The sequence below is a fragment of the Subtercola lobariae genome (assembly GCF_014640255.1).
Classification (GTDB): domain Bacteria; phylum Actinomycetota; class Actinomycetes; order Actinomycetales; family Microbacteriaceae; genus Subtercola; species Subtercola lobariae.
The window spans coordinates 1-42,235 of record NZ_BMGP01000009.1 but is presented as its reverse complement, the minus strand read 5'-3'; the positions used below and the strand labels follow the sequence as shown (position 1 = coordinate 42,235).

The following is a 42,235-nucleotide window of genomic DNA, read 5'->3' as shown; positions in this document are numbered from 1 at the left end:
GGCACCCCATCGGGAACGGGACAGCATGAGCACAGCGCATCGATCCGACCCGGTGCAAGGCGACGGTGATGTCGGTCAGGCGTCAAGCTGGTTCGAGGTGCCGTTCACGTTGCCGCGGTGCGGGCTGGACGACGATCGCGCCTGTCGCCCGTGGGTTCTCTGGTGTCACGATCAGCCCGGTGGAGCTGTTCGCTGAGGTGGTCAGTTCAGCCAGCCACGCCGGGTTGATCGCCGGGACCCGGCTGCCGTTGAACCGGAAATGGATCGGGATCGATGGATGCAACCAAATCGACGACCGACCACTACCGAACTCCGCGGAAACGGCCCACGACATCGCGAAGCTTTCGGATCGCCGCAGCTTCTGCACGATCACGATCTGCAGATGAGTGAGGGTGCGATCGTCTAACTCGATCTCTGCACCGTCGTATGTGAAAGAACCCATGAGTATTGCCCTCCGTGAACACTGTCAATGCGGGCGGTCATTGCCGCGCACAGGGACACACCTTCTTGAACCGACGCGAAGGTGCGGGTGAGATCTGACATGCATATCGGCGCGGACGACGTCGCGACCAGGGTCAGGAGCAGCAATCCTTACCCTACGCCACCCAACCCAGTGTCATCCCGATTACCGGAATGATTCATCAACCCGAAACAATCGGAGGTCCGCGGCATTGCTATTTCGTGAGGAAGTCGAGGACGGCTGTGTTCCATTCGTCGGGGTTGCTGACAATTACTCCGTGCGGGGCGCCGGGGATGAGCACGAGTTCGCTGCCCGCGATGGCCTGATGGGTGCGGGCCCCTGACCCTTCGAACGGAACGACACCGTCACCGCCGCCGTGGATGACGAGCGTGGGAATGGTCACCTTAGTGAGGTCGTCACGGAAGTCGGTGCTGGCGAACGCGGCCATGCAGGCAAGGGCCGCGACTTTGCTGGACTGCAGCGCGAGGCTGAGCGCTTGTTGGCGTTCAGCCTCAGTGACTTTCAGTACACCGTCGACGGAGTAGAACTGGGTGATGAAGTCGTCGTAAAACATCTCCTGGTTCGCTGTCAGCGCGGCAGTCATCTTCGCTGCCTCGCCCGCACCCAAGGGACCGTCGGGGTTCTTCGGGTTCTTCAGCAGAAACGGGGGCACCGCAGACGCGAAGACCACACTGCGCAGGCGTTCGGTGCCGTACTCGGTGAAGTAGCGGGCGACTTCACCGCCGCCCGCGGAGAACCCGACGAGAGTGACATCGTTCAGGTCAAGCTCGGTGAGGAGGGTGTGCAGGTCTTCGGTGAGGGTGTCGTAGGTGTAGCCGGTGCGCGGCTTGTCGCTTCGGCCAAAGCCCCGCCGGTCATACGTGATCACTCGGTAACCTGCGGCTTCGAACGCGGGCACCTGTTTCGACCACGACTCACCCGACAACGGCCAGCCGTGGATCAGCACCACGGGGCGGCCGTTGCCGCCGGTGTCATCAACGTGCAGGTTCGTGTGCGTGAATAATCCGTGGTGCGCCGTAATCTCAGTCATGATCTTCTCTCCATCGGTTCGCGACACAGCAGTGCGCCGGACGTGCTCATCAGGGTGTACGCGCCGCGGATACCGATGGGGCCTCGACGCTATCTTGGAGCGCGGCTTGCGCGTCGAGGAGGCTGGCATAACTGCCAAGCTCGTGACACGACGTGGTAATCGCGGTGAAAGCGCCTCGAAGCCGTTCGGAAACGATCCCAACAACGGTGCCCCCGCGCCATGCCGAGCCGACCCAGATCGTGGTTCCGTTCCGCACCCAGCAGAGTTTTGCAATCGGGTGCTGCTCCAGCCGATCTTCAGACACGGTAGACGTCCATTTCTATTCGGAGGAAGGTAATTCGGAGCCATGACCTGCTCGGCGAGGCGATTCAGGGGGGAGAAAAGAGTTCCGTCGCGATTCACGAGAAAGCTGGAACCACCTCCGACGAGTTCGACTAGCCTCAATCCAGCCGCGAATCAGAAGGTACAGATCTTTCGCGACGACCGGACTGGTGGAGCCGAGCGCGCTTACCGGCGCGGCAAACGCCCAGAACTCGGGTTTGTGCATCGCCTGACGCGAATCGGAGACACTGAACATGCGGAAGCCGTTTCTTTCGAGCGGATAAGAATCGACGCCGAGGTCTAGGGCTATGTTTTGTAGGCTATAGGTTCAATTTGCTCAAAACCACTCATTGCGCAACTCCCGGATCGCCGTACACTGCATCGGCAACGCAATGACCAGGCCTGCGTCGCTTCAGTTGTTCGGGCTGACCAGTGTCGACACCGTTCTGCTTGCAGTGAGGTGTTGCAGAGCTTCTTGTCTGGAATTGAAGTAGGCATGGGTCAGCTCGACATCGAGCAATAACACTTCGTATCGGCCGTGATGGAAGTGGATGAATCCGGCGATCTCGAGGGTGATACCTGCTCCAGATTTACGGAGCAGCCATTTGGTGGAGTCGAGCTGAATGAGCTCGTATGTTTCGTCGTTCATCGGCTCGGTGCTTGTGTGCGATTGACGGTGCGAACGGAGGGGAGGCGCCGGCGGTGCAGCACTAGTTCTGTTACAGATTGTGCTCGGCGTTGAAGACCCCATCGGGTGACTCGCATGAGTGATTCAGCGACGATCATTCCGCTCATTTTTGATGTGCCATGAGTTCGTTCGGTGAAGATGATGGGTACTTCAACGACGCGGAGACCGGTTTGAAGCCCTCGCCAGAGCATGTCGAGTTGAAAGCAGTACCCGTCGGATTCGATGGTCGTCAAGCGAATGCGTTCGATCGCGCTGCGGCGGTACACCCGGTACCCTCCGGTGGCATCTTTGATCGAGATGCCGAGTGCGATGCGAGCGTATGCGTTTCCGCCGCGGCTGAGTAGTCGGCGTCTCAGCGGCCAATTGACGACGACGCCGCCCTGCACCCACCTCGAGCCGAGAACGATGTCGATGGTGTCGTCATCGAGCATGTCGAGCATGAGCGGCAACGATTCGGGGTGGTGCGAGCCGTCAGCATCCATTTCGACCAGTGCTTTGTAGCCGCGAGCGCGGCCCCAGTCGAAGCCTGCGACATACGCTCGGCCAAGGCCTTGTTTGCCTGGGCGGTGCAGAACCGAAACCTCTTCGTAGAGACGGGCAAGGTGATCGGCGATTTCGCCGGTGCCGTCAGGCGAGCCATCGTCAACAATGAGAACATCGGCGCGACGGGTGGTCAGCACTCGCGCGACGATGGACGAGATATTTTCTTTTTCGTTGTACGTCGGGATGATCACTAACGCTTCATTCATGAGGTGGCTCCTTTGTTTTCATCGATTTGTTCATCAGGCGGATTTGTGGGCGAAAACGACCACGTTGTCGAGATAGTGCCCGTAAGAATCGTCGAAAGCCCCGCCGCAGGTGATCACTCGGAGTTGGGCTGTCGGCGTCGGTCCGTAGACCTGGGTGGTCGGAAACTGCTGTTTGGGTACAGTGATCGTCGAGTCGACGACGAATGAGACCGTGCTGTTATCGGAGAGGGTGACATCGATCACGGCACCCGGTTTCAGAGTCGCGAGCTGATCGAAGATCGCGGGGCCGGTTGCAGAATCAATGTGCCCGGCGATCACGGCTGGGCCGAGGTCGCCGGGCACGACGCCATCTTTGTACCATCCCGCGTCGCTGAAGCTCTGCGGAGGCACGATTTCGCCGGACGCGTCTTTTGTCAGGGCTTCGAGCGAGGTGTCGACTCCGATTTGCGCGATCTGCAGATGGGTTGGTACGACTCCAGCCAGCTGTTCGCTCGTACTTGTCTGCTGCGCAGCTGGGTCTTGCATCGCGTTGGCAGCACCGCTCGCCTGATGCAGAGGCGCGCAGGAGCCGAGGGTGCCCGCTTGAAGTTCTTGCTGGGCAAGGGCGCTCCACGCTGCGCCGTAATACGTTGAATTGGACTGTTCGAGTTGATCGGCCCTGCTGAGATCTTGTTCAGCCAGGTTGGCCTGCCCCGCTGCTGCGAGTGCGGCGGCTCGGGCGTCGTATCCCACCGAGCTCTGATCGGTGGTCAGCGCTCCGCCGCCCAGATCGAGTTGGGCGAAGACATCGCTTTGACGTTGCAAGGCCGAAATGAGCTTTGCGGCTAGCGCGGTGTCTGCTGGGTCGCATGACTCCGCATAACGCAGCGGTAGCCGAGCCGCGTCATACGAGTACTGAACCGTTGTTCCGGTACCGCGTGCGCCGGGCATTGAATCGACGGTGCCGTCGGCGTGCACCTGCGCCCAATCGGGGGGCAGCCCACTCTTTGTCAGTAATGCCGAGGTCACCGCGCGAGATCCGCTGGCGAGCTCTTGCCATCGCGCATCGCCCGAACTCTCCGACAGAACGCTGAAAGCGGCCGGAGATGCGTATGAGGGGTTGTAGGCATACGGCTCGCTCGTCGCCGCCCACAGCCCGGGAAGCAGGATGCGGCCGGCGGCGGTAGTGACGGTGAGCTTGTCGAGAATGACTTCACCCAATGCGTTGCCTTTCGCGATGAGGTCGGGTTCGTTGAACGTCTTTCCGGCTTCGACGAGAGCTCTCGCAGCGTCAAGATCGGCGTCACTGGCCGGTTCGTTGTCGATGATTTTTCCGTCTTTCCAGTCCCACGCCATCAGCCCGTCGGTCTGCACGAGATTGGCTGTCGTCCAGGCGTAAATCGAATCGAAGGCGTTCTCGTCTCCGATCGAGACGGCGATGAGCATTCCGTAGGCCTGCCCTTCGCTGACGGTGTCTGACCCTTGGTCTTTTCTGACGACGCGGCCGTCGACGACGTAGTTCGACAGAAACGCTCGGGCAGCGTCGTCGGCAGTGCGAGCCTGCGCAGGCCCAGACGGTGACGCCGGTGTGGTGGGCGAAGACGTGCACGCGAAAAGCGAAGCCGCGATAGCCAGGGCGATGAAACCCGCGCACGAATGTCTGAGGGCGTTCACCGGGTGCTCTCCCGTCGACGGGCGGCGCTGAGTACACCGAGGGCGATGAGCAGCGCCGCCGCCAGAGCGATGGTCACGCCGAGGAGCACGCTGTCGGCGGAAGGTGCTGCGTTGATGTGGTGCGCGAGAAATCCGCCGCCGGTTTGAATGCCACCCACTGGCGTAGCTCCGACGCTGGCCGAGTCGATGACGGGTTTGATGGTGACTCCGCCGGTCGAGTTATCGAGCACGAAAAGGGTTGCGACCGCGCCTGAGGCGAGGGTGACTGAGGCAGTAGCGGGTGATGCGGCCCCGGTGAGGTCTAGGTTCCAGGTTCCTGCCGGCACGCTGGCGTAGCCGGTCGCGGTGCCTTGTTTGGCGTCTGCTGTGACGGGCTGGCCGGTGCTTGTCGCAATGCTCACTGACGAAACGTCGGTCGATGCCTGAATAACCCTGACTCGCGCCTGCCCGGCAGCTGGTGGTGTGAGGTCATCGGGAAAAACGACGGTCTTCAGGTCGGAGTTCTTACCCAGTGCCGCAACGGTCATCGGCTGCCCGCTGACGACATTGATCGATTGCTGGATCATGGCCGGCGTGTTTGCCGGTGAACCGGTCGGTACCATCGCGACGACGTAGGTGCCCTGAGACATTGCGACGTAGGCGGAGACCGCGCCGTACGCGAGATCATCGAGTTCGTACACCTTTGCGCCGCCTGCGAGGGCGGTCAGTGTGACGTCGACCGCTTTCGTGTCAGGTGAGAGGTGGGCGATACGTATCCAGCCGCCGGCGGTTGGCGCGTCGGCTGCCATCGCGCTGCTATTGAGTCCGAAGATAGCGAACGCGATGGTCGCAACGAGAGCGGCGAGAGCGGCGAGGCCGGCAGGCCGGCGGTTCGACAGACGGTACGAGAGCGATTGGGTGTGCGAAGACATGAGCGTGATCCTTTTCGATAGTTGGGTGATGGTGTGTCTGGGGTGCACGCACGTCGGCGCGCTCTGATCACCTGACGTGCGAGGTCAGGGCGTGGGTGTGAGAAGGCCCGATGGTTCGCCGAGCGCGAATGTGACGAGGAGCCCTGCTGGTGTCAGGCTGATTTGCGCCGGTTTCACCATGCCGGTGAGGCCCTGAAAGTAGGCTTGGGCTGCAGCCGCGGCAGCTGGGTTACTGGAGATCTGGTCGCCGTTCAGGCTGGTGATCAGGATCTGCCTTCTGGTGTCGTCTCCTTCGCCGTCGACGAGTGGATAGTCACCGACCGTTACTGTCGAGGTCGAAAGCAACTCGCTGAGAGTGAGAATGACCCGAGCATCCACTTGACCGCCGGTGAGCAGATCACGCGTGGCGAGCGGCATCGTAAGGTTGGCGTTTTCGGCGAGTTGGGCGCCGGCGGATGCTCGGGCCTTGGTGCTCGCCGTAGCGTCGGCTTGTGCCTGAGTGGCCCCTTGCGGCTCGATCTGCCGAACCTCGACCAGTGCGTCGCCCTGACCGAAACTCGCCACGACGACCGAGTTCTGCACGGCATCGTTGACGTCGGGCGAGGTACTGAGAAGTGACCTCATCGAGTCTGTGGTGATGATGTAGTCGGAGTCGCGCCAGCCGTTTGGTGAGAGCGCCTCCACTGCAGGGTCAGTGTCGACCTTGTAATACCAGGTGACGTTGTCGCGGGCGAATCCGGCGGTCACCAGGTCGACCCACATCGAGTCATCGACGATCAGCCGGGCATCGTGGGGCACGTTGGCCTCGGTATACGCTTCGGCCTGGCGCATCGGAGCGTCAAGATCGGCACTGAAGAACCCACGGAGTTGAGCGACCCACAGCGGCCCGGCGATCGTGGCGGCGACGAGCGACATCAGCACCACAAGGGCACCGAACAGGCGCCGGCGCGATGTTGCGGGCTTTTTGCGGTACACGACCCGGGCAGCCGAATCGATCACCGCGCCGATCAGCAGGGCGCCGAACGGCAGCAAGATGATCACGTAGGGCACGGGAAGGTACCCTCCCGGCCGGAACATGAAAGCGACCAGCACTAAGAACATGATTGCGAAAGCCCGTAGTCGCTTGATGAAGAGCGCGCCGAGTCCGGCGCAGACTGCGCCGACGATACCCACGGGGTCAAGCTGCCACCACATGGAGAAGGTTTTATTGATGAGGCTTGTGGGGTCAGTGATCGAGCCGCTCGATGCACGCGATGAGAGTTGGAAGGTGAGGCCGTTGAACAAACTCACCCTGTTTGCGGCGGGGAACACTTCGCCTTTGACCGCTGCGAGCAGAACGTAGGCGGCTCCGAGCACGATTAGCACTGTCGCGGCAACGGCGAGCGTGTACCGCCTCGTCGAGGGGTGCGCGTTGCGCCAGAGCAGCCATGCTAAGAGCGGGAGTGCTAGCAAGAAGGTCTCTTTCGAGAGCACGGCGATTCCGAAGCAGGCTGCGCTCCCGACGAAACTGGCGAGCTGGTGACGCTTTTCGAAGGCGAGAACGAATGCTGCGAGCATCCACATAGCCGCTATGTTGTCGAGATACACCGAGCGGTGAAATTGCAAGGCGAGCGGTGAGACCGTGAAGAGCAACACCGCAATGGTCGCCGAAGCACGGCCGAGTCGAAGCTTGCGCGCGAGCATCCACAAGAGCACGGCCGATACCATCGTGACGACGACCATGAACTCGCGGGCAGCGAACACTGCATAGTCATATCGGCCGAACGCATTCGTCAGCCGTGCGTAGAGGGCGATCTGAATCCAGCCGAGGGGTGGATGGTCGTACCAATACGTGTAGTGCGTGAGTGAACCTAAGCGGTCGATAGCCCAGGCTTGAGCGGTGTAGGTGCCCTCGTCGTCTATACGCTGTGGCGCCCCCGTGATGTTCACCACTTGAGCAACGATGCCGACTACTAAAGCAGGTAGTAGCCAAACGAGAGACCGACGGCTTCGGCGAAACCATCGACTGATGCCGGGGCGACGCGGCCTCGTTGGCGGGGTTGACTGTGCCGAAACAGACTCTTCGATGGGTTCTGTTGAGTTGATGGGCTCGAGTGTGGTCGTCATTATCGGCTCTCCACCTTCTCGAGCACTGCGTCGCCGACAACGCCCGTTGACACGAGTACCCGAGGCGCTGCTGCGACAACCGACGGGTCAGGGCGGTGGGCGCCGGTGTGCTCGGTCTTCTCCCAGCTGTTGATGCCGCGCATCTGCCGAATCACCGAGCGCACGGCTGCGAGAGCGAGAAAGATCTGAAACGGAAACAGTCCGAGCACCAGCTTGAGGTGGTCGACCGCACGTGCCTTCGGGCCATATGCCCGACCGAATTCTGCGAGCCCGGTCATCTCGACCACAAGCGTGATGAGGGTTGGCACAAGCGGCACAACCGTGATCAGAGCGACGATTGTCGGCACTTTCGAAAAGAACATCAGAAAGAGCGAGATGGGAATGAGCATGCCGGTCGCCGCTTGCAAGAACGGCATCGTGAGCAGGTACCGAGCAAAGAGACGCTGTTTAAATGTCGGCAGGTTACGCCAATGCCCTTTTTGGAGTACCTGCAGAAAGCCTTGGTTCCAGCGGGTGCGCTGTTTGTAAAGCGACTTCAACGAGCCGGGAGTCTCTTCACGGGTAACGAATTCGGGGCTGTAGGCGACGACGACGTGAGCGCCGGCGCTAGAGAGGCGCACGCCGAGTTCGCAGTCTTCGGCCAAGCACTCCGCATCCCAGCCGTCAGACCAATCAAGCCATGATTTTTTGACGAAGACCGTGTTTCCGCCCAGCGGAATGAAGCGCGACGCCGCGTGAAAGTGCAATCGGGAGCGAAACCAGAAATAGTATTCCAAGACATTTCGCAGCGCCCACCAACTCGTTCTGAAGTTCATCAGCTGAACGCCGCCCTGCACCACGTCAGCGCCCGATTCTTGAAACTTCGAGTCGACGACAGTGAGCAGGCGCGGGTGCACTTCGTCTTCTGCATCGAAAACACCAACGACATCGCCCCGTGCTGTCTTCAGCGCGAGGTTCAAGGCCTTCGGTTTGTTCTTCGGCACACTTTCGTCGACGATCACCCGAATGATGTCGGGGTGACGAGCGGCAGCGGCGCGCGCTACGGCCTCTGTTCCCGGGTCGTCATGGCCGACGATGGCGATGATTTCGAAGTCAGGATGCTCTTGTCGTGCGAGCACGTCGAGTGTCTCTCCGAGCACCTCTTCTTCATGCCGGCCCGGCACCAGAAGGGTGAACGAGTGCCTCGGTTCACGAGGCTGTTCAGAGAATTGCGTATCTTTCAGGCCCTTCGGAGAACGCCAGGCATGAAGCATCCACCACAGCGTCGTACAGGCGACGACGGTCAGCAATATCGACACCACAATGAGCGCCGAATAGCCGATCCATTCAGCCGGCGACCACTGCGGGTAGAAATTCGACAGAGACCCCGACGACGGCACAATCAGATTCGCACCCCGATTGGGCAACTCGATCTGGTTGGGGGTGGGAATCGGTACCGCTGTCAGAAGCGGATCAGGTACCGGGTTCGGGTTTACCGCGAGCAGAAACGACAAAAACATGGCGACCTCTCCAAAGTGATGAACACGATGGCAGGGGCAAGGCCATGAACGATTCGCTCAATCGAATCATTGCGATTATTTCGGAGCCGTCAAAATTCAGGATGGGTCAGAATGGGGGGTTGACGTGAGTCTCATCCCGCGACAGTGCGAGATCAAGGAGAGATCGTGGCGAAGCCGGTGGTGATGCGTTGCCGCGCTGTTTTCGCTGCGTCTAAGATGTCTGTGCCGGCGAGCCGGGCGGTGACGACGCTCACGAGCGCGATTCGGTAGACGGCTAGTACGAGCGCCGCAGCGATGTCGGGGTCACCGGAAAAATCGGAGTCCGAGGCCAGTTCGCCTGCAAGGGCGTGCTCGACGTCAAGGGCGAGTTCGCGGGCCCTGGCAATGACGGTAGGCGACGCCATGACGGTACGGAAGAAAGGCTCGGCCCCATCGCTCAACCCCGATACCGGATGGCGTTCATCGATCAGTTTGAGCGCGAGCGTTCGCATCGCTACCATCGCGCTCGTGCCCTTCGGGCGATCGTGAACCGCGGCCCGAACCAGGGCCACTGCGTCGGGCAGCCTATCGAAAAGCAGATCTTCCTTTTTGGCGAAGTGAGAGAAGACCGTCACCCTGGCGACTCCAGACTCGTGAGCAACGTCAGCCATCGTCACCTCGTCGAAGCCGCGGGTCAAAAACAACCCAGTCGCCACCTGCGCAATGTGCGCCCTGGTCTGCGCACCTCCCCTATCACCTGTTCTTGCCACGTGACAAGAGTACTGAGCACGGCTAACATTACCAAGTATGCATACTGAGTACGCATAAGGAGGTCGAAATGACAGGTGCCAACGACGCTATTCCCAGAAGCGTGTGGCGCATCGCAACGGTGATCGTGTTCGGCGCGTTCATGGCCGGCCTCGACACATCGCTGGTGAACGTGGGTCTAACGACGATCGCCCACGAACTCGGAGCCCGGTTGACAAGCACGCAATGGGTCACCAGTGGTTACCTCTTCGCGATCATCGGCATCGCCCTGCTCGTCGCCTACGTACTCACCGCGGTTCGCAGAGCGCGAAATCCGCAGCATCAGCCCGTCATCGACATCGGGCTTCTCCGCCGTTATTCAAACGGGCCTCCTTCTGCTCGCGTACGGCGCCGGCGCCACGGTGGCCCTCCGCCTCGGCGGCAGAATAACCGACAGGGTCGGCGGCGGCATCAGCTCGGCCCTCGGCCTGGTCATCACGATCGGAGCGACCCTTCCGTTCGTTTTTCTCCCCACGACAGAGAACCTCGTCGTCGTGGAACTACTTCAAGCCCTACGCGGCATCGGCGTTGGACTCGCGGGTATACCCGCCATGTCTGCAGCTTTCAACGATCCTCACCGTCGGAGCAACCGCAGCGCTGCTCTCAGCTCTCGCCCTTACCATTACACAGCGATAAGCCCTGACCCATGAGAATCCATCGTTCTATTGAGGTATGAACCACTAGGAATTCGCCGTTGTACCTACCTCTGGGGTGAAATTTCTGACCGAGTGGCAAACCATTTACTATCGCTGTGCAGAACTCAGCAGCGTGGCTGCTGTCGCGGCCGGCTGCCGCTCGTTGCTGCAGATCAGTTCTCGTTTTGCAGGGCGTGTTTGGCGTCGCCGGCCTGGTCTTGCACATCTGAAACGGCCGACTGGGCTTCTGCCTGAACGCTCGAGGCGGCATCGGTCGCCGTGTCTTTGACGGCGGCAGCGGCTTCTTGAGCCGGTTCTTTCAAGTTACCTGCGACTTCTTTGGCCGCATCCGTTACCTGTTCGACCAGTGGTTGCGCCTGCTCTTTGATGTTCGAGGCGATCTCTTTCTCTTTCGTGCTGGCGGGAACCAACGACGCGGCGAGCAAACCGGCGCCGAACGCGATCAGTCCGATCGCGAAGGGGCTGCCCTGCACCTTGTCTTTGGCGGTCTGCGCTGCGCCCGAGACCGAGTCAGTAGCCGAACCCGCGACTCCGCTTGCGTTGTCGCCGACATCAGATACCGCACCCATCACTCGCTCACGAACACCGCGAAAGGCGCCTTTGACCTTCTCGGTTTGGCGTTCGGCGATCTTCGACGGGTCGACCTTGTCAGCCAACGCGTCGACGTTATTGCTCAATTCGAATCTCGTCGCCTCGATGTTGGCGCGGATCTCGTTCGGGTTGTCGCTCATCGGTTCTGCTCATTTCGTTTGAAGGTTTCAGGAATCTCTTTGACGGTGCTCACAGTCTGAGGAGCTCCGCGCACGGTCTTCAACTCATTTCGGCCCACGAGGTACAGAATCGTGGCGATGATCAGCCAGACTCCGGCGACGATGAGGCCCGACCAGCCGTTGCCGACCAGGTAACCCAGGCCCCACCAGGCGGCGATGGAGATGAACAGAATCGCCATGAAACCCGCGTAGCCCGCACCGCCGAGCAGGCCAGCACCCTTGCCCGCGCGGGTTGCCGAATCTTTCAATTCGACCTTGGCAAGCTCGACTTCTTGGCGCATGAGCGTCGAAAGGTCGCGGGTGACATCGCCGATCAGTTCACCGAGCGAGGTGGTTGCTGCTTTCTGCTCGGAGGGCGTGTCGGTCATGCGCGCTCACCAGCGGCACCATAGAGCGGCTCGTCGACTGGCGCGCCGCCGAACTCGTCACCGAGATAGACCGGCTCATCGACCGAAGCAGGCGAAACCAGGGGAGCGGATGTTGCGGGAATCGTGGTCGCGTAGCCGGTCGAGTCATAGGTTGGCGTCGCCGCCCTCGCCTCGGCCGCTTTCTCGTCTACGGCCGCACCCGCGAGATTCTTGGCCAAACGGCCGGCGGCCAGTCCGGCAATCGCGGCAACCGCAATGAAGGTGCCCGGCCTGCGAGCGGCGTAGGCCCGCACGTCACGAAGCAGTGTGCCGGGATCGCGGGCATCCAACCACGACGCTGCACTGCCGGCGCGTGACGCCGCCTGCTGCGCGAGGTCGGTCGCTACTCCGCCAGACGTGGACCCATTCACCATCTCACCGAGTTCGTCGGCAATTGCCCTGAGGCCGGTCGCAATGCGCTTCTGCTGCACCTGGGCCTGGTCTTTCAGTTCACTTTCGGCCTGGCCGAAGAGGTCTTTGACCTGAGTCTTGGCTTCACCGACCACGTCGCCAGCAGCGTCTTTCGCCGCACCAGCCACCTGACTTCCAGATGCTACGGCCTGATCTTTGAGCTGACCGGCCTGGTCTCTGGCTGTTTCAGCTTTTGCTTTCGCTGTCTCGCCGAGGTCGGTGGTTCCATCGGAGTCGTTCGACGCCGACCCCTCGAAGGTGGCGCTCGGCGCGTCGAGGGTTGAGGTTTCAGGCGGGTAAAACGCAGCGGGAAGATCGTAGTTGTCGCTCATGAGATTCCTTTCGAGAGCTCGAGATGCCGAGGTGTAGTTGGTATATGCACTATCACCTGGGCGTGCCCCAAGTGTGCGTCAGCGATGCGACTACAAATAGGACTAGCCGAATCGGCTTTTCAGGCGTATCACGTGCGCGCGCTACACGGCGGGTGCGAACGTGATACGTCGCGATTTGTCATCTCACCACTCGGCTCTCACAGCGAGCCCGAGCATATTGCTGAGAATGCCGCGAGGGTCGCCGAAAGCTCCGGCGGGCCAGTTCGCGAGATTCAGCGCAAGTAGTGGCGGAGATCGACGCGGCCACGTAGTGTGGTATTGCTGCCCCTGACCTTGGTCGCGCTGTCGTCCGCGCCGACTGTCAGAACCATCCGCACCCGCGCCGGTCCAAAGGTGCGAACGTGTGCGAGGCCTGGTGCCACGCACTGAGGGCGAAGGGCAATTGCGATGGGTTCCTTTATTTACGACGGTGCAGAGGTTGAGATGGATGACCGCACCCTCACTCATCTACAGATCGTGATCGTCAGGAAGTTGCGGCTCAGCGAAGGGTTCGCCATGTCGTGGGCCTTCTCGCCCGATTTCGGAAGTGGGCGTGCCTCTGTCTGGATACACCCGACAATTCCGCTTCACTTCAAGTTCAGCGGAAGCCGGGTGCCCAGCATCAATCCGGTCTGGCTTGCCGAATTGACGGAATCAGCGAACAGTTCTCGCGGCCTCATCGTCACAGCCGAAAATTCGCTGTACGAAGCAACGGTGCCCGGTCATCAAAATCGTTCTCAGAGCCATCCGAAACGAGTTGAACAGGTCACCGTCGAACGGCGCCAAGACGACCGATTCCTCGTGTCACCTGTGATCGGCGCAAGTCGTTGAAGCACTAGGCTCGGCGCATAGTTGCTCCTGATCCCGGCTGCTGGTTTTTCCAATTCGAACGGCAAAACTCGCCGTATCGTTTGAAGCGGATGATGCGTCCAGTCTGGAGCAGCTACCGGTCGACGGGTGCGGCTCAGAACTGTCGGCCGTCGGAGTTTCACTCGCCTGGTCGGCGGGGCGGGCGACTCCCCCGACTATCGCTGCGACCGCGGGGGTCGGTCAGGCGCTTGAGCAACTCGCGTTCGTTCTCGGCGAGGGGCCGCAGGTCAGCTATCGAGCTCGGAGTGGCCTTGTCGCCACTGCGCGCCCACGCGTTCAGCACAGAACCCGTCAATAAAATCGCACGCGATGTGATCACACGCACCCTCAGCATCACCTGAGCGCAGTAAAATTGAATTCAGCCGCAAAGGACATGCGCATGACTCGAGAAACTCGCCTCGCCGAAGTATTCATCACGCTCGCCGACACCCTCACTCAAGACTTTGACGCGACCGATCTGCTGCACTATCTCGCTGACGCGTGTGTGGAACTGCTGAGTGTCGACGCAGCCGGCATCATGCTCTCAGACCTTCGTGGCGGGCTGAAGCTCGCCGCTTCATCTTCCGAACGCATCCACAACCTCGAGGTATTCGAGTTACAGGTAGACGAAGGCCCGTGCCTCGACTGCTTTCACACCGGCGAGCCCGTCGTCAACGTGGGTATTGCAGAAGCAAAAGACAGGTGGCCTCTCTTCGTTGACGTCGCGATTGACGCCGGTCTGAAGGCAACCCACGCGCTTCCCCTGCGGCTGCGTGGTGATGTGGTCGGATCAATGAACTTGGTTTCAGACGACCCTGCGCCGATGAGCCAACCTGACATCGACCTCGGCCAGGCCCTAGCCGATATGGCGACGATCAGTTTGCTGCAAGACCGAAGCAGCATCGCCAAAACCGATCTGGCCGACCAGTTGCAAACGGCCCTGAACAACCGAGTATTGATCGAGCAGGCGAAGGGAATACTCGCGGCTCGCGCGAACGTCACCCCCGATGTGGCTTTCGACATGATTCGCTCTCACGCCCGCAGCCACAACAACAAGCTGCTCAGTGACGCACAAAGAATCATTGACGGCAGCCTCGAGCTCGAGCCCGGTTCGATGGCGGTAGAAAATACGGCTCGGCGCCAGAGTTAGACGAATGCGTTCGATTGTCGAAGTGGTGCGGCGCAACCCCTTACGCGTATGAAGATGGCTCGCTTAGCTGGAGTCGACAGGTCTGGAAGTGCGCATGATTCGCCGGCTCATAAGAATCAACAGAAAAACCTACGCTGTGCCCTCGGTGGAGGCTTTCGTCATACTCAAAAAAGAAGTCATCGCAGCAGCGTTGGCAGGCGCGGGTCTAGTGGAGCTGCCCATTCTCGGCGACGACACGGTGAGTGTCATGATCACTCCGTACACGTTTGTGCTGTTCGAAGAACGTCGCGATGATGACGATGGCTACACCATCAGCCCCACCGGCGTGGAATTGCTTGGAGACAGCAATGATGACTTTGCCGAATTCGACTATTGAGACCACATAAAAGTGCACCCTTCACGATTCTGCGGTGGTTTGCGAGAAATCTGAACTCATCGATGATCGAAGGCTGGCTCACCTGCAGGTACAGACGACGCGCCCGCCATCAACAGATTCTGGGTAGAGGCGTCGAGTGAAGTCGCACGTCATTGACCCCGCAGCTCGCCTAATGTTGAGGAATGGATGTTGCCGTTCTCGGCGCCGCGGGAGATGTGGGGCGCGCGATCTGCGCAGAACTCATCGAGCGCCGCGTGCTCGGCGCGCACTCGAGACTCCAACTCGTCGGCAGGGCGGGAGGGCTATCCGCGCGAGCCGTACACGGCTTGCGCGTTGATCTCATCGACGCGCACGACGAACACGCACCAATCATCGACGTAGCGCTCCGACCTGAGGATGTCGTCGCAGACGTGGTCGTGATGGCGGCGGGCCGCACCATCCCCACTGCCGCAGGCTCGGGCGTCGATCGGGATGCTCTGGCATCGACCAACCTGCCGATTTTCGACGAATACGCCGCGGCACTGGCCGAATACGGCAGCGGTCACGAAGTTGTCATCGTTGTGACGAACCCGGTCGAACTCGGGGTCGCCGCGATGAGCAGACGTTTGAATCGCCACCGAGTGATCGGCATGGGCGCCTGGCTCGACACCTTGAGGTTTCGGCGCGAAATAGCGTGGTCTCTGGGCATCCGTCGTCAGAGAGTGAGCGGCTTTGTGGCGGGGCAGCATGGCGAGGGTGTGGTGCCCCTGTGGTCGACTGTTCGCCTCAGGGGACTCGACTCCGACGACCGCGCCGCCTTTGTGCGCCGACTTCGCGGCGACCGCGATCTGAATATCTTCAGCGAAGAGATCGCTGCAGCGCGGGCGGCGATCTCGCGCATGGCTGGAGATGACATCACCGACGCATTCGACTATGTCGATGGGCTGCCGCCGGGCATCCGAACCATCGTGCGCCCCTTTCTCACCCATCAGAGCGGAGCGAAAACGGCATTCGGCACCGCTCGCGCGACAGTCGAACTCGTCGACACCGTGCTCGACGGCCGCGAGATCGTCGTTGCGGGGCAAGTTGCGCTCGAAGGCGAAATCTCGCTCGGCGGCCAGCCTTTCACCGGCGTGCTCGGCGTGCCCATCGTTGTGGGTCCCGATGGATGGACGCGTGTGCTGCTCGACGACCTCGCGCCCGACGAAGACGCCTACCTCGGTGAGGTCGCTGCGCGCATCGGTGCTTTCACTGACAGGTGGATGCTCGAATGAGCAGCATCGAAGACAGGTGGATCGTGTTCGTCTCGATGACCGACCGAAGCGGTGCCCTCTCGGCACTCACCGAGACCTTTTCAAGCCGCGGCGTGAGTTTCGAGTCGCTGAATACCCTCGACGTCTTCGGAGGGGTTGGCCAAATCTCAATAACCTTTCGCGGCAGCGAAAGCATCGCCCGCGTGCTGATGCGAACCCTCGAGCGACTCGCGGTGACGCGCTCTGTGCTGCTCACGCGCGCCGACGACCCTGCATTGCACGCGGTGGCGGTCATTGCAGGTCATGTCGAGGGATTCACGGTGGCTCTCGACGCGCCCGGCGATTTCGAGGTCGCTGTCGGTTCGCTTGTCAGGGTGGAACAAGCTGTGGCGGCTGCCCGGGCGGCCGGTCAGGCGATTCAGGCCGTGGCGATCGTGCCGCCCGTCTGAACGGCGCTGTGAATCGGGATGACCGGCGGCACGGGCACCATCGAGTTCGTTAGTCGTCACTTGCCGAGAAAGTCGATCACGACGCGGTTCCATTCTTCGGCGTGGCTGACGTTCACGCCGTGCGGGCCACCCGCGATGACATACAACTCGCTCTGCGGTATGGCCGAATGAGTGCGGGCACCCGACCCGTCGTAGAAGACGATGAAGTCGCTGTCACCTTGAATCACGAGGGTAGGAACAGTGATCTGCGCCAGATCGTCACGGAAGTCGGTCGTGCCGAACGCCGTCAAGCATTCCAAGGCCGCAGCCTTGCGAGCCTGCTTTGCCAAGGTCACGGCCGCCTGGCGTTGCTCTTCTGAAACGACCACACGGCCATCCACTGAAAAGAAGTCGGTGGCGAATTGGTCGTAGAAGGCATCTGCGTCAGCGGTGAGGCTCGCGGTCATCTTCGCGGCCTGAGCCGCGGTCAGTGGGCCGTCAGGGTTGCCTGGTGACTGCAAGAGGTACGGTGTGATCGCAGACGCAAAAACGACCGAATGCAGGCGCTCGGAACCGTATTTGGAGAAGTAACGGGCGACTTCTCCGCCACCCATCGAGAACCCCACCAGTGTCACATCGCTGACGTCGAGAGCCTCAAGCACGGCATGCAGGTCATCGGTGAGGTGGTTGTAGTCGTAGCCGGTCAGAGGCTTGTCACTACGGCCGAAACCCCGTCGGTCATAGGTGATCACACGGTAGCCGGCGGCCTGAAGGGCGGGAACTTGGTCTTCAAATGCCTCCCCCGATAGTGGCCAACCATGAATCAGCACAACCGGGCGGCCCGCTCCGCCAGTGTCGTCGACGTGGAGGTTGGTGTCTTTAAAAAGCCCATGATGGGCGGTGATCTCGGTCATGAGTAATACCTTCCCGCACCGTCGCTCGGCGCATACCCCTCTCTTCGTAGCTCCGCTCTGAAACGGTGGGTTATTCAGATGGCTCGCCGTCCCAGCCGCCGAAGTACGCTTCGAGATCGGGTTCGCCCATGATCTGCAGGGCATCCGTTACGACCATGGTTTCGTGGCTGAAGAGGGTGAGCGCCCACCGGGCCTCGCGGCGCACGGCTCGGGTCGAGGTGACGGTGGCAAGCGTCGCGCCAACCGGGTCGATCACGTCGATCGACCCCAGATCATCTCTGCTCAGCCGCTGTACGGCAGATTCGAGATGAGATGCGAGACCGCGCACCGGCACGGGCACGTCGACGATGACGCCGGCCAAGTGGATGATCGGCTGTGCCGCATCGCGGGCAACGACCCGCTCATCGCCTGCGAAAACCTCGTACACAGACGCGAGGCGCGAATCCGATTCGACGTGCACTGCTAGCGGCACGATCACTGTCGCCCCCGGTAGAGCCTGCAGAAGCTGATCGACGCCGACCACCAGTGCCGCCATCGAATCGGCCCCGCCCAGCCTGACAGCAACCTGCGGCGCGCCGATGCGCAAAGCCGCGGGCCCACTCCCGGTAGCCGCGACGGATCGCGCCAGACGTAGCGTCTCGACGTTCTTGCGGGCGATTCGCTCTGCGTGAGACCGCACCCGCGTCGACCACTCGGGGCCGTCGTGCCAGGCCACGGCTCGGCCCTCGTGGGCGAAGACTGCGCCGTGCGACCAGGCGCGACTTGCCCACTCCCAGTCTTCACCGCCGTAGTGGGTGAAGGTCTCGTCGAACCCACCGACGATGTCGAAGAACGAACGACGGCAACAGAGCACCGCGCCGATCACGAATCGGTATGAACGGTCATCCGCAGTTAGCAGATCTGCCGTGCGCACGTATTCATCGGTGAGCCATGCCGGCATGGGCAGCTCGTGCGCCGGGCCCGCCTGCTCGACCGGAACGCTCGGAGGCACGCCCGTGAAGTCAGCATGACGCCTGGTGGCGACCGTGACGACATCGGGGGCGAGGCTCGGCAAGCGCGTGAGCTCTTCAAGATAGCGAGGCTCGGGGCTCGAGTCTGCGTCGAGAAAGCAGAGCAGGTCACCCGCGGCATGCCGAACGCCGAGGTTGCGGGCGGCCGAGACCCTGAACCCGCGGTCGGGCTGGGTCAGCAGTTTCACGCTGGTTGCAACCCGTGGCGGCTCGGGAGATCCGTCGTCGACGACGATCACCTCCACGAGCTCGGTGGGATAGGTCTGGCGAGCTAACGCAGCGAGCGTGCGGTCGAGCTCGGCCTGCTGCCGGTAGTGCGGCACGATCACCGAAACCGACGCGAGTTCGGCCGGAGCGATGCCGTCGAGCAGATCCCAGCGATTGCCGGGCACCGCGATGTTCGGTGGATGACCCAACGCGACCTCAAGCGCGCCGGTCATGTCACTCGCTCCCACCACCGGCGGTACAGCCGAGCAACCTCGAGGGTGTCGGGCCCGGTCACGGCATCGGCGGCGAGCCATGTCGAGGCCGGGTCGCGCCAGGCGGCCTCGATCGCCTCGGTCATGCGCGCCGGATCGTAGAGGGTGATGGTGCCGGGCCGCAGGCGAGCCATCTCTGCCGGATACGCGGCATCGGGCACCAGCGGTCGCCGCCCAGCCGAGATCCAGGTGTTGATCGACGCCGAGGCCGAGAAGTGTCGATGTGCAGCAATGGGCACGGCAGACGCACGGCACCTTCGCACGAGTTCGTCGGCTGGCAGAAACCCAGTCGCCTCGAACCTCACCCCGAGCCGTGCGGCCCGTTCGGCCGTTCGGCGGAGTTCGCACTCATGGCCGGCGGATGCTCGGCCCAGCGCCGTGACCGCCCGCGGCGCTTCAAGTGCGGCGACGGCCTCGATGACCTCGTCGTGACCTTTGCCGGGATAGTAGAACCCGAGTACGGCGACCTCGTCACGGCGATGCCACGTCTCGGCCGGTGCCGGGCGGGCCGACTGCGAGCCGGCCGGCGACGGGCCGGGCGGCGGCACGTCCACCGGCAGCGGAATCACGCCGACGGCCCCAGATCCGGCCCCGCCCACATATCGCTCGAGCAGCTCAGCCTCGTAATCGCTGTTGCAGACGACTCCGCGCGCCGCCTGAACCACCCGCCGATAGCAGGCGACACGGCGGTCGAACGCGTGCGCATCTGAGGGCTGGGGAAGGTCGTGCACCGTGACCGTGGTGACCCTGGCCGAAGCGATCTGTTCGAAAGCCGTTGCAGCCTCTTCAGGGCTGCTGCCGAACAGGCGGTCGGTGAACTGCACATGCACGCGCGTCGCAAGCGAAGTGCGAACGTCGCCCAGCGCGGCCGCCAGACTCTCTGCAAAAGCCGCTACCGCATGCTCCGGGTCGCCGATGACAAGCTGTCGAGGGAGCGAACTGGCGATAGTCACCATCTACCATGCATAGCGACCATCGGTGCCGTCAACCCCCGAAATCGTCGGCGTCTTGCGCCTAGATTGAAGGTTGAAGGTCGAAGTGTTCGCTGACCACTATCGCAATCGGTCTGGAGTCAATGCTTTGTCGCCGCACATTCCTCACGTAGAGCGTCGTGCCGTCACCATCGCCTCCGTTCCGGCCGCTCACTCGTACGTGCAGAATGCGCTGGCCGATGCTCAAGATGCCGGTCTGCTGACTGTGCTCGACGATCCGCACCCCGCGGGCGCGCCAGCCGGGCAGTGGTGGCCGCCCGTGATGCTCGACGCGGCGTGGATCGAGCAGAACGCGCGGTCGTTCGACCTGTTGCACGTGCACTTCGGCTTCGAATCGTTCACCGTCGAACAGCTGACGCGAACTGTGGATGCCCTGCGCCTGGCAGACCGGCCGTTAGTGCTCACTGTGCACGACCTCGAGAATCCGCAACTGAGCGATCAGGGCGACTACCCTGCCTTGCTCGGGCTTCTGATCGATGCAGCCGATGAGATCATCACACTTACGCCAGGCGCAGCCGCAGAGATCGAAAACCGCTGGCAACGTGAAGCGATACTCATCCCTCACCCGCGAGTTCTTGCACGAACCGTCGAAGCCGCGAGTGGGAAGGTGCGCCGCACTGCCCCGCGCGTGGGCGTTCAGCTGCGAGACCTACGGCCGAACATCGATGCACTGAACACCGTGCGGCTGCTCATCGATGCCGCGGAACGTCTCGCCGGCGAGGGCCGGCCCGTGACGGTCGTGGTCGACATCAACGACCGGGTGCGCGATGAGGTACTGCGCGTGCAGCTCGAGCGCCTGGTGGGCGACTCGCACGTGGCCGAGTGGAACGAGCATCCGCGGCTCTCAGACGACGACCTCACCGCCTCGATAGCGTCGCTCGGTATCGTTGTGCTGCCCTACCGGCACGGCACTCATTCGGGCTGGCTCGAACTGTGCTGGGATCTGGGCGTCGACGTGCTCGCCCCAGGTGTCGGGTTCTACGGCGAACAGCACTGTGACGCCTCCATTGCCCTGTTCGACCCGGCATCGGCGCCCTCGTTCGATGCCGCGCTCGAACATCTGCTTACCCGGGCGCACGAGCCGCTCGAGGCGGTGCGTCGCAGACGACGGGATGCCCGCCTCACCCAGAGTGGCCAGATCGCCGAGGCACACCTCGCCGTCTACCGCCGTGCTCTCGCGAGAGTGCGCGCATGACACCGACCGTCAAACCCCTGCGAATCGCTGTGATCGCGCCCCTGCGTTATGCCATCAGCGAGCCGCACGCAGGCGGCCTCGAATCGTCGATCTGGCACCAGGTGAATCAGCTGATCAGGCGCGGTCATCATGTCGTGCTGTGTGCAGTTCGCGGCTCAGACTTCATGGCAGGCAGCCCACCCGAGTTCGTGATGCCGGCTGCGGCTTGGGGCATCGGCGACGAGGCGAACGACACCGACTACCCCCCTGGCTACCTCGACGAGGCGCTGCTGGCTCTCGATGCAGCGCTCGATTACCTGCAAGCGCACTCAGCGCAGTTCGATGTCGTGCACAATCACAGCTTGCAGGGCACTCCATTGCGTCGTGCTCCCGAGCTCGGCATTCCCATGCTGTCGACGTTGCACACCCCGGTGCTGCCCGAACTGGTGGATGCCCATCAGATCATTTCCGAACGTGGGAGCAGTTTCGTGGCGGTCAGCTCGTACACCTCCAGCGAATGGCGGGGCGCGGGCATCCGGTCGACGGTGCTGCCGAACGCCGTCGATCAGACGCGCTGGCTGCTCGGCGGCGGCGGTGACGACCTGGTGTGGTTCGGGCGCATCGTGGCCGAAAAGGGTGCGCACCTCGCCATCGAGACCGCCCGGCTGCTCGGCCGGCGCATCGTTCTCGCCGGGCGTGTCGGCGACCCCGCCTACGCTGCCGAGAAGGTATGGCCGCTGCTCGGCCGCGACGTCGTCTACGCCGGCGATCTACGGCACGACGAGTTAGCCGCTCTCGTGGGGCAGAGCGCCTGCGCACTCGTCACACCGACGTGGCAAGAGCCGTTCGGGCTCATCATCGTGGAGGCCCTGATGACGGGCACGCCGGTCGCCTGTTTCGACGCCGGCGGTATCCGCGAGGTCATCTCCGGGTTGACCGGCACCCACCTCGCCCCGATGGGCGACTGCATCGCTCTGGCTGCGGGGGCCCAGACCCTCATCGACACGACATCTGCCGACCCTGGAGTTCGGGCGGGCATCCGGAGCCTGGCCGTTGCGCGCTATTCGCTCGACGCCCGCATCACACAGCTCGAAGAACTGTACCGGCGCTCGGCCGTGCAGTTCCAGACAGATTCGATGACAGCCTCCGGAGAAGCAGCGTGACCCGATCGCGCGCGCGGGTGGGCTGGTACGTGCACCATCAGGGAGCCGGCCACACGAATCGCTTTCTCGCTATCTCGAGGCAGCTCGACGCCGACGTCGTGATCTTCTCGAGCGCTCCGCGTCCATTCGAGCTCGCGCCCGATGTGGAATGGGTGCTGCTCGCACGCGATGACTCAGTCGAGACGGATGCTCGGGGCAGAAGCGATCCGCGCCTGAACGACCCTAGCGCCCGGGGCCTGCTGCACTGGGCGCCGCTCCGGCACCGCGGGCACGCATCGCGCCTGGCATCGATCGCCCACCGCGTCGAGAGCGACCATTTCGACGCGTTTGTCGTCGATGTGTCGGCCGAGGTCGCGCTGCTGGTTCGCCTGCTCGGAGTACCCACAGTCATCGTTGCTCAACCGGGCGAGCGCACCGATCGCGCGCACCGGCTCGCAGTCGACGCCGCCGAGGCTATCGTCGCCCCGTGGCCCGGGGCACTGTACCGGCCGGCGTGGCTCGAGCGTGCAGGCGAGAGCGTGCGATACGTGGGTGGCGTGGCACGCTTCGAGGGCCGCGAGCGCTCGTTTCTGCCGGCACCGAACACTGTGCTGCTGATAGCCGGAGCGGGAGGTTCGGCGGTGAACCCCGAGGCCGTCGCAGCGGCGGTGGCGGCCACACCACAGTTCGACTGGCAGACACTGGGTCTACCCGATTCACCTCACCCGGTCGATATCGCACGTCAGACTCCAGAGTCGACTGTCGCGCAACACGCGCACGACCCCGCGTGGCTGACCGACCCGTACGACACTCTGTGCCGCGCCACCGTGGTGGTCTCGTGGGCCGGCCAGAACGCCATCACCGATCTGGCCGCCGTTACCGCACGGGCGGTCGTCATCGCTCAACCGCGACCGTTCCACGAGCAGTCGACCACGGCCCGAATTCTCGCGCGCACACACCTCGCCGTGGCACGGCCGCACTGGCCCGCAACAGAAGAGTGGCCCGAGCTACTGGCCGAAGCGGCCCGGCTCGAACCCGACTGGTCGCTGTGGCAGATCGACGGCGCGGCCTATCGGGCTGCGCGGGTGATCGAAGAGGTTGCGGCAGCGTGAACGGCCCAGCGGTGGTCACCCTGGTCTCTGCGGCGCGACTCGATCATGCGCAGGCGCAGTGGGCGCGCACGGCCGAGATCGAAGGGCTGCGTCAGGTCACCGTGTGGCTCGACGAGAAGTCTCCGCCGCGACTGCCCGGCACGGTCATCCATCTGCCGCCCGGTGCCAACGGCCTGAGACTCGCTGTCGGCCGAAATGTCGGGGCACAGGCCGCAATCGATGGTGGAGCCGACCTTCTGGTTTTTCTCGACGCCGACTGCCTGCCGGGCAACAATCTGATCGAGCGATATTGCACAGCGTCACGAGAGCACTCTGAAGCCATGCTCTGCGGCCCGGTCACCTATCTGCCAGAAGAATTCGTCGGCACGACTCCGGCCGACCTCGAGAGAGCGACGAAGCCGCATTCGGCACGACCGAACCCCACCGACACGCGATGCGAGCTGGCTCCGGCCGACGACTACCGCCTGTTCTGGTCGCTATCGTTTGCGGTGACCGCGCCCACCTGGCGCCGCTCCGGCGGCTTCTCTGAGCTCTACGAGGGTTACGGCGGCGAAGACACCGACTTCGCCGCCACGCTGCTCGAGCGAACCATTCCGCTTGTCTGGGTCGGCGGCGCGCACGCCTACCACCAGTACCATCCGACGCAAGCGCCGCCCTGGCAGCACCTCGACGACATCGTACGAAACGCCTCGATTTTCCACAGCCGCTGGGGCAGCTGGCCGATGGAGGGCTGGCTGAACGCCTTCGCCAAGGCCGGCGCGATCAGGTTCGCCGACGGGGGGTGGATGCGGGTGACCTGAGCAGGGCATCCACAACCCCGACGAGGTCGGCTGCTACAGCGTCTGGTGTGAAACGGTCAAGCGATGCGCTGGCCACGTCAACGAGTCGCTCCCCAAGCTCCGCCGAGCCCAGAAGGCGGTTGATGGCATCGGCGAGCGCCGGTGCGTCGCCCGGGGCAACCATGAGACAGTCGCCTTCCGACCGACAGAAATCGTCATACCCACTGCCCGTCGTCACCACGAGAGCGCTGCCGGCAGCTTTCACTTCAAGCGCGACGTTGCCGAAACCCTCCCAGAGCGACGGACACGCAACCACATCTGCTGCCTGCATGGCGGCGAACAGTTCTGGGCCGGCGAGGTGGCCGAGAAACGTGACCTGCGCACGGTATCGGCGGGCTACCTCATCGAGCAACTGCGGTCTCGTCGGCTCGAAGAGGCGATCGCCTGAGGCCCCGGCGAGAACCAATCGGGCGGAGGGATGACGCTCGAGAACCTTCGCGAATGCGGCCATCATTACCACAACACCCTTTCGCCGCTCGAGCCGGCCGACGAACAGTACGATGGGCGAGCCCATTCCGTCGTCAGTAGGCCAGTGCACCGGTAGGTCAGAGGTCTGCGACAGACGCCTGATCTGCTCGACATCGACGCAGTTGCGCACAATTGCGGCAGGCGGCAGGTGATCGATGAACGTTCGATTCCACCGCGTCACGGCTGTCGAAATCGAGACGAGACCCTGTGACCGCCGAATCTGCCTTGTCTCGAAAACGTCTTGCACCCAGCGAGCGAACCGCAACCGGGGTGCGAAATCACGGTTGCGACGACCCGCGATCCAGTCGCCGAGCCTGATGCCCGTGGCGAGGTTCGTGACGAGCGGCGCTCGCGCCGGTAACGCCGCCGCCAAGGCCGCCCACTCCGGCAGAAAGACGGCGTCGTATTCGAAGGCTGCCGCAGCACGGCGAAAACGGAGCGCGCGTTCGAGCATCGCGAGCGCGGGCATCCGTCGAGTGAGGTTGCGAATGGTTATCACCCGAACACCATCGACCAGAGCATCCGGTACCGTGGGCGTGTCGACGAACAGCACGAGATCGACAGCGATGCCGCGGCGCGCAAGTGCAGGCAGCAGCGCGGCGAAGTGGGTGCCGATTCCGCCCGTGTAGTCGGTGACACCGGCATACTCGGTGAGCCCGACGAGCCACCGCCGCTGCCGCGAAGAGGCGGCGTCAGCCACGCGCGAGCGTCGTAACCATTTCGCGGGCGCGGACTGAGTTCATGCGGCCAGGCTACCCCGTTCGTGGTGCCCGATCGTCACTGAGTTCGGAAGGTGCGGCTGAAGGAGCGCTTTCTGCGGCTGACCCGCGGCTCACTCAGTCTGCGCTGGCAAGCATTGCCTCGACGAGACTTCGGTGATTCGCACGTCGAAGCGGGGTTGCGGACTTGTCGCCGGTCCGTGCACAACCTTGCCCGTGATGAGTGAGAAAACACTGCCGTGCCACGGGCAGGTCACACATCCACCCGCCGCTGCTTCCCCATGGCTCTCGGATCGGTCGGTGTAACTGAGTTCGCCCTCATTCAGCGGGGCGGAAAGATGACTGCATGTCTTCGCGATCACGTCTACGTTCTCGCCTCGCTTGAAGACGAGCAGCGGCTGATCGGCGACGACACGGCGAGAGAATTCGCTATCGGTCAGTTCGTCGAGACGGGCCAAGTGCTGCCAGCCCGTCGGAAAGGGGTGGGGTAGGTCTTCGACGTGGTTAGCTCCGGCGGCCTGCCGGTAGCTCAGGTGACCGCCCAGAAACCCTGCCCCGGAGACGGTTGCGAGGCCGAGAATCGCCGCTGACGTCCAGGCACCGATGGGCACTTGAACCTCTACCGGGTGCAGAGGATGCCCGAACGGTGCGATCGTGATGCTGTCTCAATGGGAGTGGTAGTCACTCGTTTTGAGGTACATAACCCCGGCGGCGTGTTTTGGCTAGTCCTGGTGCAAATTTCTTCGCCGAGGGATGATCGGGGCAGATCGCGCTCAGTCGTGACCCTGCCCGTCGCATGACAGTCGCAGCTTGAGGAGAACGATCATGGCCGCCAACAGCACCCGCGAAAAGGATGAAACCGCACCGAGCCCCGACGACGCGCGAAAGCCCGATTCACCCACGGAGCTGAAGAAGCCATCGTGGAAGTATGTACTACGAAAAACGCTCCGAGAGTTCGGGAAAGACCAGTGCTCCGACATCGCGGCGGGCCTGACCTACTATGCAGTGCTGTCGATCTTCCCCGCCCTTTTGGCGCTGGTGTCGATTCTGGGAGTCATCGGCCAGGGCCAGCAGGCTATCGACAGCCTGACGGACACGCTCAGTGGCGTCGCACCGGCGTCGACACTCGACACGATTCGTGGCCCCCTCGAGCAGTTCGCGAGTTCACCCGCTGCCGGGTTCGCGCTCATCGTCGGCATCCTGGTTGCAATCTACTCGGCCTCGAAATACGTCACAGCGTTCAGTCGGGGCATGAATCGTATTTACGAGATTCAGGAAGGGCGCCCGTTCTGGAAGTTGAAGCCGGTGCAACTGCTTGTGACCGTGATCGCCATCGTACTCATCGTCATCATCTCGGTCATCCTCATCGTTTCAGGCCCGATCGCCGACTCAGTCGGAAACGCGCTGGGCGTCGGAGACGCAGCGAAGATCATCTGGTCGATCGTGAAATGGCCTATTCTCGCGGCAGCGGTGGTGCTGATCATCGCAATCCTGTATTACGCGACGCCGAATGCGAAACAACCTAAATTTCGATGGATGAGCCTCGGCGCTCTGCTCGCCCTGATCGTGCTGCTCGTTGCCTCCGCGGCGTTCGGCTTATACGTCACCACGTTTGCGAACTACGCGAAGAACTACGGATCACTCGCCGGCGTCATCATCTTCCTGCTCTGGTTGTGGATTGCGAACATGGCGCTGCTGTTCGGGGCAGAGTTCGATGCGGAACTTGAACGCGGCCGCCAACTTCAGGCCGGAATTGAAGCAGAGAAAACTCTTCAGCTACCGCCTCGAGACACCCGCAGAAGCGACAAGGCCGAAAAGAAAGAGCTCGAAGACATTGCCGTCGGGCGGCGCCTGCGCGAAAGTTCGGGTACCCGCGACGATGCCGACGAATAACGCTCGAGCCGGAACTCAGTCGACCAGTACACCGCCAACACAACGGTTCTGCTCGTGTTACTGGTGGGAAGCAACACCGTGACTTCTCACTCCGCGTGGGGTCTGTCAATGCCTATTTGAGCGAGGCACAGACGCGTACCGTTGTGTTGTTGCTCCTGACTGTGCGGTGACGATTCATTCCCACGCCGGTCATGGAGGTAGACGATGCTCGACGAAACGCGCACTACAGCACTCGGCTTACACTGCGAACGCGAACATCCTGACGCTGATTTACTCGGGCTTCGGGTCGAGCACATCGCCGACCGTGCTTGGCGAGTCTCCGAAAGTTCCGACGATCGCTTGCCTCTCCTGCTCGGGTTTGTTGAGCAGCGCGATGACGGCTTCGAACTGATGCGCCTCGGCGACACGTTCGAATGGTCGATTCACGACAGCCTGTACGACGCCCTTCATCACATTCACGACGTGGCAGCCGAAACGGTAGCCAGACGAGTCGGAAGCGACTTGCACTGGATCACGTGAATGACGATATCGATCCCCAACCACCTCGAAAGGAAACACATGTCTGAACGCAACACCCTCGTCCGAAGCATGCACGATCTTGGTCTCGCCGCCTGGTTCGGCGGCACCCTGATGGGCGCCGTGGGATTGAACGGTGCCGCTGCACATGCGAAAGACCCGGCCGAACGACTCAGCCTGTCAGCGCTGGGCTGGGCTAAGTGGGCGCCGGTGCAGCTCGCGGCGATCGCAGTGCACGGAATCGGCGGCATCGGACTCATCGCCGGCAATAAGGCTCGCCTCGCCGGCCAACCCGAGAGTCGCACCAACACAAAACTCAAGCTAGCCCTCACCGTCGCCGCTGGCGGCGCGTCGCTCTACTCCGGGCTCCTCGGCCGCACCATCGGGCTGCATTCCAGCGAAGGCGCCGAAACGGTCACCGAGCCGGCCAGCACGGCTTCGGCAGAGCTCACCGCAGCGCAGAAGAAGCAGCGCATTCTGCAATGGGTGCTGCCCGTGCTGACGGGCACGCTCATCGTTCTCGCCGCGCAACAGGGCGAGCAGCAACGCCCCTTCGCTGGGCTACTCAAACGTTAACCACCCGACGCACCCGACGGGAATTCTTGACGGTGTCGGTCGTCATCCCAGTGAAAAACGACGCTGTCGCCTTAAGGCGTTGTCTGGCCGCACTGTCCAGACAGACAGTGCATCCCGACGAGATCATCGTTGTTGACAACGGGAGTACCGACGAGACAGCGCGGGTCGCCCGCGACCTGGGAGCGCGCGTGATCTACGAGTCAGTTCCCGGCATCCCGGCAGCCTCGACAGCCGGTTACGATGCTGCACGTTTCGCTGTCATCGGCCGGCTCGACGCGGATTCTGTTGCACCGCCGACCTGGATCGAAGAGGGCATCCGGATTCTCACCGACGAACCCGGAATAGACGCCATCACCGGGTCGGGCTATTTCTACGATGGGCCGCGCCGCGGGTCCCGGGTCGTCGCAGGCCTGTACCTGGGCGCGTATTTCACCGCCTTCAGGCTCGCGTTGGGCGAGACGCCGCTCTTCGGCTCGAACTTCTTCCTCAGACAGCAAGCGTGGCAGGCGGTCGCAACCAGCGTCCACCGTTCCGGGGTCAGCATTCATGACGACCTCGACCTGACTATCCACCTGACGCCACACCATCGCATCGAGTTCGAGCCGGCCATCTCGGTCGGCATCTCCTACCGGCCCTTCAGACGCGCAGACACCTACCTGCTGAGGGTGCAGCGCGGGTTCTGGACACTGCTCCGCAACTGGCCGCGAAGTTCATCCACCCTCCGGTGGCGACGAAAGCTCCTTGATCGCATCTGCACCCGTGGTCGGCAGGTGCGTGACCCGTCGAACCTCAACGCGAACGTGTGGAGTCGAGTTGACCGTCAGCGTTCGGGCCGACGCCGGCTCACCCGATTGTCAATGCCTACCCCGCATGAACGACGTCGTCTACGTTAGGTATGTTGCCCCAGACTTCGCGGCAGCAGCCCACGTGGTGGGCCTGCGATCGGGCAATCTCGTGCTCGACGGTTCAGACCTCCCTTCACAATGAAAAGGCGAGTCGATGACGAAACAGAATAACGCTGGAAGACCTGACGCGGATGAGATTCCGGATGGTTCGGGTTCAGATGGTTCACAATCCGATGATGGCGAAGACACTGCCTCGGGCGGCGGAGCCGACGATGAGTGATCCGCGACCTGAGCACACCCCGAAGCCGGCCGAGATCGATCCTGACGACGGAACCGAACCAGACGGCACGCCTGTCGAGAATCCGTCTGGGAGAACCCTGATCCTCGCATAAAGGTTGCTCGCACCCTCAGGCCACTCGCACATCTGGGGCCTCTTCAGTTGTTGGTTCACCGCCCAGGCAGTGCCCTTCGTACCATCTGAAGAGTTGCCAGGGCTGCCTCCAGTTCTGAGCGCGAAACCGATGCCGACGTGCTCTCTCAGCCGCGAAGTTTCGGAGGGATGACGGGAATTTCAAGGGTGGATGGCCGATTGGGGTTCCAAGTGATGGTGGCTTTGCCTGTTTTGCTGGGCTCGTAGTGGGTCGGGAAGTGGCCGAAGAGGGGGTTGCGGGGTTGCAGGTAGCGGCCGGCGATCACGAGCCGGATGCTTTCGCCTGAGTGGAAGAGTGTGGCTGAAGAGCTGAGCGGGATCAGCACTTCCATTTGCTCGCCGTCGCGCACCGGCTGCAGGGTGCGGAAAGTGTGCTCGGGCTGGTGCGGCGTGCTGAGCGCCGTGTCGAGTTCGCGTAGCGCGAGGCGCAGCCGGCCTTGGGCGATGCTGTCCCGCCCGTAGCCATAGGAGCCCTCGAAAGATACAGGCTTGCTCTGCGACCACTTTTCGACTCCGACGAAAAGGCGCGGGTCGGCCGCTTGCTCGGTAGATACCTGAAGCCGCAGTGTCATGGGTCCGCTGAGCTCGGTTTCTTCGTCGAAGCGGTACTCGAACGAGGCCGCGTTGCGCTTCAGGTCGAAGCTGACGCTACCGGGTTTTGTCGGACTCTCGGTGAGCCGACCGTCGCGGCTGAGGTGCAGGCGGCGCCAATCGGTGCGTGCCAGCGGCCATTCCTGCTCGTCGCGAACCTCGGCGATGTGGTCGAGGCGGTCCCGGATCTCGAGCCGCATTGCGGGTAGCTCGGACACGTCTTTCTCGCGGAGGTGTCTGTCAAAGAATTGGAGCTGGTGCGCTCGCGCCTGTTCTCCATAGAAGGTCGCCCACTTGGGGCCGCGGTGTGTGTAGGCGTGGCGGTGCACGGATCCGACGTTCTGGAACGCGCGCATGGATCCGACACTGTGCAGGTTGTCGTCGGAGAAGCTCGTGCATTCCAGGATCGGCACGGTGATTTTTGAGAGGTCGGGGGTGAGCTTCTCCCACCACTCGTCGCGCAGTGGATGTTTTTTACGTTCGACTGCGAGGTTGATGTTGAGCTTGGCGACCCTATTGGTCAAGAACAGCCAGACTCGGGCGAAGCCGTTCTCGACGACACCGCCGGGGGTGAAGAAGTCTCGGTAGGCGTCGGTGAACCCCTCCCACGGGCAGATTGCCTTCAGCGCCGGAGGGTTCAGGGCGGCAACCTTGTACTGCGAGAGCGCCAGATACGACACTCCGAGCATCCCGACCCGCCCACTCGACCACGACTGCTCCGCGGCCCACGCGATGACCTGCGAGAGGTCATCGGCCTCCTCATCGGAGAGCAGATCACCGCGGCCCTCGGAGTGGCCGCCGCCGCGGGTGTCGAGGTTGATGACCGCGAAACCCTGCTGTGCCCACCACACCGGATCGGGTGCCTCCCAGCTGGTCTGGTTTGAGATCCGCAGCGGCGCCGGCTGGTTCATGATGCGGAACTGCGGATTCAGCGACCATTTCCCGCGCTTCTTCTTGGCAACCGAGTCTTTACCGTACGGGTGCGCCGACAACAGCACGGGCAGCGGCCCATCCGTGCCAGCAGGGCGGAAAAGGTTCAGTCGCAGCGTGACGCCATCGCGCATTTTCACTGGCACATCCTCGTCTTTCTTCACATCGGCCGCCATCTCGTACACCGTCACCGGAGGGCGAAAGAGTGCCGCACGGCGGCCGCGAGCATACGCAGCAGCTCCGGGGCGCTTCCAGGGCCTATCGATTGGTTTGGTTTCCATGGGGATCCTCGATCGACGGATTTGAGTGTCACTCTATTGCTCTTGATCGTAACTCAAGAACATGAGTTACGCTAGAGCGATGAGTAGCGAAAATGCGCCGGTAAGTGACTACCGCAGTCGGCAGAAGCGCGCAGGTGACGCTCTTCGGCAAGAAACTCGCCACCGTCTCCTGGAAGCAGCGGCGAATGAGTTCGCGGCAAACGGTTACGCGGCGACCACCGTAACGCGCCTTGCCGCCTCCGCGGGCGTGTCGGTGCAAACTCTCTACCTGGCCTGGGGCAGCAAACGTGCCTTACTACGCGGATATGTGGAGGACGCCCTCTCAGGCAGCGCCGCCACACCCGCACAAGCAGCCGAACACTTCTCTTCGGATATGTCGCCCATACGGCGCCTACACGAGCTCGCGAGCCTCGTCACCGACATAGCCGCTCGCGCCTCACTCGGCTGGACCCTCTACCGCGACGCCGCCGCCATCGACCCCGAAATCGCCTCCGACTGGAACGAACTGCAGCTGTTGCGGCATCAGCTCTTCACCACCATCGTCAGCGCTATCCCCGACGAAGCACTCACGCCAGGGCTCACTCGCGAGACCGCCGTCGATACTGCCTGGGCCCTCGCCAGCCCCGAAACATTCGAGCTTCTCTGCCACCGCCTCAGCTACAGCCTGGACGACTTCCGCGACTGGCTTAGCCGCACCCTGCCCAGAGCCCTCCTCGCGTTTCCGCAAGACCACAACTGAACGCACCATTCAACCTGCGGAACTACTTGTAGTTTGCCGAACAACCCCGGAATCATGCCGATCTCTGGTCTCACCGACCACTCCTGAATCACATCGATTTTGATGTCTTGTGGGCAAAGTGTGGGCACGCCCAACCGAATTCGAAAGACCCCGTTGGGGACCAAACGAACCGCGACCCGAGGGTTCTGCCTGTAGCGGCGCCGGCGACTCTTTACGTAACGTTCATTGTCAGCGCAAATACACCTCAAGCCTTTGCACCGCATTCGCTCCGGATGAGACGACAGACTTTACTGGTTGGTCATTGCGATCGCGTAAAGGTCGGCAGGGTCGATGAGATGGTCGTGGCTGTCGAGGCCAAGGTCGGGTCGGACCCAACTGATGGTGCCGGTGAAACGGTTGTCGGCGTTTCCGTAGTCTTCGCCTACGGGGGTTCCGGTTTCGATGCCGATGCCGATGCCGGTCGTCTCGTCGAGCGAGAACGTCAGCGCCTGCGTCGCATCCTCCGGATCGCCGCGAGCATCGCCGGTGGCGCCCTCATCTCGCTCAGCAATGAACTGTTGAGTGACCATATTCGTTGTAAACAACTGCGCGCATGATGTGCTCCTTCGTCCTCTACCGCACGGTTTCAGAAGAATCGTTGGATTTCTTCGGCCGCGATCGATGTTCGTGCCTGCCCGGCGTAGAGGGAGAGGAGGACCATCAGAACTTCGAGGGCGTGTTGATCGACCCCGTTCCTCACCGCGCGTTCGAGGTGCGCGTGGAGTCGTTCGCCGAGCACGCCGTCGCAGATCAGGGCGGTGAGTATCGCGATGCTCCGGTCACGGTCCAGGAGCGCGGGGTCGGCCCATAGTGAACTTCTTTCCCATAATCGTGTGGCGGAGCGAACGAACGAATGTCGCCGCCCGTCGGGAGGCGGATTGGTGGGGATCGGAAGATCAGAGGCAGGATCCGGGGTCGGCGCTGTCGCCGATCATGCCGATCAGCATCCGGCGGAACGATTCGATATCGGTGCCGCTGAAGCTGCGCAATGCGTCCTGCTCAGCGACCCGGCTATCGGCGGCGACTCGGGCACGAATGTCCTCACCTGCGGCCGTCATCTCGGGGATGCGGACACGCCGGTCGTGGGGGTCTGGGCGGCGAAGGATCAGACCGTTCCGCTCGAGCCGGTCGAGTTGACTCATCAGGGTCGTCTTGTCGAGACTCACCGTCTTAGCGAGCTCTACTTGGGTGAGACCTGGGGTTTTGTGTATGGCACTGAGGATGATGTGATCCCGCAGCTGCAGACCGTGTTTCTCGGCTTGCAGCCCGGTGACGACGTGCATGTGCTGCGCTGCCCGGTGCAGCAACCAGGTGATCTCCGACGTGATCGTGGGACCAGCACCGACCGTCATGACGGCATCACCCTCGGAAGCACCGGAATACCGTCGTACGCGCCAACGTCGTGGGCTGGAACAACCCGCATCACGTCAACCAACGCAGCCGCTAGAACGATTCCCTCCCGCACCTGACCGGCGTCACTGTCCGCCAACGTTCGAAGCAGCCACGGACGTTCCGCCCGCCGCTTTATCCCGTCATACTGCCACGTCAGATCCCCGATAAACGCATACCTCTTCCCCGACGCCACCGGGCTCGCCGACGGCAGCGTGACGAAGACCACGACGGATCCGGTCGTGTGGCCGCCTGCTAATGCGATCACGAGCGATCCATCGCCGTAGACGTCGAAGCTCTTGGCGAATCCGAGGTAGGCGGGACCGCCGAAAACGTACTCATGGATCTTGTGCCCCACAGAGACCGTGCGGAACACTTTCCCATCACCATCTTTCGCCGCGTACTCCCGCTCCCCCTTGTTGATCCAGATCGGAACATCAAGAGAATCCAGGCCGCTGGAGTGATCCCAATGCGAATGCGTCAGAATCACCCCCCGCAACCGGGTGAAGTCATAACCTGCCCGAACCAATTGCTCATACACAGTCGTCGTCTTGGTGTACGGGGCGCGCGTGAAAAGAGGAAGCATTTTCACATGCTCATCGACCTGCTCACCGAACCCCGCATCGATCAAAAAATCCCCCCCGGGATGGGTCACTAGAACAGCGTTCGCTGCAAAATGCCGCTTGTCCCGGAACGACCCCCCACGCACAGCGAGCGCCGCGCGGGTGTCATACGTGCCAGTGGGCAACTGGTAGAGCGCCATGCCCTCCGGGGGGTTGGCCTCTGGTAACGCAGCGGTCCACGGACTCGGGGCAGGTAACGAAGTCATAACCTGATCGTATGAGATCAGATCATCTGAGACAAGAGGACTATCAGGCATTCGCCACAAAGACGCCGTCACCCAGAAACCGAAGAATCAGTATTCAACGACCAAGCCCGTTGGAGCACGCACAGCATGCCGGGCTCAACCCTGACACCCTGAACACATCAGTACCGCCGCGGAAGTTCGCTCCCCCGCATTGTAATCGCGTCGATGACGTCGAACATCGGGTCACCCACGAACGGCGCACCATCGGCAAGGCACAGGATCCGCCCCTGCCGCCGGGAAGTCGTCAGCGTGAACGGGTGAGGCCTGGAAACTGCACCGTTCGACAGCTCTCGCATATGTGATGCCTTCTTCGATTTCGGCCGACGCCACTAAGCTGACCTCGTGCCCGGGAGCGAGTTCGTGCAAGCACGAGACATTGTCTCGCGGACCGACCTCACTACTTGCGCCGCCGCGAAAGCTGTCCGTCCGGATCAAACCAGCCCTGCGTGCGTGCCGTACCGCTGTCGCGAGCGGGAACACGTCTTGACGGACCGTGACCGGTGGGCTGCAGAACACCGCTCACGGACACCTCGCCGGGTGCGTTATATATCGTCGATATCTGTGCCCGGGGGGCAGCCCACCCTGATGAGATCATTCAGACTCTGATTGGCTCGATGCTCGCTCAACGGGGGTCTGGTCTGGTGTTGCTCCACACTCCAAGGCATTCCGGTGACGTGGGGTCGGTCTCGATGCGGGCCGGGACGCTGATCGCCCGATTGCGGAGCGAGTTCCAGAACACCGGCACCCGGACTCTGGCAGCGACCTCGGGTAAAAGTTTCCCGATCTTCGCCCGGTACATACCGAACCGGAGACTCACCACAGTTGTCCTGCGAGGACCTAGCCTGTCCCGGTAGATCCTGGCGTAAGGGTGCCCGCCGAACGATTCGAGGGCGTCAACGATCCCGAGGACATGACCGTGATCGTTGCTGATCGGAACGAACACCGGGCCGGATGAGTCGAAGAACCTCGATCGTGCCGACCTGTGCTGTTTACGCCCCATACGTCCCCATGCGGTGTGCTCTCGCACGCATAGTCGCTTCCCGAAGCTGCGATCCTCGAGCGCCTCCATGCTATTGGCTGCACGCGCCGAACTCATTGTTCTGTGCAGCCACTCAGACATGTGTACCAGGTCCTTCTCGGGAGCATCCGACGCATCGGTCCTGCCGAAACATTCCGGCGTCAGGTTTGGTATCGACGCAGGTGCATGAGCACCAGAATGAACACCGCGGCAGCCGGCTGCCCCTTGTAGAGGACCCAGGCGTCGGGCTTCAGGCCGACAATGGTCACGAGGACAGCGAGCCAGAAGTACAGGCGTCTGGCCCGGCTGCTGAGGAGCGTGACGAGTGGCCATGCGAGGCACGCCAGCATGACACCGATGATCGTGAGTTTGGCGTAGTCAATGAATGCGTAGTGGGCGTAACCTTTGGTGGCCGGAAAGAGTGACTTCAGGTCGGACCCGGTGTCATCGAGGGTTGGCGAGCGTTGGACGTCTTTGAAAACGACAATGGCGACCTTCCGAGCGGTGCGTTCACAGGTCAGATAGAGAAGGATGGCGATCGTGACCGGGTCGATGGATGTTCAGGCAGAGGTGGCGCACGCCATCACCTTGGCTGAGTCCGGGACTCCGACGGTGCTTGATCTCGAGGGTCACGCGGGCTTTGGCAAGACATATCTCGCACGTGAGGTCGCCAGACGTTTTTCGGCCGATCGAGTGCTGCGCGCCACAGCGTACGAAGATACCCAAAGCGACCCGCTGAGTCTGCTCCAGCAGCTCGGTGTTCCCGTCGCCGGTCTGAGTTCCAATGCCCTGAGTGCGTCGCGGGCTCTCGGCGCTCATCTCGATACTTTGCCCGGTACAGGCCCGGTGATTGTGGTGCTGGATGATCTCCAGTGGGCCGACCCCGAATCGCTCGACGCGGTCGGCGTGCTGATGGAACGAATGGCAGGCGACCGAGTGCTCGTGGTCGCCGGTCACCGTCCGATCGGATCTAGGCATGCCCGTTGGGTGACTCGGTTGCGTGACGTTCCCTCTGTTGTGCGTGTCGTTCTCGCAGGGCTTGACGATGAAGAGACGTTGGCTTTGCTTCACGAATCCACGCCCGAAGCACCTCTGTCGTTGGCCAAAAGACTGAGGGTGCACACCGGTGGCAGTCCGTTGTTCATTCGCTCGCTGCTGCACGAATATGCGATCGCAGATCTAGAACTTCTCGCTGAGAGACATGAACTGCCGGCGAGTCAGGAGCTTGTCGCGACGATGGGAGAGAGGTTGTCACGCCTCGACCCTGCGGCGGTCGCGACGTTGAGTGCGATCGCCGTGATCGGTGTGGATGGTGCGGAGCCGTTCATTTTGAGTGCCGTCGCCGACGTTTCTGACGTGACCACCGCACTCGACATCCTTGCCAAGCAAGGACTAGTGGTCATCGACCGCGCCTCTCCGGCGGCTCGTGCGCGAATCTTTCATGGCGTTGTTCAGGCCGCGGTCTATGACAACATCCCTCCGGCAACAAGGGAGCGTATGCATGCGATCGCCGCCGCCCGCCTGACCTCTCCAGGCGAGCGTCTTCGGCATCGGGTGGCAGCCGCGCGCTCAGCCGACGACGGTCTTGCGGCCGACCTGGGCGCCTTCGCGGATGCCCTTCACGAGGCCGGGCGCTACCGCGAGGCGGCCCGCTTCCGCCGTCAGGCGGCTCAGCTCAGCTCTGATCCTGATGAGAGGGGTGGTCTCATTCTCGATGCGGATCTCGAGTCGATCTTCGCCCTCGATCTCGACGACCTTAGTGTTGATGAACGAGACGTCGGGTTGAGTACTCGCGCACGGCTCGTTGTCGGCTCGAAGCTCGCAGCTCAGAGGCGGTTCGTCGAGGCCAGCGACATCCTGACCAGTCTGACGGATCCCGATTTGGATTCGCTCGACCCGCTCGCCGCCTACCGTGCCCGGGTCATGCGAGCCTGGTCGCTTGTCGCTGCCGGTCGGTCGGCGGCGGCAGCCCTGCACGATCTGGATATCGCCGAGACTGGTTCGGTGACGGATGCGGCGGTGCGCGGGTATGCGGTGATCGCTCGGGGGCAGGCTGCGCAGCGGGTGGCTCCGGTTGAGCAGCGCATGTCGATTCCCGGCCTGCTTTCGGTCGATCGGGCGCAACTGGCCTCGTCACCGCAAGGGGTGATCGCGTTGGCGTGGAGGGGCGCGGTGATGTCGCTGACCGGGATGCCGAATGAAGCCATCGGTGACCTCACGTTGGTGACCTCGCGATTCGGGGCCGGGCAGATGGAATTCGCCGATGGGGTGTTTCACGCCCTGCAGGGCTTCGCTTACTTCGTCAACGGTCAGTGGCCGCGTGCTGAGATGATGATCGATCTGTCGCGAGGAGACCGGCCCCTCTACGCTGCTCCGCTCAGCGCGGCCATCGAGCCACTTGCGGGTGTGATCGCTGGCGATCCGGATCGGGCACGCGCGGCTCTCGGCGAGGCACGCCGCATCCGAATCCACGGCCCCCAGCCGGCGGCGGTGCACGCCGGTGACATCGTCGACGTGCTGACGCTGTTCTTCGTCGGCAGCCTCACCGATCAGACTGACTGGCTGGAAGGCCGAATCAGAGACTTGGGGTCGCCGGATGACTGGGCAGACGAGCAAGTACCTCACCTGTGGTACGTCGCACAGGCGATTGGCGCGGGTTGGGCGGGGCATCCTGAAGCCGCGATTCGCTGGGCCGAGCTTTTGCGCACCGTCGACCCGCCGCCCTGGTCGAGTGATATCGCCGACTGGCTCGAGGCACGCGTCGACACCTCACCCATCGCAACGATTCGTCTCGCAGAACTCGCGCGTGCGGGGCTTTCGTTACCGGTATTGAACGCTCTTCTGCAGGTCGACGTGGCGCAGCGCACCGTCACCGAGCCCGAGCGATCGGCGAGACGGATGCACGCGGCTTCGGTTCTGCGTGCTCTCGGCGCTGACCACCTCGCTAAGAGCCTCCGCGACGAGCCGAACAGCGCGATGGAGTCAGAGCCGGAGAACTCCCTGCTCTCGGTGCTCAGCGAGCGCGAGCGTGAAGTAGCTGCTCTCATCCTTGAAGGCTTGAGTTACACACAGGTGGCGAAGGAACTGTTCATCACGCGATCGACCGTGTCGTTCCACTTGTCTCGCATCTACGCGAAGACGGGTACGAACTCGCGTCACGAACTCATCGCCGCAGCGCGGCAGAACAGCGTCTGACTCCGTCTGCAGCGCACGAAGCGAGTGTACAGGTGCGACCTGTGCACTTTGCACAGTCGTGCCGGGTGAGTTTCTCGAGAGGCTGAGTTCATCGCAAGAATTCATCCTCGAGAGGACCAGAACCATGATCAGTCACATCATCGCCGCACTTATTGGCAACTACATGACGACCTTCTTCGTCATCGGCCTCATCGTCGCGACCGTCAAGGTGCTCGCCCGCCGCGGCCACCGCAGCCCGAGCTTCGTCAGCGGCACGTACCTCAACTCGTTCGTGCTCTGGGCCGTCGGTATCGGCCAGGTGGTGAACTTCATCATGCACTCCGTGTTCGGTGACTACGCGGCCAAGACCATCGGATGGGCGCAGAGCCCGTTTCAATTGGAGCTCGCGATCTCCAGCCTCGCGTTCGGCGTGATGGCGATCATTCTGTCGAAAAAGAATTCCACTTTCCGCGGCAAAGTCGCCCTCGTTATTGCGCAGGCCATCTTCGGCTTCGGCGCTGCCGGTGGGCACATCTACCAGACGATCGTCAATCACGATTACGCGGCCAACAACACCGGACTGCTGCTGGTCATGGACATCGCAATCTCTGCGGTCGGTCTTGCCCTCGTGATCTGGCACTCCGGTGCCCGCCGCTCGCAGCCCAGCGCAACCGACGCGGTACCCGAGCGTCAGACCATGGCCGCCTGAACCACCCAGTCCGTGCACGGAAACGTCAACCATCATGAATCCGCTCAAGATCATCCTGTGACTCGTGCCCTTCACTCTCTTCCCACTCCTCGCCGCCCTGAACTGGGGACTTCCGATCTTCGCAATTATCAGCACCGTGAAGTACACCAAACGCACCATTTCCGCGAACACCACCCCCGAGCCGTCGGCCACTGAACCACGACGAAGAAAGCATCGACCATGACCACGCACGACACCATCCCGCTCTTCTCAACGAACCCCGACCACGACTTCGAGATCCGTACCGCGCTCGGCCACGCTGTCGAAGGCGCAGCCGACATCGGCGAGGTACTCGCCGCCACCGCCCACATCGGCAAAAACGACCACGAAGCCTGGTTCACCGCCTGGAACTCCCTCGCCGAGCGAACGGCCGAAACCGCAGCTACCGCCGAAGCCGCGGGACATCGGGTCAGCGCAGCCGAGGCGTACCTGCGCGCCTCGGCGTATTACAGTGTCGCTGTCAACGCCACCAGCGCCCTCCCCGACTCCAGCGACCTCGTTCCGACCTTCCGCAAGCAGCGAGCCTCCTGGGAGTCGTTCGTCTCGCTCACCGCCATGGCGCGAGCATCCCATGTTGATATTCCATTCGAACTCAGCTCCCTCCCCGGATACTTCTTTCGGCCGACCACAGACCTCGGCGCGAACGGGGTCACGCTCGTGGCCGTGAACGGAAGCGACGGATCACTCGCCGGGCTGTGGGCCGCCTGCGTAGCCCCCGCGCTGAAACGCGGCTACAACGTACTCGTGTTCGACGGACCAGGCCAGCAATCGCAACTCTTCGAACGCAACATCCCGTTCCGCCCCGACTGGGAAAACATCCTCACCCCCGTCTACGACTTCGTCTCCCGCCAGAAAGGGGTAGACCCCGCCCGAATCGGCCTTTACGGAATCAGCCAAGGCAGCTTCTGGGTCGCCCGCGCACTTGCATTCGAGCACCGCTACGCGGCCGCAATCACCGACCCTGGCCTAGTCGATGTATCGACATCGTGGGTCAGCCAACTTCCGAAATCGCTCATGAAGCTCATCGACGACGGAAAGAATGCAAGGTTTGACACCGAGATGGGCATAGCAATGAAACTCTCGCCGGCAACTGCCCGTACCTGGCAGTTCCGCGCCCGCCCCTATGGCGCCACCGGCTACGCCGAGACCATCAACGCTGTTCGCGCATGCACCATCGCTGACATCGCATCCCGAATCACGACACCGCTGCTGATCACCGACCCCCAAGGCGAGCAATTCTGGCCCGGGCAGGCAGAGCAACTCGCCACCCTCACCCCCTCCGTGTCAACCATCGTGCACTTCACCGAAGCAGAAGGCGCCAACGGACACTGCCAGCCCATGGCCCGTTCCCTGACCGCGCAACGCATGTTCGACTGGCTTGACGACACCCTTTACTCGCGAATACCGGCTGTGGTCTCCTCCGGAAAATTGGGTTCATGACCGTAGCCACCGTCGACGGGCCACGGCCCGAGGCAGTAGTGTCTGCTCCACAACCTAACACCCGAGGTGAAGCGAATAAGCCCTGGCCTCACCTGCCGACGAATACGCGGACGCGGGGGCGGCTGTGGTTATCGGACCTCGAAGAACGCTGCAAGGCGCAGCCGCCGTGGAGGTCGCCCTCATGATCGGCGTCGGGCCGGGAAAGAATCCTGCAGCCTTGCTTCCGAAACCTTGACAGACAAAATAGCGGATCCGCAGGGAGCAGCAGCCGCCAATGGGTCGGCCTTCGGAGATGCAGGTCGCGCGGTACGCGCTTGACCTTGCGTCTTGAATTCACTTGACAGAATATCCACTCCCAGCGCAAATATGCCTCAAGCGTTTGCACCATATTAACTCAGGATGCGACGACAGACTTCACTAGTTGGTCATTGCGATCGCGTGACACAGCTGGCACCTACACCGAAAAACTCGCCCTCGACGGCATCGCGCCCTCGATCGGGGCTGTCGGTGACGCGTACGATAACGTCCTGATGGTGACGATCAACGGCCTCTACAAAGCCGAGTGCATCCACGACTGTCTAGCCCCGGGTTTGGTGGGGGCTCTAGTTGACCCGTTCTCTCGGTCGAGGGACGGGGGTTTGTGAGTAGTAGGCGTTCTCTTTCTCGATGGGTGGGATGTGGCCGAGCTCGCCGTGGAGGCGGCGGTGGTTGAACCAGTCGATGTACTCGGCGACAGCGATTTCGAGGTCGTCGATGCCTTTCCATGGGCCTCGGTTGCGGATCAGTTCTGCTTTGAATAGCGAGTTGAACGCCTCGGCCATCGCGTTGTCGTAGCTGTCGCCCTTTGAGCCTACCGACGCGACAGCATCGGCGTCGGCGAGGCGTTCGGTGTACCGAATCGCCCGATATTGCACCCCACGATCGGAATGATGGATCAGATTCGACAAGTCACGTCCGGCCCGCTGCCTGGTCCAGATGCCCATTTCCAGGGCGTCCAGGGCAAGTTCGGTGTGCAGGCTCGTCGATAGTTGCCAG

The 42,235-nt window shown here is 62.4% G+C and carries 42 protein-coding genes; 19 read left to right on the top strand and 23 right to left on the bottom strand.

Annotation, left to right across the window (positions count from 1 at the left end; all coding sequences use genetic code 11):
- Positions 1-82: 82 nt before the first annotated feature.
- From IEX24_RS18905 to IEX24_RS18865, 9 genes are all read right to left on the bottom strand, one after another.
- Positions 83-442, bottom strand: coding sequence for a DUF7882 family protein (locus IEX24_RS18905; RefSeq protein ID WP_188681246.1), 360 nt, complete (start codon positions 440-442; stop codon positions 83-85).
- A 232-nt stretch (positions 443-674) separates the two neighbouring features.
- A complete protein-coding gene (locus IEX24_RS18900; RefSeq protein WP_188681244.1) occupies positions 675-1,511 on the bottom strand; it encodes an alpha/beta fold hydrolase in 837 nt (278 codons plus the stop codon).
- A 733-nt stretch (positions 1,512-2,244) separates the two neighbouring features.
- A complete protein-coding gene (locus IEX24_RS18895) occupies positions 2,245-2,481 on the bottom strand; it encodes a hypothetical protein (RefSeq protein ID WP_188681242.1) in 237 nt (78 codons plus the stop codon).
- Positions 2,478-3,269, bottom strand: coding sequence for a polyprenol monophosphomannose synthase (locus IEX24_RS18890; RefSeq protein WP_188681240.1), 792 nt, complete (start codon positions 3,267-3,269; stop codon positions 2,478-2,480). The genes IEX24_RS18895 and IEX24_RS18890 overlap by 4 nt, the downstream gene beginning before the upstream one ends.
- Before the next feature lie 33 nt (positions 3,270-3,302).
- The gene (locus IEX24_RS18885) at positions 3,303-4,922 is read right to left on the bottom strand and encodes a class F sortase (protein ID WP_188681238.1); all 1,620 of its coding nucleotides are present in this window, start codon (positions 4,920-4,922) and stop codon (positions 3,303-3,305) included.
- A complete protein-coding gene (locus IEX24_RS18880; RefSeq protein ID WP_188681236.1) occupies positions 4,919-5,833 on the bottom strand; it encodes a DUF4397 domain-containing protein in 915 nt (304 codons plus the stop codon). Before IEX24_RS18880 ends, IEX24_RS18885 begins: the two co-directional genes overlap by 4 nt.
- An 84-nt stretch (positions 5,834-5,917) precedes the next feature.
- Positions 5,918-7,765 (bottom strand): ArnT family glycosyltransferase, encoded by a 1,848-nt coding sequence (locus IEX24_RS18875; RefSeq protein WP_188681234.1) that lies wholly within the window; start codon positions 7,763-7,765, stop codon positions 5,918-5,920.
- A 173-nt stretch (positions 7,766-7,938) separates the two neighbouring features.
- A complete protein-coding gene (locus IEX24_RS18870; protein ID WP_188681232.1) occupies positions 7,939-9,438 on the bottom strand; it encodes a glycosyltransferase in 1,500 nt (499 codons plus the stop codon).
- Between the two features lie 152 nt (positions 9,439-9,590).
- Positions 9,591-10,187 carry a TetR/AcrR family transcriptional regulator gene (locus IEX24_RS18865; protein ID WP_188681230.1) on the bottom strand — a complete coding sequence of 199 codons (597 nt, stop codon included), beginning with the start codon at positions 10,185-10,187 and terminating at the stop codon, positions 9,591-9,593.
- 234 nt (positions 10,188-10,421) lie between these two features.
- Between IEX24_RS18865 and IEX24_RS20110 the strand changes: the two genes are divergently transcribed.
- Entirely contained in the window at positions 10,422-10,874 is a 453-nt protein-coding gene (locus IEX24_RS20110; RefSeq protein WP_188681228.1) for an MFS transporter, read from the top strand.
- 158 nt (positions 10,875-11,032) lie between these two features.
- Here the strand turns inward: IEX24_RS20110 and IEX24_RS18855 are convergent, their stop codons facing one another.
- From IEX24_RS18855 to IEX24_RS18845, 3 genes are read right to left on the bottom strand one after another with little or no spacing between them, the layout of a single operon-like run.
- A complete protein-coding gene (locus IEX24_RS18855; protein ID WP_188681226.1) occupies positions 11,033-11,611 on the bottom strand; it encodes a DUF3618 domain-containing protein in 579 nt (192 codons plus the stop codon).
- Positions 11,608-12,018 (bottom strand): phage holin family protein, encoded by a 411-nt coding sequence (locus IEX24_RS18850; RefSeq protein ID WP_188681224.1) that lies wholly within the window; start codon positions 12,016-12,018, stop codon positions 11,608-11,610. The genes IEX24_RS18855 and IEX24_RS18850 overlap by 4 nt, the downstream gene beginning before the upstream one ends.
- On the bottom strand, positions 12,015-12,800 hold the full coding sequence (locus tag IEX24_RS18845; protein ID WP_188681222.1) for a hypothetical protein: 786 nt from the start codon (positions 12,798-12,800) through the stop codon (positions 12,015-12,017). The genes IEX24_RS18850 and IEX24_RS18845 overlap by 4 nt, the downstream gene beginning before the upstream one ends.
- Positions 12,801-13,247: 447 nt before the next feature.
- On the opposite strand from IEX24_RS18845, the gene IEX24_RS18840 reads away from it, so the two are divergent.
- The 5 genes from IEX24_RS18840 (at position 13,248) to IEX24_RS18820 (ending at position 16,895) form a co-directional block, all read left to right on the top strand.
- Positions 13,248-13,670 carry a DUF7882 family protein gene (locus IEX24_RS18840; RefSeq protein ID WP_443741646.1) on the top strand — a complete coding sequence of 141 codons (423 nt, stop codon included), beginning with the start codon at positions 13,248-13,250 and terminating at the stop codon, positions 13,668-13,670.
- A gap of 418 nt (positions 13,671-14,088) precedes the next feature.
- Positions 14,089-14,838: a GAF and ANTAR domain-containing protein gene (locus IEX24_RS18835; RefSeq protein WP_188681218.1), complete on the top strand. Its 750-nt coding sequence runs from the start codon at positions 14,089-14,091 to the stop codon at positions 14,836-14,838.
- Positions 14,839-14,983: 145 nt separating this feature from the next.
- Positions 14,984-15,214: a hypothetical protein gene (locus IEX24_RS18830; RefSeq protein WP_188681216.1), complete on the top strand. Its 231-nt coding sequence runs from the start codon at positions 14,984-14,986 to the stop codon at positions 15,212-15,214.
- A 182-nt stretch (positions 15,215-15,396) separates the two neighbouring features.
- Entirely contained in the window at positions 15,397-16,467 is a 1,071-nt protein-coding gene (locus IEX24_RS18825; RefSeq protein ID WP_188681214.1) for a lactate/malate family dehydrogenase, read from the top strand.
- Positions 16,464-16,895: an ACT domain-containing protein gene (locus IEX24_RS18820; protein ID WP_188681212.1), complete on the top strand. Its 432-nt coding sequence runs from the start codon at positions 16,464-16,466 to the stop codon at positions 16,893-16,895. Before IEX24_RS18825 ends, IEX24_RS18820 begins: the two co-directional genes overlap by 4 nt.
- A 56-nt stretch (positions 16,896-16,951) precedes the next feature.
- On the opposite strand, the gene IEX24_RS18815 is transcribed toward IEX24_RS18820, so the two are convergent.
- From IEX24_RS18815 to IEX24_RS18805, 3 genes are all read right to left on the bottom strand, one after another.
- Positions 16,952-17,788, bottom strand: coding sequence for an alpha/beta fold hydrolase (locus IEX24_RS18815; protein ID WP_188681209.1), 837 nt, complete (start codon positions 17,786-17,788; stop codon positions 16,952-16,954).
- A gap of 70 nt (positions 17,789-17,858) precedes the next feature.
- On the bottom strand, positions 17,859-19,238 hold the full coding sequence (locus tag IEX24_RS18810; RefSeq protein ID WP_188681207.1) for a glycosyltransferase family 2 protein: 1,380 nt from the start codon (positions 19,236-19,238) through the stop codon (positions 17,859-17,861).
- Complete coding sequence (locus tag IEX24_RS18805) at positions 19,235-20,233, bottom strand: glycosyltransferase family protein (protein WP_188681205.1); 999 nt, start codon at positions 20,231-20,233, stop codon at positions 19,235-19,237. Before IEX24_RS18805 ends, IEX24_RS18810 begins: the two co-directional genes overlap by 4 nt.
- Before the next feature lie 82 nt (positions 20,234-20,315).
- Between IEX24_RS18805 and IEX24_RS18800 the strand changes: the two genes are divergently transcribed.
- From IEX24_RS18800 to IEX24_RS18785, 4 genes are read left to right on the top strand one after another with little or no spacing between them, the layout of a single operon-like run.
- Positions 20,316-21,464: a glycosyltransferase family protein gene (locus IEX24_RS18800; protein WP_188681203.1), complete on the top strand. Its 1,149-nt coding sequence runs from the start codon at positions 20,316-20,318 to the stop codon at positions 21,462-21,464.
- Positions 21,461-22,606 (top strand): glycosyltransferase, encoded by a 1,146-nt coding sequence (locus IEX24_RS18795; protein ID WP_188681201.1) that lies wholly within the window; start codon positions 21,461-21,463, stop codon positions 22,604-22,606. The genes IEX24_RS18800 and IEX24_RS18795 overlap by 4 nt, the downstream gene beginning before the upstream one ends.
- Positions 22,603-23,697: a hypothetical protein gene (locus tag IEX24_RS18790; protein ID WP_188681199.1), complete on the top strand. Its 1,095-nt coding sequence runs from the start codon at positions 22,603-22,605 to the stop codon at positions 23,695-23,697. The genes IEX24_RS18795 and IEX24_RS18790 overlap by 4 nt, the downstream gene beginning before the upstream one ends.
- Positions 23,694-24,497 (top strand): glycosyltransferase family 2 protein, encoded by an 804-nt coding sequence (locus tag IEX24_RS18785; RefSeq protein WP_188681198.1) that lies wholly within the window; start codon positions 23,694-23,696, stop codon positions 24,495-24,497. The genes IEX24_RS18790 and IEX24_RS18785 overlap by 4 nt, the downstream gene beginning before the upstream one ends.
- Here IEX24_RS18785 and IEX24_RS18780 read toward each other — a convergent pair.
- Positions 24,460-25,704, bottom strand: a complete 1,245-nt coding sequence (locus IEX24_RS18780; protein WP_188681196.1) for a glycosyltransferase family 4 protein — start codon at positions 25,702-25,704, stop codon at positions 24,460-24,462. The two genes, IEX24_RS18785 and IEX24_RS18780, sit on opposite strands and share 38 nt — an antisense overlap.
- A 132-nt stretch (positions 25,705-25,836) precedes the next feature.
- Positions 25,837-26,334, bottom strand: a complete 498-nt coding sequence (locus IEX24_RS18775; RefSeq protein WP_229715584.1) for a Rieske (2Fe-2S) protein — start codon at positions 26,332-26,334, stop codon at positions 25,837-25,839.
- A 214-nt stretch (positions 26,335-26,548) separates the two neighbouring features.
- Between IEX24_RS18775 and IEX24_RS18770 the strand changes: the two genes are divergently transcribed.
- Entirely contained in the window at positions 26,549-27,616 is a 1,068-nt protein-coding gene (locus IEX24_RS18770; RefSeq protein ID WP_188681194.1) for a YihY/virulence factor BrkB family protein, read from the top strand.
- A gap of 270 nt (positions 27,617-27,886) precedes the next feature.
- On the opposite strand, the gene IEX24_RS18765 is transcribed toward IEX24_RS18770, so the two are convergent.
- Entirely contained in the window at positions 27,887-28,123 is a 237-nt protein-coding gene (locus tag IEX24_RS18765) for a hypothetical protein (RefSeq protein WP_188681192.1), read from the bottom strand.
- 51 nt (positions 28,124-28,174) lie between these two features.
- Here IEX24_RS18765 and IEX24_RS18760 point away from each other — a divergent pair, with 51 nt between their 5' ends.
- The 3 genes from IEX24_RS18760 to IEX24_RS19895 all read left to right on the top strand — a co-directional run bounded on the left by IEX24_RS18760 (position 28,175) and on the right by IEX24_RS19895 (position 29,833).
- Positions 28,175-28,708, top strand: a complete 534-nt coding sequence (locus IEX24_RS18760; protein WP_188681190.1) for a hypothetical protein — start codon at positions 28,175-28,177, stop codon at positions 28,706-28,708.
- A complete protein-coding gene (locus IEX24_RS18755; protein WP_188681188.1) occupies positions 28,615-29,601 on the top strand; it encodes a glycosyltransferase family 2 protein in 987 nt (328 codons plus the stop codon). The genes IEX24_RS18760 and IEX24_RS18755 overlap by 94 nt, the downstream gene beginning before the upstream one ends.
- Before the next feature lie 106 nt (positions 29,602-29,707).
- Positions 29,708-29,833 (top strand): hypothetical protein, encoded by a 126-nt coding sequence (locus tag IEX24_RS19895; protein WP_268236299.1) that lies wholly within the window; start codon positions 29,708-29,710, stop codon positions 29,831-29,833.
- 257 nt (positions 29,834-30,090) lie between these two features.
- Here the strand turns inward: IEX24_RS19895 and IEX24_RS18750 are convergent, their stop codons facing one another.
- On the bottom strand, positions 30,091-31,695 hold the full coding sequence (locus IEX24_RS18750) for a CocE/NonD family hydrolase (RefSeq protein ID WP_229715581.1): 1,605 nt from the start codon (positions 31,693-31,695) through the stop codon (positions 30,091-30,093).
- 169 nt (positions 31,696-31,864) lie between these two features.
- On the opposite strand from IEX24_RS18750, the gene IEX24_RS18745 reads away from it, so the two are divergent.
- Positions 31,865-32,524, top strand: a complete 660-nt coding sequence (locus tag IEX24_RS18745) for a TetR/AcrR family transcriptional regulator (protein WP_188681186.1) — start codon at positions 31,865-31,867, stop codon at positions 32,522-32,524.
- Between the two features lie 287 nt (positions 32,525-32,811).
- On the opposite strand, the gene IEX24_RS18740 is transcribed toward IEX24_RS18745, so the two are convergent.
- Positions 32,812-33,093 (bottom strand): hypothetical protein, encoded by a 282-nt coding sequence (locus IEX24_RS18740; RefSeq protein WP_188681184.1) that lies wholly within the window; start codon positions 33,091-33,093, stop codon positions 32,812-32,814.
- Between the two features lie 68 nt (positions 33,094-33,161).
- On the opposite strand from IEX24_RS18740, the gene IEX24_RS20150 reads away from it, so the two are divergent.
- The gene (locus IEX24_RS20150; RefSeq protein ID WP_229715579.1) at positions 33,162-33,374 is read left to right on the top strand and encodes a hypothetical protein; all 213 of its coding nucleotides are present in this window, start codon (positions 33,162-33,164) and stop codon (positions 33,372-33,374) included.
- A gap of 85 nt (positions 33,375-33,459) precedes the next feature.
- Here the strand turns inward: IEX24_RS20150 and IEX24_RS18730 are convergent, their stop codons facing one another.
- Both IEX24_RS18730 and IEX24_RS18725 read right to left on the bottom strand, forming a co-directional pair.
- Positions 33,460-33,915 (bottom strand): MarR family winged helix-turn-helix transcriptional regulator, encoded by a 456-nt coding sequence (locus tag IEX24_RS18730; protein ID WP_203586068.1) that lies wholly within the window; start codon positions 33,913-33,915, stop codon positions 33,460-33,462.
- Positions 33,912-34,781, bottom strand: coding sequence for an MBL fold metallo-hydrolase (locus IEX24_RS18725; RefSeq protein ID WP_188681182.1), 870 nt, complete (start codon positions 34,779-34,781; stop codon positions 33,912-33,914). The genes IEX24_RS18730 and IEX24_RS18725 overlap by 4 nt, the downstream gene beginning before the upstream one ends.
- Before the next feature lie 1,597 nt (positions 34,782-36,378).
- On the opposite strand from IEX24_RS18725, the gene IEX24_RS18720 reads away from it, so the two are divergent.
- The 3 genes from IEX24_RS18720 to IEX24_RS18710 all read left to right on the top strand — a co-directional run bounded on the left by IEX24_RS18720 (position 36,379) and on the right by IEX24_RS18710 (position 41,200).
- Positions 36,379-39,033 carry a helix-turn-helix transcriptional regulator gene (locus IEX24_RS18720; protein ID WP_188681180.1) on the top strand — a complete coding sequence of 885 codons (2,655 nt, stop codon included), beginning with the start codon at positions 36,379-36,381 and terminating at the stop codon, positions 39,031-39,033.
- Between the two features lie 124 nt (positions 39,034-39,157).
- On the top strand, positions 39,158-39,721 hold the full coding sequence (locus tag IEX24_RS18715; RefSeq protein ID WP_188681178.1) for a DUF6790 family protein: 564 nt from the start codon (positions 39,158-39,160) through the stop codon (positions 39,719-39,721).
- 219 nt (positions 39,722-39,940) lie between these two features.
- Positions 39,941-41,200: an alpha/beta hydrolase family protein gene (locus IEX24_RS18710; protein ID WP_188681176.1), complete on the top strand. Its 1,260-nt coding sequence runs from the start codon at positions 39,941-39,943 to the stop codon at positions 41,198-41,200.
- A 602-nt stretch (positions 41,201-41,802) separates the two neighbouring features.
- Here IEX24_RS18710 and IEX24_RS18705 read toward each other — a convergent pair.
- On the bottom strand, positions 41,803-42,235 hold a 433-nt coding region (locus IEX24_RS18705), incomplete at its 5' end, for an integrase core domain-containing protein (protein ID WP_188681174.1).

Bases quoted from the DNA above. Each gene is read 5' to 3' on its own strand.
- IEX24_RS18740 (WP_188681184.1), bottom strand. From the start codon at position 33,093: ATGGTCACTCAACAGTTCATTGCTGAGCGAGATGAGGGCGCCACCGGC.
- IEX24_RS18900 (WP_188681244.1), bottom strand. From the start codon at position 1,511: ATGACTGAGATTACGGCGCACCACGGATTATTCACGCACACGAACCTG.
- IEX24_RS18710 (WP_188681176.1), top strand. From the start codon at position 39,941: ATGACCACGCACGACACCATCCCGCTCTTCTCAACGAACCCCGACCAC.
- IEX24_RS18805 (WP_188681205.1), bottom strand. From the start codon at position 20,233: ATGGTGACTATCGCCAGTTCGCTCCCTCGACAGCTTGTCATCGGCGAC.
- IEX24_RS18855 (WP_188681226.1), bottom strand. From the start codon at position 11,611: ATGAGCGACAACCCGAACGAGATCCGCGCCAACATCGAGGCGACGAGA.
- IEX24_RS18845 (WP_188681222.1), bottom strand. From the start codon at position 12,800: ATGAGCGACAACTACGATCTTCCCGCTGCGTTTTACCCGCCTGAAACC.
- IEX24_RS18850 (WP_188681224.1), bottom strand. From the start codon at position 12,018: ATGACCGACACGCCCTCCGAGCAGAAAGCAGCAACCACCTCGCTCGGT.
- IEX24_RS18840 (WP_443741646.1), top strand. From the start codon at position 13,248: ATGGGTTCCTTTATTTACGACGGTGCAGAGGTTGAGATGGATGACCGC.
- IEX24_RS18725 (WP_188681182.1), bottom strand. From the start codon at position 34,781: ATGACTTCGTTACCTGCCCCGAGTCCGTGGACCGCTGCGTTACCAGAG.
- IEX24_RS18890 (WP_188681240.1), bottom strand. From the start codon at position 3,269: ATGAATGAAGCGTTAGTGATCATCCCGACGTACAACGAAAAAGAAAAT.
- IEX24_RS18905 (WP_188681246.1), bottom strand. From the start codon at position 442: ATGGGTTCTTTCACATACGACGGTGCAGAGATCGAGTTAGACGATCGC.
- IEX24_RS19895 (WP_268236299.1), top strand. From the start codon at position 29,708: ATGACGAAACAGAATAACGCTGGAAGACCTGACGCGGATGAGATTCCG.
- IEX24_RS18835 (WP_188681218.1), top strand. From the start codon at position 14,089: ATGACTCGAGAAACTCGCCTCGCCGAAGTATTCATCACGCTCGCCGAC.
- IEX24_RS18770 (WP_188681194.1), top strand. From the start codon at position 26,549: ATGGCCGCCAACAGCACCCGCGAAAAGGATGAAACCGCACCGAGCCCC.
- IEX24_RS18760 (WP_188681190.1), top strand. From the start codon at position 28,175: ATGTCTGAACGCAACACCCTCGTCCGAAGCATGCACGATCTTGGTCTC.
- IEX24_RS18825 (WP_188681214.1), top strand. From the start codon at position 15,397: ATGGATGTTGCCGTTCTCGGCGCCGCGGGAGATGTGGGGCGCGCGATC.
- IEX24_RS18795 (WP_188681201.1), top strand. From the start codon at position 21,461: ATGACACCGACCGTCAAACCCCTGCGAATCGCTGTGATCGCGCCCCTG.
- IEX24_RS18730 (WP_203586068.1), bottom strand. From the start codon at position 33,915: ATGACGGTCGGTGCTGGTCCCACGATCACGTCGGAGATCACCTGGTTG.
- IEX24_RS18895 (WP_188681242.1), bottom strand. From the start codon at position 2,481: ATGAACGACGAAACATACGAGCTCATTCAGCTCGACTCCACCAAATGG.
- IEX24_RS18755 (WP_188681188.1), top strand. From the start codon at position 28,615: ATGGGTGCTGCCCGTGCTGACGGGCACGCTCATCGTTCTCGCCGCGCA.
- IEX24_RS18815 (WP_188681209.1), bottom strand. From the start codon at position 17,788: ATGACCGAGATCACCGCCCATCATGGGCTTTTTAAAGACACCAACCTC.
- IEX24_RS18820 (WP_188681212.1), top strand. From the start codon at position 16,464: ATGAGCAGCATCGAAGACAGGTGGATCGTGTTCGTCTCGATGACCGAC.
- IEX24_RS18880 (WP_188681236.1), bottom strand. From the start codon at position 5,833: ATGTCTTCGCACACCCAATCGCTCTCGTACCGTCTGTCGAACCGCCGG.
- IEX24_RS18715 (WP_188681178.1), top strand. From the start codon at position 39,158: ATGATCAGTCACATCATCGCCGCACTTATTGGCAACTACATGACGACC.
- IEX24_RS18745 (WP_188681186.1), top strand. From the start codon at position 31,865: ATGAGTAGCGAAAATGCGCCGGTAAGTGACTACCGCAGTCGGCAGAAG.
- IEX24_RS18870 (WP_188681232.1), bottom strand. From the start codon at position 9,438: ATGTTTTTGTCGTTTCTGCTCGCGGTAAACCCGAACCCGGTACCTGAT.
- IEX24_RS18810 (WP_188681207.1), bottom strand. From the start codon at position 19,238: ATGACCGGCGCGCTTGAGGTCGCGTTGGGTCATCCACCGAACATCGCG.